A 57,671-nucleotide genomic window follows, 5' to 3' on the forward strand; every position below is an offset into this window, starting at 1 on the left:
ATAGTAGATGCAAGAAATATGTTGAACTTAGAAGATGTATTAGCCGCAATATTTTTTATTGGTTTGTTCGGCTTCATTATAGATAGATTTATTAGTTATTTAGAAAAATTAATTCTAAAACGATTCGGAGAATAAAGGAGACGTTATTTTGAGTTTACAAACACTTATCGAAAATGAATTAGATCCATATTTAATTGAAATAGATGAAGGTACACACTATCCTAAACAATTTATTCAAACTTTATTTAAAGAAGGTTATTTTAAAGAAAATGATTTGAAAAATAATTTAGAAATTATTGAAGAAGTATCCAAATCTTGTCTAACTACAGGATTTTGCTTATGGTGCCAACTCGCATTCTCAACATACTTAGAAAATGCTGACCAAGCGCATTTAAATCATGATTTACAACAATCATTATTAAATGGTGATATATTAGGCGCAACTGGTTTATCAAATCCTATGAAATCATTTAATGATTTAGAGTCTTTCAATTTATCTCACCATTATCAAGAGGGAAAATTTTACGTAAACGGTAGACTTCCAGCAGTAAGCAATATCAGTTCTGATCACTACTTTGGGGCCATTTCAAAGTCTGAAACTGATGATGAATTAGTAATGTTTATTGTACATGCCAATCAAGATGGTATTACACTTGATGAGAAGTCGAATTTCTTAGGTGTCAATGGTTCAGCAACATTTGCGATAACGATGGATGATGTACTGATTCCTGACACGCAAATCATCACGCATGACGCAAAATCATTTGCCTCAGATATTCGACCAAAATTTGTAACACTACAAGTGCCTATTGCCCTAGGTTCCGTTCGTGCTTCACTTGATTTAATTCATAAATTCTCTGACGCACAAAATGGCATCAATAAATATTTAGAATACGACATTTCAGATTTTGAATCACGCTATAAACAGATCAAGCAAGACTTTTATAACCTTGTTGCAAAAAATGATTTGGATAATCAATTTGGCGAACTTATTCGACTTAAAAAAGAAGCTGGATATTTACTATTAGAAGTTAATCAGGCGTCTATGGTCAATGGTGGTTCAAGAGCATACTCTCCTAAAGCACCACAAGCACGTAAGTTGAAAGAAGGATTTTTCTTTGCAGCATTGACACCTACCTTAAGACATTTAGGTAAATTAGAAGAAGAATTTAAATCATCTAATTATACTGTAAATTAGTTTAAATTTTTCTAATATACGTAAAAAAGCATCCCTCTATGGGGATGCTTTTTTTGACTCATATCATTCCGATTTGATTTTCTATATTCCTTCTATGAACCACTTGATTGCACGTTGTATCGCTTTATCCCAATATGCGTAATCATGTTCACCAGGTCCATCTTCAAATATGTTTGGTATTTGGCGTTTATTTAAATATTGTACAAACTGCTGATTGTCTCGGTATAAATCATCTTCTGTACCACACATGATAAGCAATTCGGGAATTTCTTTTTGTTTCTTAATCGCTTCATCCACTAAATAATACGGATCTAAGTTTGTATTTGCTACTTGTGCATTTGGACCAGCAATTGCAGATCCAGAATAATCATACCAATCATAATCAATCAAACCTTGTGCGTTAAATGCAGCAGATAAAGGACAAGCTTTCGCAAAACGATGACCTTCTAACAGCGCATATTTGATTGTGCCATAGCCACCCATCGAATGTCCCGCAATAAAATTGTCCTCTTTGCTAGTCGAGAGTGGTAATATTTGATGCGCATAATCCAATACTTCAAGTATATAATCATAATATTTATGACCATACACCATATTACTATAACCACTATGATCTGCATTCGGCATGATTACTGCTAATTGATGCTCATTTGCATACCGTTCAATACTCGTATAACGCATATACGACGTTTCGTCACTTGAAAGTCCGTGTAAAAGCAATAACGTTTTCAAGGCTTTCGGTTGTGCATTTGAATCAAAATAAGTAGCGTCTTCAGGTAAAATCACTATAAAAGGATGATGCATACCAATCGTCGTCGAATTATAGTTTATTGATAATATTGCCAAAGTCAGTCACAACCTTTATTAATTAATACTTTGTGGTTCGTGTTTTTTCTTCTTATGCGTTTTATTAGATGGATCTAAACGTTTTTCCAAAAATCTTAAGAAGATATCAATTAAAATTGCAATTAAAGCAATTGGAATTGCACCAGCTAAAATAAATGTGGTTCCGTCTGTTGCATTTGTACCTCGAATAACAATGTCACCTAAAGTTGGCGCACCTATGAATGAGCCGACTGCAACAACCCCGATGGCTACAACAAGCGCAATTCTCAGTCCACCAAGAATGACTGATAAAGATAATGGTAATTCAATCATACGCAAGACTTGATTGCGCGTCATTCCCATACCTTTACCAGCATCTTTAATATTTTCATCGACACCAACAATACCAGTAAATGTATTTTTTATAATTGGTAATAGTGCGTATAAGAATACCGTTACCACTACAGTTGTAGGACCTAGTCCCATCACTAACATTAATATTGCTAACATCGCAATAACAGGTACAGTTTGAATGATGTTTGCAATGGTAATAATTGTCCAAGACAATTTTTTATATCTTGCAATGACGATACCAATAGGAATACCTACAATAGCTGCAAATAGAACACCATAAACAGACATAAGTAAATGCTTAATAAATAAATCCCATAGGTAGCCAAAGTTTACTGAATAATATTCAATTAATTGTTGAAATAAATTACCTTCCATTACTAATGACCACCTTTCTTATCATTTTCAAAATAGTTATGTGCTTTTAAGAATTTTTCAGCGACGACTGCAGGCTCTTGACCTTCACCATCAGCTTGATAATTAAGTTTCTGCATTTCACTCGTTGAAATTTTATTGTGTAATTTTTCTATTGTTGGTTTTAATTCTGGATGCTGTTTTAATAAATTATTTGTCGCCACTGAACTTGCGTCATAAGGTGGGAAGAAATGTTTGTCATCTTTCAATACTTTTAAATCATATGCGGCAATTCGACCATCCGTTGAATACCCGACTGCTACATCTAAATTATTCGAATTCAATGCATCATATACTAATCCGATTTGCATTGGTCGTACTGTATTAAAATCAAAGCCATATGCTTTCGTAAATCCTGGATAACCATCGCCTTCACGGTTTAACCATGAACTATCGACACCTAGTTTCAATTTATCGCTATGCGCTTTTAAATCAGACACAGTTTCTAAATTATATTTTTCAGCAGTTGCTTTAGTTACCATAAATGCATAAGTGTTTGCAAATCCATATGAATCAAAAAATGTTTGATCAAATTTCTTTTGGAAACCATCTTGTGTCGCTTTCATAGCTTTTTTTGGATCTTTAATAGGATTTTCATTTAATGCACCTGTTAAATCCGTACCATTATAACGGGCACCTGATAAGTTTGCATCACCATTTACGAGTGCGTTATGTTGAATGGTACTCGATCCTAAGTTGTTAATTAATGATGGTTTGATTTTTCCTTCTGTATCATGTTCTATTAATAGTCTCAACATATGAGACATAATTTGTGACTCGCTCGTTGCAAGTGCTGTGATTTTGACCTCGTTGTCTGAGCTATTTCCACCTAAACCGGGTAAACTACATCCAGATAACACCGTCAGACACAGTACAAGCGCGATACAATACTGTTTTATCTTTTTCATAATGTCCTCCTTAAATTATCTGGATACTTTTAATCCTTTGGGTACTGCCCATTTTTCTACTAATGATAATAGTACATCCACTATTAATGCTAATGCTGTAACTAATACAGCTGCACTCACAATCATTAATGGGTCATATAAGTTCAATCCATTAAATACAAAGTCACCTAAGCCACCTGCACCTACATAACTTGCAAGTGTTGCCCAACTAATGACATAAATAGATGATAATCGTATACCACCCAAGATTAATGGTAAAGCTAATGGTAATTCAACGTCTTTCATTAATTGAAAGCGTGTCATCCCCATACTGATTGCTGCTTCTTTAAGATTACTATCAATATTCTTAACACCTAATACTGTGTTATTTAATATTGGTAGTAGTACATAGATAAATAATGCGACAATGGCCGGTAATTTTCCAACACCAAAGATTGGTATCATTACAGCTAATACTGCTAATGTTGGTATCGTTTGTAATACACCAGCAATTGTGAGAACAATGTTTGAAGTTCTTTTCATTTTGGATAGTATAATACCTAATGGTACTGCGACTACGATTGCAATTAACAAAGCGATCATTGAGATATAAAAGTGTTCGACTGTTTTGGAAATCAGTTGCCCACCATATTGCTCTATGAATTGTTTCATTACTTATCAGCTCCTACATTATCGGGCTCAACAATTGCGTCTTGTGTAGCATCATCGTCTTCATCTGTTTCTCCCCAGATACTGTCATACACGATATCTACTAAGTTTGCTCTCGTAACCAATCCAATTAACGTTTCTTCATCACTATCCACTACAGGTACGTTTCTTACATTTCTTTTCAATATTGTACGAACTGAATCTTGTAATTTACTATCTATTCTTACGCGATAGATATCGCGTTGCATTGTATCAATCAGTTCTTTATTTCCACGTAAACCTTGATTGATATCTTCAATATCTAAATATCCAAGTAATCTACGATTGTTACCCACAACAAAGATGGTATCAACACGACGATCTCTCATAATCTTAACTGCTTCATTTAATGAGCTATCCGCATGAACTGTTACAGGTTTAATCATCGCATCTTTAACTGTACGCATGTTAGGTCTATCTTGAATCAATCTATTTTGACCAATAAAGTCTCGTACGAAATCGTTTTCAGGATGTCTTAAAATATTGTCTGGCGTATCAAATTGTATGACACGTCCCTCAGACATAATGCAAATTTTATCTGCCAGTTTAATAGCTTCATCCATATCATGTGTAACGAAAATGAAGGTCTTACCTAACTTTTGTTGTAGTTCTTTAACCAAGTCTTGCAACGTATCTCTCGTAATTGGATCTAACGCGCCAAATGGTTCATCCATTAAAATGATATCTTGTTCTGCTGCTAACGCACGCACAACACCGATACGTTGCTGTTGTCCTCCTGAGAGCTGCGATGGATATCTATCTAAAAATTCTTCTGGTAAATCCACTAATTTTATCAGTTCTTTAGCTTTTTTCTCTTTCTTTTCTTGAGACCATTTTAAAAGTTTAGGTACTAATACGATATTTTCTCTAATCGTCATATGTGGCATCAATCCAATTTGTTGTATCACATACCCAATTTTTCTACGTAGCTCAACTGGGTTCATTTTGCGAACATCTTTGCCATTTATAGCTATTTGCCCTTCAGTTGCTTCAATCATTCTATTGATCATTCTTAATGCAGTTGTTTTACCACTACCACTTGTCCCTATAAATGCAATAAATTCACCGGCTTCAATCTCAAGTGAAATATTATCTACAGCTTTCTTTCCTCCACCATAGACTTTAGATAAGTTTTTAATACTTAACATGAGTCAATTCCTTTCTATGTACATATTCAATTTCAAATATTTCATAATAAATATAGGACTATCTGTGGATGTTATACAAATACTAAAAAATAAGTAAAAACATGAGCACACATAGCCCTACTTTATTCGTGTGTAAACAATCAAAACAGAATAATCAATTTAGCTTTGATTTTATCATCCTATATATAACAAGATACATTAATAAATAACATTAAACAATTTATAACCAAATATTTGGTTATATAAAATATTTTTAACACCTTTTTATTCAATCGTTTCAAACTCATTCAAAAATTTTATTTACGTTTTATACCAATAAGATGTCCAAGTTCTTTGGGTTGTTTTTTTATTGAAGCATGTTGTGCATAATCATCAATTGCTTTTTGTATATCAGTAGGAAAAGCATCAGGCTTATGCAATTTAGTATTCATTCCCATTAACATAACCTCATAAGTTGCACACTTATCATTTGCTTCATCACTTAATGTCATAAACACATGTAATCTTTTGGTGTCGTAATCAAATAACTCAACTGTAGCAGTAATCGCTTCATTTACTTTAATTTCTTTTAAATACATAACGTGGTTTTCTAAAGTAAAGACAGTGTAGTCCAACGTTTCAATTGTTTGCACATCTAACCCTAAAAATGCGAGCCATGCATCCGTTGCATCACTAAATACACGATTATATTCTGCGTCATTCATATGCCCATTATGGTCGACCCAAGCTTCATTTACATGCGTCTTGTATTCATATAATTTGTTTGTCATTTTATTTCACCGATTGTTGTGTTTTCTTTTTCATAGAGGGTGTATCTTCTGGCCAATATGACTCAGCAAGTTGTTTTACTTTTACTAAGAATTCATTACGTTTTTGGTCAAGTTCCGCCATTGTTTTTCCTTGAGAAGATGATTCACAGCCATTGACTACTTCGTCATACAGGTCCTGTGTTAATTCTGGTGCTACTAATTTAGTCCATGGTTTTTTTAAAGCTGGACCAAATTGTTTCAGCATGTGACGCATACCGCCTTCACCACCGGCCAAATGGAAAGTCATGAATGGACCATATTGTGCATAGCGCAAACCAGCAGCATGTGTAAATGCTTTATCAACTTCTTCCGTTGTCGCTATACCATCATTAACAATGTGCAATGCCTCTCTCCAAAGTGCTTCCATTAATCTATCTGCTACATGTCCTTCAATCTCATGTCTAACATGAAGTACATCCATACCAATGCTTTCGTAAATTTCTTCAGCTTTTAATGTTGTTGCTTCCGTTGTTGCTTTACCAGGAACGATTTCAACGAGCGGTAAAATATAAACTGGATGAAATGGGTGCGCTACAATCAATCTCTCAGGATGTTGTAAATTTTGTTGCAATTCTGATGGCATAATACCAGAAGTACTCGAACCAATCGTTGCATCTGTTTTCGCATAAAAATCAATTTCTGTCAGCACTTGATCTTTTAAAGATTCAATTTCTGGAACATTTTCTTGTATATGATCTGCATCTTTAACCGCTTCTTCCAAATAAGGTGTAAATGTTAAATTATCGATTGCAGCGCCTTCTGCTAAACCTAATTGTTCTGCATATGGCCAATTTTGTTTCACTTGTTTTAACATTCTTTCATATGCGCCTTCACTTGGGTCTGTAGCAATGACTTCATGCCCATGAGCTAACATTCTAGTAATCCATCCACTTCCGATAACGCCTGTACCTACAACTGCAAACTTCATTATGCTCCTCCTTGTGGATCTCTTAATTGATATTTTTTACGTGCTTCTGCCGGGGTCATTGGTTCTATATCTAATCCGTTCAATATTTCGACAGCTTTTTCAACTAATTGCTCATTTGTTGCCTTAACACCTTTGGCTAAATATAAATTGTCTTCTAATCCAACACGAACGTTGCCGCCACGCTTTGCTGCTTCTTCAACCGTTGGAAATTGCATTCTTCCAATACCAAATGCTGACCAGTGGGCATGCTCCGGTATACGCGTTTTAAAGTATTCTATCGTTTCTGGATCATTTTCAGCTCCCCAAGGTATACCTAAACAAAATTGGAACATTGGTTCACCATCAATTAATCCTTCACTGATTAATTGCTTAGCGAATGAAATATGACCACTGTCAAAGCACTCTAATTCAGGCTTAACACCAACCTCTTTTACAAGTTGAGCTTGTTTTCTTAACCAATCAGTTGGACTTAAATAAACTGTATCTCCCATGTTGACACTACCACAATCTAAAGTACACATTTCAGGTAGTAAGCTGCCTATCGGTTCATGTCTTTCTTCTGGTGTTTGTATATCAGATCCTTCTGCAGCGAGATATGGATCTTCAAGGTTTGGAATAAAATCTCCGCCACCACCTGACGTAATATTTATAATAATATCTTCATCTGCAGCTCTAATAAGTCGTACGGCTTCTTTGAAAAATTCAACATCGTGGCTAATACCACCTGTCTCTGGATCTCTCGCATGAATATGTGCAACTGTCGCGCCTGCTCTTGCACATTTTATTGCTGATTCAGCAATCTCTTGAGGTGTTACAGGAACACACTTATTCTTTGCTGTAGTATCTCCAGCACCTGTTAAAGCTGCTGTTAGCATCACTTTTTTCATTGATTATAAACCTCCACAGAGTTATTTAACACATCGATAAGTGTACCAACCAGACGGTTTAGTTTCAAGTTTTATAAATATAAAAAATAAGGATAAACAACATTCAAAAGTTGATTATCCTTATACTATCAGTGGTTTACATGAATTAAACATTTTATTATTTTTTTATTAATTTAGAACATTTAGCCATTGCTTTCTTGATTTTTATTGGGGTGCGTATATTCGGTTAATCTATTCAAAACTTGTTCTCTCATGTTTTCATCAAGTCCATCTAGTCCAAATATTTCTGAAAGCCACAAACCATCCACTGCCAGACGAATAATTGTAGCGTCTACTTTGTCTAATCCATCATTTTCAATATTAGTTTGCCACTCTTTATAAGTGTCCTGTAAAGGTAATAACAAATTGCTATTAATACCTTGTGCAGCAAGCATTCCTGAGGTAATCGATCCATTTTCTGAACGATGAGATCTCGTCGCTTCAATAAACGCCCGTGCCCATTTCCCTTGGTCTTGTTTATCTGCATGTACATGTCCATTCACATTTTCTCTATATAATTCATCGGCATGATCAACAAGACCTTGAATTAATGCAAACTTGTTTTTAAAGTGATACAATAGCCCACCTTTACTGACACCTGCCTTTTTGGCAACGGCATCTAGCGTTAAATATTCACTACCTTGCTCATCTACAATTGCTGCAGCAGCTTGTAGTAATTGTATCCTCTTGGAAACTCTCGGCATTCATACACCTTCTTTCTCAAAATACGTTTCAAAATATGACTTAACCGTAGTTTTATATTCGAGCAAACTATATACGATATATGATAAAGTTGCAACTTCATTTTTGGATGCTGAACTAAAATGTGTGCTATTTTATCATAACTCAAGCGTTAACCTTCATAAGGCAATCCGCTTTGTATTTTTGCATACGTCGTTCACATGATAACTTCTTTTACTTGTACAAATGCTTTCAAGTATTTAATCATTCATGCCTTTGCCATCCAATATATAATCAATATATTTTTCTACTCGATTTTCACGTGTTGCCGCTCTCTTTGCCTGACCAATATGATACATATATTGCCTTTGTCTACCAGGCGTTAAGTTATTGAATGCTTCTTTTAATTCTGGCATTGCATCTAATTTTGCTTGTAATTCTTCAGGCATATCATAGTCTTCAGTTTTTTTCATAGGTACTTTCTCACCTGATTTTTCTATTCTAATCGCTTCTTCAACATACCATTTAATCTCGTCTCTACGTTGATTAACTTCATCTAAACTTTCGAAACGTAATTGTCTTGCTGCTTGTACATTTTTAGTTTGTTGTATAAGTGATTGATAAGGATCTTCCATAATAGCACCTTTTTCAAAAAGTAATGCGCAATAATGCTTAAAGTCTTGTATGATAACGACATTTTTATCATCTAACGTGTAGCAAGGATGCATCCATTTATAATCTTCAGTTAATTCCGTTTCATTTATAATTTAACGTAAAATTTTAAATTCCTCTTGCCATTGTTTCAATCTATCAATAAATGCATTTACTTTAATATTTTCTTTTTCATTAGTCATAAAAATTACACCTCTTAATAATTTTTTTATTAACTTTATTCTACTATGAAAACCTTTGATTTATCTATAATTAGCTTTTTCAAAAACTTAACTCTTGTTTTCCGATAAGTTTACTATGAATTAAGGGATAATTATGTTATAATTTTTTTATTATTTTTAAAAATACATATAATTTAGAGGTGATTGAATGCAACAAGCAACAAACTTAAAAAAAGTATTAGGCTTTACGGATGTAATGGGTATTGCTATAGGTCAAATTATCGGTGCTGGCGTCATGTCGCTAACAGGCATTGGCATACAAATGACCGGAAGTGGTATCACACCCGCATTTATCTTATCCGCAATCATTACATTACTAACGATGTTCCCAATTGCCATATTAGGATCCACATTACCTACGACTGGTGGTATGTATCAGTATACAAGTCGTTTATTGTCCCCTAAAATCGGGATATTTTGGTTATTATTATTCATCTTTTTACAGGTTACATTATCTTTATATGCTTTATCATTCGCACAATACTTAGAAGGACTCTTACCAGGTATTCCTGTTAGACTTGTTGCTTTTGCCTTACTTACCATTTTATTTATTGTTAATATCATTGGTATTAAGTCAGCATCTATCATTGGTAATTTAATGGTTGTCATTCTAATTATTGCTTTGTCTTGTTTTATCATTTTCGGTCTTCCACATGTGGATTTTGGTGTTTTTAATATGCATGCCATGCTTCCGGATGGATTCACAGGATTCTTTACTGCCGTTGGGCTTGTTTCGTTTGCAACTGGTGGCGCGCAAGTTGTTGCTGAATTAGGTGGAGAAATGAAAAATCCAAAAAGAGATATTCCAATAGTCATTATCATTGCAACTATATTTGTAGGTTTGTTATACGCTTTTATCGCTTCTATTGCTGTAGGGGTACTCCCAATTCCAGAGGTTTCTGGCAGACCATTAACGAGTGTTGCGCAAGAAGTCTTGCCGACCCCAGTATTCATCTTCTTCATGGTTGGGGGCGCAATGTTCGCATTAGCGACTACACTCAATTCAACGTTTACTTGGGTAACTAAAAGTTTATTAGTTGCAATACACGATGGTTATTTACCTAAACGTTTAGGTAGTGTGAACAAACGATTTGGTACACCTCATTGGCTTTTATTACTTTTCTACATTATTGGTGCATTACCTATTATTACAGGTATGTCACTAAATGTTGTAGCACAGTTAGGTACTGGGATTTCATTAATTGTTTTTGCTTTTCCAGCTTTAGCTTCTACGCAACTACCCAAAAAATATCCAGATGCTTATAAGCAATCGCCGTTTAAAGTACCCTATCCAATACTTGTAACGATGGCAATCATTGCTATTATTGTGCTATTGTATCAATCTTATTTATTAATTTCTGATTTAAAAATAGGTTATATTATTGGTACATTAATTTATATTTTACTTTCCGCTATTATTGCGCAAGTTTCTAATAAGAAAAATAAAATTGCACTTAGCGATATTCATTTTAATACAGCCCAATCAATAGAAAAATCAACTTTATAAATTAAAAAAAGGACTTACATCCTCTCTTCTACATTGAGAATGTAAGTCCACTTTTATATACAAAGCACTGTTCATTTTATAAGTGTAATTGATTTACCTTAGGCTCTATTAAATTTAGTCATTTGCTTTAGACTAATGATTAAAATAAAAGCTACGAATGCGATGGCTGCAGTGAAGTACGTAGTTGCTAAAACATCTATTTTAGAAACAACTAGACCACCGACAATACCACCAATGCCGATACCCGCATTTAAACTAGACATATTCCAACTCATCACTTGGCTTGTATCACCTTCAACATGTTCTATAATACCACTTTGAACAGCTGGATTTGTACTCCATTGCATGATATTCCATATGAAGATAATCATTAATAATACGCCTGTCACTGATAAGAATAAATTCAACAGTAACATCATCGTGATAAATATAATAGTGGCAATCGTTAGCCAACGTTTACTCGTCAATTTATCTGAAAGGAACCCACCCATCGATGTTCCAATAACACCTGCAACACCATTGATTAATAATACAATCGATACGAAGGATAAGTCATGACCACTTGATAACATAAGTGGATTAATATAAATAAATGTCACAGAATTTGCAACTAGCAATAAGAATGTGATAGCTAAAAACTTAGCGACTTCTCCTGGTCTAAGTATTTTAGAATAATTACTTTCACGCTGCTTAGTACTAGACTCTGTATTTACCGTTTGATATTGAGGTTGTGGTACATAGAAATACATCAATATACCTACTAACACACTTACAAAGACAATAAATAAGAATGTATATCTCCATCCAACTAAGTCACCGATAATTGTCCCAATTGGTACACCAAGTACATTTGCGCCACTAAAGCCTGAATAAACAATACCTATCATTTTCCCTCGATGTTGTGGCGCAGTTAATAAAGCTGTTAGCGCTAATATTTTAACCACGATAAGTGCTGCTGCTGCAGATGATATGATGCGTCCAAATACTAAAATAGAAAAATTAGGTGCAAAAGCAATGATCATATTTCCGACAATAAAAACAAGCAATGCATATAATAATACAGGTCTTGGAGAAAACCGATTCGTTAATTTCACTAATATAGGTCCTGCAATGGCAAATGTGATGGCATAAAGCGTCACTAACTGTCCAATAATCGCTTCCGAAACATGCAAGTCAATGCTCATCAAATTCATAATCCCTGCAACCATCATTTCAACCATACCTACGATAAAGATACTCAAAATAAAGGTGGCAATTCTCATAATCGACATCTTTTCACTCCTCCCTTAAATTAAGATGTAAATTTTTACATAACTATTACATTATAAACCATACGTCAACACGTTTGAACACTTCTGAATTTGCTCTCACAGCAAATATCCAACCATACAAAAAAAGAACCTGAGACATCAATAGATATCTCAGATTCGTGTTTATATTGAAACATAACAATAAAGCTCTGCTCAATTCTTTTTAAAATTTTTATTAAAATGCTGAACAGTGCTTTATATACTCGCCGTCTATCCAATATTTATGCGTCTTCTTGGTTTAAATGTCTACTTATCAGTTGATCGCGGTGATTAAAGAATTGTTTATAACTTAAATAAGTCGCAATAAGCGCAGACATAATCGTCGCAGTTGTGTGAATAAAGACAACCATTAATTGAAATTTAACAGCTTGTAACGGCTCTACGCCTCCAATAATTAAGCCGGTCATCATACCTGGTATCGAAACAATGCCATACGTTTTAACGGAATCAATTGTTGGTACAATCGCCGTTTTCACACTATTACGTATCGTTTCTTTAGAAGATAATTTGGGATTCGCACCAAGTGCTAACTTAGATTCAATTTGGCTCATTTCTTTCACAAATTCTCTATCTAAATTTTGATAGGCTAAATTTATAGCAATTAAACCATTACTACCTAGCATACCTGCAATCGGTATCACTTCATTAGGCTTAAACTCTATCGCCCCTGTTAAAACGACACCAACTAGAGGTAACGCTACACCAACAAAAATGGAAACAAACGAAATCCAAAATACATGATGCATTACTGGAGATGCTCTACTAATTGTATTCCACGAAGCATTAATAATAATGACTAGTACAAATACGATTAATAGCCATGTTTGATTCACACCAAATATAAAATGCAATAGAAAGCCGAGAATAATTAATTGAATAATTGCTCTAACCGTCGCAATTAATAAATCTTTAATAATATGTAATTTTTCTTTGTAAGAAACAATAATCGGAAAAAGTAAGAGGAGACCCGTTAATGCTAGTGCAGTTGTACTCATGATAAACGCTCCTCCTTATCGATTTTGCCATCCACAATTCTAATTTTCTTTTTAAAATGTCTATTACTTTGATCATTACTATGTGTAATCCATAAAATAGCAACGCCTTCATCAGCCAATTTAAAGATTAAGGATTCTATTTTTTCACTATTATGCACATCCAAAGCACTTGTCGCTTCATCTAGAAGCAATACCTTTGGTGTGTACATGAGTTGTCTCGCTATCGTAATACGTTGTCTTTCACCACCGGATAAATGTTCAACACGTGTATTAAAATTATAATGACCTAAACCTACTGTTTTCAATAAACGTTTAGCTTGTTTACGATCGAATTTATCTTGTCTAACTTCTGCTGGAAAAGCTAGATTTTCTCCGATAGTTCTATCAAATAAATCACTTTCTTGTAATAGATAACTTACATTCATACGTAGTTGTTCTGGGTTTATTTGTTCGTAAGGCTTATCATTTAAATATAGTTCTCCTTTTGTTGGGCTAATCAAATTACTAATCAAACGCAACAATGTACTTTTACCACTTCCGGAAGGCCCTACAATTGCTATCGTATCGCCTGCCTCAATTTTTAAATTTATATCATTGATAATATCCCGGTTATCTATCTTATATGTTATGTTTTTTAGTTCTAACATAGAAGCCCACCTTTTTTAATTTCTCGCATTACTATTCCCTAACTTTTCAATTTTAATAGCTTGTTTCATCAATAAGCTCAAAAATCATTTATTTTAAAATAACGATAGCTATAAATGATATGAGATTATTTAATGCATGTAATGTTATTGAAACGGCCAAATTCATTCCGCTCTTCACATATACAAAGGCTAAACCAGCCCCAATGATGAGATAACTACCGATTTCAAATAGTGATGTTGCACCTAACACATGCACACTTGCAAATAATATCGTTGAGAGTATCGAGGCAACAGTATATGTTATCTTTTTGCCTAACTCATGAATAATTAAATGTCTAAATAATAGTTCTTCGATGATTGGTGTGAGTATGACAATATCTATAAATAGAAATGGTAACATCCAATTATTTTCAAACATTTTTTCTAAAAGCATTTGATTTTGAGTTTCTGTATATTGCAATCCTTTAGGTAAAAATTCCATCATCCAATCATATAAACTATTTAATCCAAGTGTGACAATATAAGTCGCCACGATGATAAACAGATATTTAGGGATTGCAAGAATGCGTTGGTTGGAAATCGGTATTAAACGATCTTTTAAATGCATTGCATAAAAACTAACTAATATAACGATTTCGGCAAGCAAGCCACCCATAATTAGTATGTTTTCATCAGTTACAAAAGTTTCATTTTTAAAATTAAATACTGAATAGACAATATATATAGCAGCAAATAACAAGAGTGGCATGATGTTATTCGCTAATAAATAAATTGGAATAAGCCAAAAATCTCTTTTTACAATTTTTTTGTTATCCCAAACACTTATATCTTGCTGATTATTATTTTTTAATTCGGTTGATTTCTCAGTCATATGACACCTTCCTAATTCGTACATATACTAAATATATCATGTCTACTTATAGTGTATATACAAATTATTAAATTTTTTATCAACTTCCTTTCTAAAATATTATAATCTCAAATAACTTACTTATTCAACTCACTATATTATTGTAATATGTTCATTTTGTTGTACTATATAATTAACATAAGGGGGGGCTGATTTTTATGACTATATTAACTACCTTGCAATTTATCGTTAATATTATAATTGTATTCTTTTTATTTAGTGTTCTGGTAATGGGGGCAGTGTTACTTTTTAAAGATAAACGACAAAAGCAACATAGTGTGCTACGCAATTATCCACTACTTGCACGCATACGTTATTTTGGAGAAAAAATTGGGCCTGAATTACGTCAGTATCTATTTTTGGCTGATACCAAAGGTAAACCATTTACAAGAAATGATTTTACAAATATTGTCGTTGCGGGTAAATATAATTCTAGAATGACAAGTTTTGGAACACAACATGATTATGAAGATGGTTTTTATATACAAAACACGATGTTTCCTTTACAAACAGCTGAGTTACATATCGACCAATCACCTATGATTTCTTCTTTTATTTATAAAATTGATAACGAACGCTTGTTTAACCGTGATGAACATAGAACAAAAGTTGAAATAGATCCTTACTATTTATCAGATGAAGACCAAATTATATTAGGTGCTCAACTTAAGCATCCATTTAAAATAAAACGTTTAGTAGGTCAATCAGGTATGAGTTATGGCGCTTTAGGTAGCCGTGCTATCACTGCCCTTTCAAAAGGGCTGGGTCAAGCTGGTACATGGATGAACACGGGCGAAGGTGGTTTATCGGAACATCATCTATCTGGAAACGTTGATATTATATTTCAAATTGGACCAGGCTTATTTGGTGTTCGTGATAAAGCAGGAAAGTTTGACCAACAAGCCTTTATCGATTTATCCCATAATCAACATATTAAAGCATTTGAAATCAAATTAGCACAAGGCGCCAAAACACGTGGTGGCCACATGCAAGGCAACAAAGTCACAGAAGAAATCGCTTCTATAAGAAAAGTAGAACCTTGGGTGACAATAAACTCACCTAACCGTTTTGAGCATATCGACAGTCCAGATGCCTTATTGAATTGGGTCCATGAATTACAACAAACCGGACAAAAACCTGTTGGCTTTAAAATGGTCATTAGCAAAGTATCTGAAGTAGAAAACCTTGTTCGTACAATGGTTGAAAATCAGCAATATCCTAATTTCATTACCATCGACGGAGGAGAAGGCGGTACTGGTGCAACATTCCAAGAATTAGAAGATGGTGTCGGCTTACCTCTATTTACAGCGCTTCCTATTTTAACAGCATTATTGGAAAAATATGGTATTAGAGATCAAATTAAAGTTTTTGCATCAGGCAAATTGATAACGCCAGATAAGATAGCTATCGCATTAGGACTTGGCGCAGACTTGGTAAACATCGCCCGTGGCATGATGATTAGTGTTGGGTGTATTATGAGCCAACAATGTCATATGAATACTTGTCCAGTAGGTGTGGCAACGACTGATCCTAAACGTGAAAAAGGATTAATCATCGATGAGAAAAAATATCGTGTCACTAATTTTATTACAAGTTTACATGAAGGCTTATTTAATATTTCTGCAGCTATAGGCGTAGATTCCCCTACAAAAATTACAAAAGAACATATTATCATTAAAAATAAAGATGGTGGTATCCAATCTATACAGGACTATAAATTAAAATTAATTGAACACGCTTAACTGATTAAGTTCGCTAAAGTTAAAGTAAATAATAAGCATTGAACTACTCAATACTTTTGCAATTCACATGATTTAATCCAAGCTAAGCCAAAAAAATCTCAAGCGTTAAAGTAATCACTTTAACGCTTGAGATTTTTTTATTTTATAGATTACTTTAATTTAGAAATAGCTTCATTTAACAATGACTCAATTTTATCTTGTTCATCTTTTAACGGGTTAAATTCAAATTTTTTGTCATTAATAAATACAGTGGGTATCCCTTTAATACCGCGTTCAAAAGTTTCTTCATTGATTGCTAAAGAGCGTTCATCTGCATCTTTTTGAGGTGTTAAATTAAATTCATTTGCCATTTTATCTTCAACAGTGGCAAAACTTGCTTTCCATTGATCTTGTGTATCGTATAATTGGCGAATAATTGCTAATGTTTCTTCAGGATTGTCATAATTTAAATGAATGTTTGCAACTGTTCCTTTTAATAATGCTTGTTTTGTTTTATCAAAATGTTTAACGACATGTTGCACTTCACCTGACTCAATATAAGGTGTGAGTGCATGATCTGCTGCTTTAAAATAGTTCTTGCAGAACGGACATGCAAAATTGATAAACGACTCAATTGTTATTGGCGCATTTTTCGAACCAAATGTTAGATGTTTAACTTCTGTCATAATTAATCCCTCCACTTTATCTATAATACTATTGAAACATGACACATTACATATTGCACTCATTTAGTCTTAGTATTTTAGTAAGGATTAACAATCATTGTTGTTTCTTATGATTTGAATTTGTATTCAATCAAAAAACTATATTATTAAATTCTAAATGGTAAAATATAGATACACATTAATTTTTAAGGGGGAATTCTTATGAATGATTCAGTAAAATTACTAAAATCACTAACGGATGTCGATGGCATTGCTGGACACGAAATGGCAGTCAAAGAATTAATGAACGATTATTTAACACCCGTAAGCGATGAAATTATCGAAGACAATCTTGGTGGTATTTTTGGTAAAAAATCAGCTACTAATGGAGATAAAACATTAATGGTTGCAGGTCATCTAGACGAAGTTGGTTTTATCGTTACTAAAATTGATAACAATGGTTTCTTAAAATTCACACCCATTGGCGGTTGGTGGAACCAGGTCATGCTTTCGCAAAAGGTAACGATTACAACAGATGAAGGTAAAAAAATCAGAGGTATCATCGGTTCAAAACCCCCTCACGTATTATCACCAGAGGAACGTAAAAAAACAATTGATATGAAAGAAATGTTTATTGATATTGGTGTTAAGAGTAAAAAAGAGGCAGAACAATTTGGCATCGAAATCGGTAATATGGTGACGCCATACAGTGAATTCGAAACATTGGCTAATCAAAAATACTTAACTGCTAAAGCATTTGATAACCGCTATGGCTGTGCACTTGCCATAGATGTATTACAAAATTTAAAGAATGAAGCAATAGATATCAACTTGGTGGCTGGCGCAAATGTACAAGAAGAAGTCGGTCTGCGTGGCGCCAAAGTTGCTGCCAATAAAATCAAACCTGATTTGGCAATTGCCATTGATGTTGCCATTGCTTATGATACGCCAGGTATGTCAGGTCAAGTCAGTGATACGGCTATTGGTAATGGGCCGGTTGTGATTATTATGGACGCATCCAACATTGGTCATGTTGGTTTCACAAAACATATTAAAGACGTAGCTAAAAAACATAATATTACTGTTCAATTAGATACCACTGCTGGTGGCGGTACTGATGCCGGCAGCATTCATGTCGCTAATGAAGGCACACCAACCGTCTCTATCGGGGTTGCATTGCGTTACATGCATTCTAATGTGTCCGTTTTACACACAGATGATTATAAAAATTCGGTAGCGCTTGTAACTGAGATTGTAAAATCATTAAATAATGATGTTGTCGATCAAATTATCTGGTAATATTCGCTAACCTAATTATAAATTAAAATCCACACAGAGACTGAGTTTAATCAGTTACTGTGTGGATTTTACTACATTTCACATTCGTTCATAAAAACAGCTACCAAATTATTTCGTTGTATTTTTCCAACTATCATCACTTAACATTTCTCCTGGCCATGTATACGCCATAACACCACCATCTATTGTGATAGACTCACCCGTTATAAATGAACTGTCATCAGACGCAAGGAAGGCTACAAGTTTGCCAACTTCTTCAGGTGTTCCTAATCTACCTAATGGTGTAACCCATTTTTGATTATCTCTAAATGCTTTACCCGCTTCATCTTCAGCCGTACCTGTTAATTTATCTACAAGTGGTGTTTCAATCGTACCTGGTGAAATAGCATTTGCTCTAATATTTTCACGACCATATTCAATCGCAGTCGAACGCGTGAAATTAATGACCCCACCTTTGGCTGCATTATAACCTGAACGATTTAAATCTGCAGCTAATCCAGAAAATGATGCCGTATTGATAATCGAACCGCCCTCATCCATCATAAGCGGTAGTAAAAATTTAGTCATTAAAAATGTACCTCTTAAATCAACACCTAATATCTTATCGAATACTTCAACTGGATATTCATGAATACGCCCCGCCGCATTATCAACACCAGCGTTATTAAAGAGCACGTCTATTTTTCCATACTTTTCTTTAATTGCTTGAGCAAAGCGTTCAACTGCGTGCGCATCGGACACATCGACGATATAACCTGAAGCTGTATTGCCTGCATTATTGATTTCTTTGACAGTGTCATGCACTTTTTCTGAAATATCCACTGCCAATACATGCGCACCTTCATTCGCTAATACTTTTGCTGAGGCAGCACCAATACCTGTACTTGCACCTGTCAAAATAGCGATTTTGTTATTTAATCTTCCCATCATTCATCACTTCTCCTATCTAAAAAATGTATTTCCAGTTCTGTAAAAAACGTTTCTTTATATAATTACCTTTTCTAGAAAATTGAAACTTGATTACGCTTTTTGATACTTTTTTACATGCATATGTGTAAATTTTTTCTTAAGCACATATTTATTTTCAGAATATTTGTTCAATTAAAAAGATTATTCTGATATACTTACGCTAACTTAATTAGGAGGTAGTACATATGACTTCAAATACAAAGCATAAACCGACACTCGTAGATAGATTTTTAAATATTGTAGAAAAAGTTGGTAATAAACTACCTGATCCTAGTATTTTATTTTTCTTGATGTGCTTAGGACTTGCTATTATCACATGGATTGTTTCACTATTTCACATCACCGTAAAACACCCTGGTACAGGAGATACAATTGCTATTAAGAGTATTTTAAGTAAAGACGGTCTAATGATGATATTAAATGATGCTGTGAAGAATTTTTCTGAATTCCCAGCTCTAGGTCTCGTATTAGCTGTTATGCTTGGTGTAGGTGTGGCTGAAAAAACAGGTTATTTTGACAAATTAATGGTTCAAGTTGTACATAAAGCACCTAAAAAATTTATCGTTCCAGTCATCATACTTATTGGAATCTTAGGTAATGCAGCTGGTGATGCTGCACCTATCGTTTTACCCCCGTTAACTGCCATGGTATTTATTAAATTGGGATATCATCCTATTGCAGGATTAGCGATGGCATACGCATCAGCCATTGGTGGGTTTTCAGCAAATATCATGATCGGTATGTCAGATGCCTTATTATATGCATTTACTGAACCTGCGACTAAAATTGTTTCTGACAATGTTCATGTCAATGTGGCCATGAATTGGTATTTTATTGCTGCAAGTGTACTTGTTTTACTCCCCGCCGTTTATTGGGTAACTATGCGCTTTGTTATTCCAAGATTAGGTTCATACGACGACTCAAATTCTGATATTCAAGTTGATGATGAAAATACTGGACTGACAACAGAAGAAAATCGCGCTGTATTTTGGGCAAATATAAGTTTTTTCATCATGATTGCGTTACTTATTATTTTAGCTATACCTCAAGGCAGTTTTTTAAGAAATGCTAAAACAGGTAGCTTACTTAACGATGCCCCTATTATTAATGGCGTTGGGCTAATTATCCTTGTTTTATTCTTAGTACCTGGTTTAGTTTATGGTTTAATGATGAAGGAATTTAAAAACTCTAAAGATTTAGGTAAAATGTTAGCTGATTCTATGTCGTCGATGGGTTCATTTATCGTCATCGTATTTTTTGCAGCACAACTACTAGCATTTTTAGAATGGAGTAATTTAGGCGTTATCGTTGCTGTTAAGGGAGCCGCCTTATTACAAGGTCAAAATGGCATCATACTTATCTTAGGCATTATTTTGTTAAGCGCAATCATCAATTTATTGATTGGTAGCGCTTCTGCCAAATGGGGCATTTTAGCACCTATTTTTATACCTATGCTCATGCTTGTAGGTTTCCATCCTGCTTTCACACAAATGCTTTATCGCATCGGAGATTCAATAAGTAATCCGATTACACCGATGATGCCCTACCTACCACTGTTATTATCATATGCACAAAAATATGATAATAACATGAAGTTAGGTTCATTATTATCGAGTCTAATGCCTTATACAATTGTGTTAAGTATCGTATGGCCTTTATTTATGATTATCTGGTATTTATTAGGTTGGCCATTAGGTCCAGGCAGTCCTTTACAGGTTAAATAAACGATTATAACCAAGCATACAAGTAGCGATGTTACTGTATGCTTGGTTTTTTTCATCATTATCATTCAAACAATTGACTTATTTGTATTTACATTGGACAATATGAAAATTTTTAATCACAAATTTTATTTTTTAATGTAATATATAGGAAAGAACAGGGTAAACAAAATAGAGCATATGATAGAACCTCATTTTTTACATAGGAGGCAAACATGGAACGTATAGGATTAATTGATATCGGTTCAAATACAATCAGGTTAGTTATTTTCGAATTTGATAAAAAAACAGGTCTAAACGAATTATTGAACATTAAAACACCAGCAAGGCTAAGCCAATATTTAACAAAAGATTTGGCGATGAACAACGAAGGTATTGAAGTATTAACTAAGACATTAAGCAGTTTTAAAACTGTAGCAGATAAGTTTGAAGTAACTGAATTACATCCCATTGCTACAGCGGCAATTAGACAATCAACAAACAGAAACAAAATTATTGAAAACATCAAAAAAGAACTGAATATAAAAATCAAGTTAATACCTGAAGAAGAAGAAGCATTTTATGGTTTTTATGCCATTACTCATACCACAGACATCCAAGATGGTGTTTCTGTCGACATCGGTGGTGGTTCTACAGAAGTTACACTTTTTAAAGACAAAAAGTTAATAGAAGCACACAGTTTTCCATTTGGTGTCGTCACTTTACAGCGTAAATTCTTTGACGGTAAAGATCATAATGATAAATCTTCAATCAAAGATATGGAGAAATTTTTATCTAAACAATTTGATCAACTCGCTTGGTTAAAAGACCAAGAAGTCGCTTTAGTTGGGATAGGCGGTTCAGCTCGTAATGTTGCACGCATCCATCAATCTGAACATTCATACCCTATTGGCGGTGTCCATAATTATACAATGACGGACGATAATATCGATGAGGTATATTCTATACTTAAAAAAAGTTCTCGTGATGAATTGAAAGACATCGATGGTTTAAGTAGAGATCGTGTAGATATTATACTGCCTGCTGTCTCCGTCTTTAAAGTACTGTTTAATAAAATAGAAGCTTCGCAGTTTACATTTTCTCGTAAAGGTTTACGCGAAGGCTATGCCATGAATATTATTAGTGAGCGTTATCCAACAGAATTTAAAAAAGAAAACATTAGAAAAGATGCCCTTTTCCACTTAGCTAATGAATATGGCATAGAGGAATCGAGCGCAAATCAACGTGTTAAATTGGCACAGTCTTTATTAAAACAACTTATCAATTTAGATAAAATTGAGGTATCAGATGACGAAAAAACATTATTTGCCGAGGGTGCTTACCTGTATTACTTAGGTAGATTTATTGATTCAGATTCTAGTTCACCGCACACATATTATATTATTGCTAACTCTATGATTGATGGTTTCAAACATGAGGACCGCGTTAAATTAGCATTGCTTGCAAGTTTTAAAAATAAATCACTGTTAAAATTCTTTAGTCATGAGACGGAATGGCTACGTGGTAAAGAATTGGATAATGTTCAATCACTTGGTGGCATTATAAAATTTGTTAATGCGCTCAACATCTCTCATACAAGTGCTGTTGAGTCGATAGATTTAAAAGAAAAAGATGGCGAGTATACATTATACGTTTACTATAATGGTGCACCAATTGCTGAAGAATATCAGTCACTTCGTCAAAAAAAACATATTGAGAAAATTTTAAAAGAAAATCTTTCTATTATCTTTACAAAATCTTAAAATTCATATGATACGGTATACGTAGCAAAATATGTATTTTAGACTACAACGAGGTGTATAAAGCGTTATGCATAGAAATTTGGGAGATAAAGACTTAAATTTACCGCAATATTATAATAATAGAGAGCTTAGTTGGTTAGATTTTAACTACCGTGTATTACAAGAAGCACAAGATAAGAACAACCCACTATTAGAACAACTTAACTTTATCTCTATATTTAGTTCGAATTTAGATGAATTCTTTATGGTTCGCGTAGCGGGCTTACAAGATCAAGTCAAAATGGGATACGATAAACCTGAAAACAAAGCACAATTAACACCTAAGCAACAACTCGATCAAATTAAGCTAAAGAACAAGGAAATTGTTGATTTACAATACAAGCGTTATAACGAATTAATTGATGACTTAAAACAATATCAAGTAGAAATCATAAAACCAGAACAACTACCTGACGATTTATTGCCTCAACTTGAATCAGAATTTAAGTATGGCATCTTGCCAACACTAACGCCCTTAGGGATTGATGCTTATCATCCTTTCCCTAAATTAAATAATAAAAGCTTGAATATTTTTGTAGATATCGATACAGAAGATGATATTAATTCTGCTATCGTTCAAATACCTTCACTTATTTCTCGATTTTATTCATTTAACAAAGGTGATAAACAATATATCATTTTGATTGAAGATATTATCACCTACTTCATTAACGACTTATTTTCAGGATATACGGTCTTGAACACATTTACGTTTAGAATCACACGTAATGCTGACTTAACTATTCATGAAGATGGCGCAGAAGATTTATTAATAGAAATTGAGCGCTTCTTAAAAGAGCGTAAACGTGGTACTGCTGTACGTTTAGAAGTAGATGGCCGACAAGCGACACATGAGGATATTGTGTGGATTATCAACCAACTAGATGTGCACGATAATGAAGTCTATTTTGTAGATGGGCCTCTCGATTTAACCATGTTGACTGATTTAGTTGACCACCTATCCAATAAGCTGAAATATTTGAAATATAATAAATATGTCCCACAAATACCTCAATCTCTAGGAAATCACAATATTTTTGATTTATCTTTAAAAAGAGATATCTTCTTCCACCACCCATATGAATCATTTGAACCTATTGTTGATTTTATACGGGAAGCAGCTGAAGATCCAAATACTATTGCAATAAAACAAACACTCTATCGTGTAAGTAAGGATTCTCCTATTATTAATAGTTTGAAAAATGCAGCTGAAAATGGCAAACAAGTCACTGTGCTTGTCGAATTAAAAGCACGTTTTGATGAGGAAAACAACGTACATTGGGCAAGAATGTTGGAAGATGCAGGTTGTCATGTTATTTATGGTATGACACATTTGAAAACACATAGTAAAATTGCACTCGTTGTTAAGCGAATGAATAATAAATTAACTTCATTCATTCATTTAGGTACTGGTAACTATAATGATAAAACAGCGAATATTTATACCGATATGGGACTGATCACAACGAATGCTGAAATTGCTGAAGATGCGATTAATTTCTTCAATTATTTAAGTGGCTATTCAGTAAAACCTGAATATAACAAATTGATTGTCGCACCTTTCGATATTCGTGATGTCTTTTTAGCTAGAATAGATAACGAAATCAAATCACATCGTGAAAATGGTAACGGTAAGATTATCATGAAAATGAACTCATTAACGGATAAAGATATCATTCTTAAATTGTTTGAAGCATCCTGTGCAGGAGTAAAAGTTCAATTGATCATTCGTGGTATTTGTTGTCTCAAGCCAGGTGTTCCAGGAATCAGTGAAAACATTGAAGTCGTAAGTATCGTTGGTAGATTCCTAGAACATTCACGCATCTATCATTTCCATAATAATGGCGACGACATCATATATCTTTCTTCCGCCGATGCAATGACTAGAAATATGATTAAACGTGTAGAAATTTTATTCCCAGTTGAAGATAAAGATATTGCGAAACGTTTATTAGATTATATGAACTTACAACTCTCAGATAACCAAAAAGGACGTTACCAAGATGAATTAGGTCAATATCATTATATTGAAAATAATTTATCACCTTTAAATTCTCAAGCATTTCTAATGAAAGAAGCTATGGATTATGGCCAACAATTAAAAGAGGATAATACACGCCCACAAGTTATGTCTGTTAACGAGCGTAAAGGCTGGTTTACTAAAATACGTAAGCAATTCAGAAAGTAATTTGTTAGTAAGATAGCTTAGACAAAGCAGTCATTTTAACTAGTCCACAAAGAGTCAGGAACATTCAAAGTTGTTCCTGACTCTTTTTTGTTTATATTTCATCAATCATTTTTCTAACTTACAATTAAAATAAGCAATCACGCTAATTTGTAAAAATATTATCGTTCACTCTGTGTAAACCCATTTTTAAATCGAGTCAATGGTTCTAACTACAATAACCAATATCATCATATTATATCGGCGAATCAGGCGATTTCATCTATTTCTTGTTATAATTAATGTAGCGTGAAATTTATATTTCGTACTGTTATTAAAATGATACGGAGGTATTAATATGAACGATTTAGCAACACTTAAAAAAGATTTCCCTCTCATAGATAGTATGCAAAATTATAAGCCTATTTTTTGGGAAAACACAAATTTTCGTAAACCAGCGTCATTAGCGTTTACTTTAAAAGATATGGAAGACGCTGCGCAACGACTTGAACGATTTAGTAGTTACATAAGCACTGTATTCCCAGAAACGGAAAATAATCATGGCCTTATTGAATCACCTTTAAAACACATACCTTTTATGCAAAATACTTTGACAAACTTAGAGTCCTTACCCACTGAAGGTAAGCTATGGCTAAAATGTGATAGTCACCTCGCTATATCTGGATCAATTAAGGCGCGCGGTGGTATCTATGAAGTACTTAAATTAGCTGAAACGATAGGGATGCAAGATGGCGATTTAAAAGAGACAGATGATTATCGTGTACTGGCTGAGCAAAAATATCAAGGTCTGTTTAGTAAATATAATGTTGCCGTTGGTTCAACCGGTAATTTAGGATTAAGTATCGGTATTATGAGTGCAAAACTGGGCTTTAAAGTGACGGTTCATATGTCTACAGATGCACGTCAGTGGAAGAAAGATCTTTTGAGGTCACGTGGTGTGGAAGTCATAGAACATCAGTCAGATTATCAGTACGCTGTAGCAGAAGGAAGAAAACATGCTGAAAACGATCCTACCTGTCATTTTGTGGATGACGAAGGTTCATCTGACTTGTTTTTAGGATATACAGTCGCTGCATTAAGATTAAAAGCACAATTAGCTGCTGAAAATATACAAATAGATGCTGAACACCCTCTATTTGTCTACATACCTTGTGGTGTCGGTGGTGGCCCAGGAGGAGTGACGTTCGGTCTAAAACAAGTCTTTGGAGAACATGTTTATTGTATTTTTACTGAACCAACACATGCCCCTTGTATGTTATTAGGTATGATGACGCAATTACACGATAAAATTTCAGTTAAGGATATTGGCATTGATGGAAGCACAGATGCGGATGGTTTAGCAGTTGCACGTCCATCTCGCTTAGTCGGGCAAATTATGAATACGTTACTCTATGGTATACAGACTGTATCTGATAGCGAAATGTATCGTTATCTATATCTTTTAAGTGAAAAAGAAGATATCTTTATTGAGCCCTCTGCCGCGTCAGGGTTTGCTGGCATTAAATCAGCAATAACATTAGCCAAACAACAGGGCGTCCAAATGAATCAAGCAAATCATATTGTATGGGCAACTGGTGGTAATATGGTGCCTAAAGAAGAAATGCTAAAATATGTTAATCATGGTAAATCTTGCTTATAAGTATTAATCCCTTGCACTTTTTTAAATGCAAGGGCATTTTTATACCGCTTAACCAAAAACATTTTCAGAATATTTATTGAATTCTAAAAATAAATGTGTTAAAGTATTCTTTATTAATTTACTTTAGTTCGGTAGAGAAACAAAGTATATGCAAAGGATGGTTTTAATATGGATGCAGCAACAATCATTAATAACAAAGAAAAAGAACTTAACTTTTTAAAGCATTTTCAACAAGCTGACTTTAACTTAGTAGATTTTAGCTTTATTGAATCTCTAGCTTGGCAAACATTGAATAAAGATGATTTACAGCAAATGACTGAAAGAAGTTTCTGGCAACATGACCATCATATCTTTGCATTACGTAATGATTTCACCGACCAATTATTGCGTTATTACAGTAATTATCCTCCGCGTCATCAAAAAGTAGTTTATGCGGGACCGATTGTTCGTGATAACCATGTCTATACGCAATTGGGTATCGAACATTACAACCCTACCATAACGGATATGCAGGAAGATTTTATGACGTTTTATAAATATATACAACAATATCTTAATGACGATATCGATTTTGTCATTTTAGGACATTATCAACTTATCGATTTACTGTTAACTACTAAAGAACAAACAATAACGATTTTAAAATTAGTACAAGAGCGTAATATTTCAGAACTTTCATCCGAACTTGGCACTTCTCATGCGCTTGTTCAATTATTGACAACAAAAACAACGGATCAATTAGATTTACTAAGTCAACTCTTTCCTTACGATCATCGTACAATACAAGCTTTGCGTCGTTGGGAACAGTGGTTTAAGTCATTAAATGTAAAAGATATACATTTAGATATCACACCACAACCGCCTCGTTCATATTACAAAGGTGCATTTTTAAAATGTTATCTAAAAAATGATAAAAACCACCAACTTACGGGAGGTTTCTACAAAGGTGAATTAGATGGTTTTGGATTAGGTTTTATATTATAAATAAAAGGAGTTCTTATTATGCTTACAGTAGCTATAGCCAAAGGTCGATTATTAAAAAGCTTTATTACTTATTTAAAACAAGCTAATGAACAAGAACTAGTAGATGCATTAGAAAAACGAGAACGTCAATTATTAATTTCTGTAGGATCTATTCAAATCGTATTAGTTAAAGGTAGCGATGTCCCTATTTATGTAGAACAAGGTGTAGCTGATGTCGGGATTGTTGGCAGTGATATTTTAGAAGAAGGAAATTATACAATTAATAATTTGGTGGATTTACCATTTGGAGATTGTCATTTTGCTTTAGCTGCTAAACCAGAAACTTCTTCTTTCAATAAAATTGCTACGTCGTATGTAAAAACTGCACGTGCCTACTTCGAAGCACAAGGTATAGATGTAGAATTGGTAAAACTATCAGGTTCTATTGAATTAGCTTGTCTCGTAGAAATGGTGGATGGAATAGTAGATATTGTACAGACTGGTACAACACTAAAATCAAATGGCTTAGTTGAAAAAGATACGATTAAACCCATTAACGCGAAACTTATCACAAATAAGCAATCCTATTTTAAAAAATCATCTGAAATTGATGCTTTTTTATCAACACTGGAGGTGTCACTCATTGATCATAGATAAAACGCTATTTTTGAAAAAGTATTTAAACCAATCTTCCTTAAATGAAGACCTATACCCCATCGTAAAGGATATTTGCGAAAACGTCAGACTTCACGGAGATGATGCCCTCAGAAATTATAATCAACAGTTTGATCAGGTAGAGACTTGCAATTTAGAAGTCGCTTATCAAACTTTAGAAAATGCCTATAATCGCCTAGACAGTGATTTACGTGAGGCCTTACAACAAAGTCACGCGCGTATTCAATCTTACCAAGAATCCATTAAATGGACTAAGCAACAAGGCACATCAGATTGTTATGAATTGTATCATCCTTTAGAACGCGTTGGCGTATATGTACCAGGTGGTAAAGCCAGTTACCCATCAACCGTCTTAATGACAGTAACACTGGCAAAGGTAGCTGGTGTAAAAAATATATCTGTAGTCACGCCCCCACAACTAAATGGTATACCAGATATCGTATTAGCCGCCTGTTATATCTCAGGTGTCGATAACGTTTATCAAGTTGGAGGTGCTCAAAGTATTGCTGCCCTAGCTTACGGTACAGAAACATTGCCAAAAGTTGATAAAATTGTAGGACCTGGTAACCAATTTGTTGCCTATGCTAAGAAATACCTCTTTGGTCAAGTAGGAATTGATCAAATCGCGGGCCCTAGTGAAATTGCATTAATTATTGATGACTCTGCTGATTTAGACGCCATCGCATATGATGTATTTGCACAAGCAGAGCACGATGAACTTGCAAGAACTTTTGTCATTAGTGAAGATGAAGCATTATTAAAACAACTTGAACAAAAAATACAGCACATACTTCCTCAAATTGAACGTCAATCAATCGTTCAAGCAAGTTTAAATGATAACCATTTTTTGATACATGTGAATAACTTTAGCGAAGCGTGTGATTTAATGAATCTCATTGCACCAGAACATGCTTCAATACAAACAGTTTCACCACATGATTATCTAAATCATGTCCGTTACGTGGGCGCACTATTCTTAGGTTATTATTCACCTGAAGTTATTGGTGACTATGTCGCTGGCCCAAGTCACGTACTGCCAACCAATCAAACAGCTCGATTTACCAATGGTCTATCTGTTAATGATTTTTTAACACGTCATTCAGTGATAGATTTATCAAAAGATACATTCGATACCGTAGAACTGACTGCGCGTAAATTAGCCCATGTTGAACAATTATATAATCACGAACAATCCATAGAAATTAGAACATCAAAGGAGTTTAACGATGATAAGAATTAACAAAAATGAAAGCCCACTTCGCCCTTTAACAGAAGCACAACTCACATCGATTATACATCATGCTTCATTTAACTTTTATCCAGATGAAGAATATGAACGATTTAAGGCAGGTTATGCGCGTTATTATAATCTATCACCAGACCAAATTATTGCAGGTAATGGTTCTGATGAATTAATTCAAAAATTAATGCTTATCATGCCAGAAGGTCCAGCATTAGCACTTAATCCAGATTTCTTTATGTACCAAGCCTATGCCGACCAAGTTCATCGACCAATAGCGTTTGTAAATGCAGATAACGACTTAACATTTAATCTAGAAAATATATTAAGTCGCATTGAAACAGTGCAACCCGCATTCTTTATTATGAGTAATCCACACAATCCATCTGGCAAGCAGTATAATCTAACATTTTTAACTGCAATTGCAGATAAAATGAAAAATATTGGTGGTTATTTTGTTATTGATGAAGCTTATTTAGATTTTGGGGATGCCTACACGCTTGAATTGCAACCACATGTTCTTCAAATGCGTACCCTTTCAAAGGCATTTGGTATTGCCGGTTTACGTTTAGGCGTGTTAATTGGAACACCTGAGACGATTCAACTTATACAAAGTATTGAACATCCTTATCCATTAAACACACTCACTTTACACATTGCACTTTTCATGTTTGAACATATTGATAAGACACGCACATTCATTGAACATCAGCGTGCATTAGCTGTTAGATTAAGACAAATGTTCCAAGATAATGTTAGCGATATAATGAAAGTCTTCCCTTCATCAACTAACTTTGTCTTAACAAAAGGATCCGCAGCGCAAAGTCTTGGCCTTTATATTGAAGATCATGGCTTCTTACCTAGACGTTATGACGAACCAAACATGAACGATTATGTAAGATATTCCATCGCCACAGACGACCAGTTAGACCAATTAGAACAGCTCATTAAATCATGGAGGTCACAATATGATATTTCAAAAGAAACGTAAGACTGCAGAAACAGAGTTATCAATCATTTTAGCCGATGACAAACGAACAAGTGAAATTAACACAGGGGTTGGTTTCCTAAATCATATGCTCACACTCTTTACGTTTCATAGTGGGCTGTCAATTATAATTGAAGCAAATGGAGATACCGATGTAGATGATCATCACGTAACAGAAGATATTGGCATCGTACTAGGTCAGCTATTATTAGACATGATTCGAGAACGCAAATCTTTCCAAAGATATGGTGTGAGTTACATCCCTATGGATGAAACTTTATCTCGTGCTGTAGTTGATATTAGTGGACGCCCTTATTTATCGTTTAATGCCACTTTGAGTAAAGAAAAAGTAGGCACATTTGATAGCGAATTGGTTGAAGAGTTCTTCCGTGCTTTGATCATCAATGCACGTTTAACTACGCATATTGATCTACTTAGAGGCGGCAATACGCATCATGAAATTGAAGCCATATTTAAATCATTTGCCCGTGCATTAAAAATGGCACTTTCAGAAAATGATAATGATAACATCCCTTCATCTAAGGGTGTGATTGAGTGATTGCGATCATTGACTACGGATTAGGTAATGTAAAAAATGTTCAACGCGCAGTTCAGTATTTAGGATACGATGCGATATTGACCGATAAGTATAACGAAATTGCAAATGCTGATGTCGTCATCTTACCCGGTGTAGGTCACTTTAAAGATGCCATGCAAGCAATTAACGAGCGCGGTTTAGCAAATATAATCACATCCATTACGGATAAACCAGTGATTGGTATCTGTCTCGGTATGCAACTATTTTATCATTGGAGTGCAGAGGGTGATGTCAAAGGGTTAAATATTTTCCCGGGAAATATAATTCCAATACAGTCCCCTTATCCTGTACCGCATTTAGGATGGAATAATCTAATAAGTAAACACCCTTTATTATTACATGATGTTTACTTTGTCCATGCGTATCAAGCTGAAATGTCACAACATGTGGTTGCTTACACAGAATACGGCACAAAAATCCCAGCAATTGTGCAATATCAAAATTATATCGGCATTCAATTCCATCCAGAAAAAAGTGGTGATGATGGATTAGCAATACTTAATCAAGCACTGAAAGGCGGATTTCAAGATGATCAAACTATGGCCGGCAATTGATTTAATCAATGCTACTAGCGTGCGACTTACTGAAGGTAAATACGATTCAGAAGTTAAAATGGCGCGTAGCGCAGAAGAAAGTGTACTTTTCTACAATCAGTATCAGTGTGTAGACCGAATTCATATCGTCGATTTAATTGGTGCAAAAAATCAAGTATCCATCGAGAGTGACTATATCAATCAATTACGCTCACTGACTGATAAACCTATGGAAGTTGGCGGTGGTATTAGAGATAGAAATACCATTGACACTTACTTTAATAATGGTATTGATTATTGTATCATCGGCACCAAAGGTATAGAAGATTTAGCGTGGTTATCGCACATGACACAAGCATTTCCAAATCGTTTATATCTATCCATTGACGCTTACCGTCGACAAGTCAAAATTAATGGCTGGGAAGAAGATGCTGGCCTCGATATCTTTGATTTATTACAACAAGTAGAAGCTCTCCCACTCGGTGGTATCATTTACACAGATATTTCTAAAGATGGCAAACTCGAGGGCCCTAATTTCGAAATCACACAACAATTAGTCCAAGCAACTCAAAAACCAATTATTGCTTCTGGTGGTATTCGTCATCAACAAGATTTAGCCCAATTAGAATCCATTGGCGTTCATGCAGCCATTGTTGGCAAAGCTGCACACAACGCTACCTTCTGGGAGGGATTGTCATGATTAAAAAACGCATTATTCCATGCTTAGATGTCAAAGATGGTCGCGTCGTCAAAGGCATTCAATTTAAAGGCTTGCGTGATATTGGCAACCCTGTAGATTTTGCACTTTATTATAATGAACAAGGTGCTGATGAACTTGTTTTCTTAGACATTTCACGTACAGAAGCTGGACATGATCTTGTACTTGATGTTATTTCGGAAACAGCAGAAAAACTTTTCATTCCATTGACAGTTGGCGGTGGTATTTCAACCATTGACGATATCTCTCAATTATTAAACCACGGTGCAGATAAAGTATCCTTAAATTCAAGTGCACTTAAAAATCCAAGTTTTATAAAGGAAGCCAGCGAAAAATTTGGACGACAATGTATATGTATCGCCATAGATAGCAATTACGATAGCGAACTAAATGATTATTTTTGTTACACACACGGTGGTAAACAGCGAACGGATAAACGCGTTTATGATTGGGTTCAAGAAGTTGAAGCCCTAGGCGCAGGTGAACTTCTCATTACAAGTATGACGCACGATGGTATGAAACAAGGTTTTGATGTCTCACACTTACATGAAATTGAAAAACTTGTGAATATTCCCGTTATCGCTTCTGGTGGTGGCGGAAATCCTGAACATTTCGTTGACTTGTTTAAAGAAACAAACGTTTCAGCGGGACTTGCGGCAAGCATATTACACGATAAAGAAACAACTGTGAATCAAATTAAATCATCAATGAAACGAGGAGGTATTCCAGTAAGATGACTACTCAAGAGCCTGATTTTGACAAAGGACTTATCCCTGTTGTATTACAAGATGTACGTAACAAGCAAGTGCTCATGCTAGGATATATGAATGAAACTGCCTATCAAAAAACACTCACTGAGGGAATTGTTACATTTTACTCTCGCTCAAAAGAACGTTTATGGACTAAAGGTGAAACTTCAGGTCACACTCAAATAGTGAAACATATCCATCTGGATTGTGATCAAGATACATTGCTTATTGAAGTACTTCCAAACGGACCAACCTGTCATACAGGTAATCAAAGTTGTTTTAATACGTCCGTACCTTTTAATGTGCAACAACTTGAACAAACAGTTGCAGCAAGTGCGCAGGCAGATAAAAGTAATTCGTATACTCAATATTTATTAAAAGAAGGACTTGAAAAAATAACTAAAAAATTTGGTGAGGAAGCATTTGAAGTGGTGATTGGTGCAATGAAAGGCGACGTTGAAGAAGTGACGAATGAAACCGCCGATGTTATGTATCACCTTTTTGTATTATTACATGCTTTAAATATTAAATTTGAAGAAGTTGAAAAAGTACTAGCAAAACGTCATCAAACAGCTAATAATTTTAAAGGCGAACGAAGTGATATTGATCACTGGTAAGCGTCAAAATAAAATAAGCACATCATAGATATCAAATTATATAAATTCGATGACTATGACGTGCTTAGTTTTTACTTATGCTTTAAAAGTTCTTTTTTAAATAGTTCAGCTTGTTTCTCTACTGAAATTAAATCTGCATAAATTGCTTCATCCATAGAATAATAAATAACATTACCGTTTTGAACAGCTTTATTATTTTTCCAAGTATTTGATTTCACAAAATCATTATTCGGTTTCTTACCATCTTTAGTAGGAAGGAGTAAATAATCTCCCGAATACGTATTGAATTTCTCTTTTGAAACTTTCATAAACTTCTCTTTTGGCATTGCTTGCTTAGCTTCTGGGTCCTCTTTCAACTTAAACCCTTCATATATAGCTTTACTTCCGCGGCCGAATCTAGGGCCAAATTGATCTAGGGCCAAATTGATAAATATCTTTTGCTTGAATATCCATAATTGAAAAAGTATTATCTTTACCAATTGCTTTCTTAATTTCTTTACCATCTTTAGCTAGTTTTTCTCATAGTTTATCAGCTTGTTTTTTAGCTTTAGCTTCTTTGTTTACTAATTTCCCAATTTCAATATGTGTATCTTTATAGTCCATATCCTGTACTTTAATAGGTACTGTCGGTGCAATTTTAGCTAATTTTTTATTATTCTTGTTCTCTTTATATGTAATAATTAAATCTGTTTTTAATTTTGCCGCCGCTTCAACATTTTCAGGATTAATTTTTTAACCTTACTCATATCTATATATTTAGAATCTGGAAATACATTTGTGATAGCGACAGGTTTAACACCTAATTTTTAAAGTTTCCATAATTAGCGGTTAACACAAGTACCCTTTTTGGATTTTTAGGTATTTTTACTTTACTACCATCATCTGTAGTATAAGTCTTTGTATCTTTGTCATCTTTTGACTCTGAATTTTTCGAACCATTACCGCAAGCTGCTAAAAATAATAACAAACATAACATCAAGCATAAAAATTTGTTCAAAACGATAACCTCTTCTCTTGTTTATTACTACTATTTTAATCGAAAACGATTATCAATTGCAATAGAATAAAATGAACTTTTAAAATAATTAGTTGCTTCTAATTTATAAAAAATAATTTACCAAATACTTTTATAGTTATATTTTTGCTATTATATATTAAAGGAGTTGTTATTTATGTTCAATCAATTTTTAGGTATTGATCATGTTCAGTTAGCTGCACCACCTCACAATGAATCGTTAGCAAAGGCTTTTTATTCTGATAAATTAGGTTTTAAAGAAATAGCAAAACCCTCCAATCTCGCGAAAAATGGTGGCGTTTGGTTTCAAGTTGGTGACCAACAACTACATATTGGTGTTCAAGATGACTTTAAACCAGCAACAAAAGCCCACCCAGCGTTTTTAGTACAGAACGCTTCAGATATACGGAAAGAACTTGAAGCTAAAGAAATTGAAATCATCTATAGTGATGAACTTGAAGGCGCCAATCGTTTTTATATCTATGACCCATTTGGTAACAGAATTGAAATTATAGAATGGTTATGATATTTCAAACTAAAAAACCAGAACGAGACATAATGGTGACTCGCCCTGGTTTTTTTATGTGCACCCATAAGTTGAATACGTGTTATTTATAACAACTACACTTCAAGATACATTAAGTCTTCATCATAATACCTATGACCATCAAAGATTGATTTAGGTTCCCTACCATAACGCTGAAACCCTAATTTTTCATACAAACGAATGGCTTGTGTATTCTCAGATAATACACATAAGCCAATGATTTTCACAACACCAACCACACTAACATCGTTAATGATATGTTGTATCATTTGAGCTGTAATACCTTGACCTCTATATCGGGGATCACAATAGACAGTCACTAAGTTACCTTTATGTTTTACCTTTTCCATTCTCTCACTATAAAATGTAGCGATACAAATAAGCTCCCCACTATCAAACGTGCCTATCGTAAAATGCGTATCATTTAATTTAAGCCGTGCTTTAAATTCATCTTCCGGCAATGATTTTTCACGTTCATATGTTGATACAAATCCCTTTGGATCCGTCTGTAACGATTTTAATCGAATGGCTCGGTACTGTTTTACATCTCTTTCGGTAAGGTATCGCATTTCCATTTTTCTCACTTCTTTCACGAATACATTCAAGCTAAACTATTAGAAAAATGAACAAAATCAAAAAGTCCTGATAAAAATTTCATAGTCTTCGCTCTTATTAAATAACGCGTTAAATGAATCTCATTTGCGTAATACATGAGCTAGCGTTTTTATATTTGTAACTTAGCATGTAGATTACAGTCCATATAAATTAATTTGGCCGAGACACTTCTTATTAATGTCCCAGCCTTCTAATATTTCATTTATGTTTAAACAGGTCTCACTGTCACTTCATTCACATTGACATGGCTTGGTTGCTGTAATGCATAAATTGCTGCTTCTGCAATATCTTTAGGATCTAATTTTTTGCGTGCTCCCCAATCTGTATCTCCACTTAATGGTGTATCAACCATCCCAGGAGAGATACTTGTCACACGTACGCCTGTTTTCGCTAATTCTTTTTCTAGACCTTGTGTAATACTGTGTACAGCTGCTTTGGATGCACTATAGAGCGTGCTTTTTTTAGTAACTTCAAATCCAGAAATTGAGGCAATATTGATAATGTGACCACTAGACTGATTTAGCATAGATGGTAGCACAGCATTAATTGTATATAAGGTACCTTTGATATTCACATCAATCATTGCTTCCCATGCTTCAACGTCACCCTCAGTTATTGCTGATGATAACATTAAGCCAGCACTATTCACTAAAATATCAATCTGACCAAATTTTTCTTTTGTTTTTTCAACTAATTCTGTTACTTCTTCTTTGTGTGTAACATCCACAATACTTGTCTCAACTACTGCTTGTTTATTATCTTGTATACGTTTAGCCACTTCTGCTAAGCGCGACTCATCTCGTCCTGTTAAGACAACTTTGACTCCTTGATTAGCTAATGTTTCGGCTATACTTGCACCGATACCACTACTCGCTCCTGTTACGACTGCCACTTTATCTTGTAATTCAACCATGTATATCTTCCTTTCTATTTATACTTCTCTATATTTATTTAAATATTTCCCTAATTACGATTATTGTATCATGGCGTTTTCATTTTCTTGAAAGTTTTGCTTTTGATCAGCTTGTCAATATCCATATTTCAATATAAAGTGGGTATATAATAAAGTATATATTAATAATGTTTATTGTAGCGTTAAGGGAGGGGCATATATATTATGAATCTTGATGAAAAATTAGAAGCATTAAGAAAATCAATAGATCGAACAAGTTTCCAATTTCATTTTGAAGATTTATTCGACAAAGATGAATGGATTCAAATGCCTATATTAGAACGACAACAATTAGAAAAAACTTTCCGTAAATATGTAGCACAACATAATCACTTACGCATTCCTTATGCATCTGAAGAACATATTCGTATGCGTATGTACAACTCTTTATATGATTTTAATGAAATCAAGCATAATTTTAAAGATTATGTTTAATTGTCATCATTAAATACTATAACTAAAAGTCTATGTTACTGGATGGACAGTAAACATAGGCTTTTTAAAATACTTTAGGGCGTTTCAAATAAATCATGAAAGTTAATACGAGGGAGAAAAACTTTAAAAATAATACCCGTTTGCTATATTAATAGATTGTGAATACAACAAAACTTTTTAATTACTTGATGCATACAGTGTATTAATGATTAACTAATAGCGTCTTTTTCAATCCATAGTTGTATAACTTTTCTGCATCAATATAAGCTATATAGTCAATACTTCTGTATCCATCTTTAATATCATTAATAATACCTTGATTTACACCTGTATGAGTGTAAATTTCATAGCTGCTTTCATTTGAAAAAATAACCTTTTCAATTACTTCTCTCATATGAATCACTCCGTATTTTTTCTTTCGCAAAGCTTGCGTCATTTATTACATCTTTATCTTAATTCATAAGGATACAAATTGGAAGTTTTTTGTGATTAATTTCACAAATTTATCACTTTTGCCTTTCTCCGGTTAATTTCCTTAGTTTTAAAATTGACAATATAATCAATACAGCAATTTTAACTTCTGTTAAGATACACGAAGTTTTTAATTTCAATCTGTACAATCGAAACCAATGAGATCTTATTGCTTACTGAAAAGTGCATTAATACAACCTTTTTATATAAATAGATGACTGTTAATTTATTTTGTTATTTACTTAACCTTTTTATAATAAATTCAACCTAAAGTGATTATATTGTGAGTTATATCACATAATATGATTGAATCCTATAGTTTTTTTGAACTTGAAATGCTAACTTTAATAGTATAAAGAAAGCGCTTTATTTTACACTCTGCTTTTCTTTTATCTATTTTCATTTCAACACTCAAGCTCTATAAACGATACATATCGATTGTTTAATCAATCAATTTATTTCGAGAGGAATTTTTAACATGATCGAATCATTAACACAATACAAACCACATTATAAAAAATTAATATGTGTTGATTCTGATGGCTGTGCTATCGATTCAATGACTATTAAACATGAACGTGCATTCGGCCCTGCGCTTGTTAATGAATGGCAACTTGATACCTATTCCGAAAAGATATTAAACCATTGGAATGCATTTAACCTCTATGAAATCACAAGAGGTATCAATAGGTTCAAAGGTTTAGAAAAAATGTTAGGCGAATTGGTCTCTGAGGGGATTGAAATTGAAGGTTATAAATACATTAAACATTGGGTTACAACAACCGATTCATTTTCTAATCCAAGCTTAGAACAAGCTATTACTGCCTCTCCAAATCAAATAGGCTTACGCAAAGCACTCTCTTGGTCTCACATGGTAAATAGTCGAATTAAGTCATTACCTAGTACCGGGCCATTTAATTATGTGCTTGATACATTAAAACATGCTGCAACATTCGCCGATATCGCCATCGTATCTTCGGCCAATCTATCTGCAGTACAACACGAGTGGGAAACCTATCATCTAACACCTTATTTAAATGGTATGTTCGCACAAGAAGCAGTTACGAAAGAACATTGCTTAGATATTTTAATATTCGCTTGTTGTAGCAGTTCATTACAACGTTGTTCATTGGATCGCTGTTCCATATATGGGCCTATAATGTAAATCTGTTTATATTTTTTAAATTTAAATATTAAGAAGTTCACATCGAAAACATTGGTATAATGGTATATTTTATTACTGCCCATATTGATGATAAAATGTTTCAACTCATTTTTGAATTGTTTACGTGACGTATTTGTAAATGGTGACTTAATATGATTGCTGATCCCTTTTAAGTCATCCATATCATAGCCTTCTAGTTGAATCCCCAATAATTGCAACGCATTCGTCTGTAAAATTTCTAATGTTTCCTCGTTCATAAAAAAACACCCCCTATTCCTTTATTTTATTATAACTAAAAATAAGGATAAGGTGTGTTTCGAAATTAATTTTATATACATAAATGTCAACAAGCATAAACAAAGTTATAGATTATAATAAAACTTTTATATATCTTTCTTGCCAAACTTCAATTTAAAAGGTGCATACAACAATACAAAAATTAATACAAGGCCTAGGTAGCCGATTAATGGGTAGAAGATTGCTACTAAATCTGTAAAACCAACAAAACTCAGACATAGACCTACAATAACGGTAACAGCATAGAACAGTTTGAAACGTTTCGTATCTACAACTGTAAACCTTGTAGCAAACGCATAAAACATACCTAAACCCGTATTAAAGATCATTCCAAAAATAACAATAGCCATAATGACTCCAAGTATAGGTGAAATATGATTCACAATACCTAACATTGGCATTTCCATATTTCCAACGATATCTATTTGTGTGAATATAGCCAAATGACTCAATACAATCATGACGCCTAACGCGAGTCCACCAACTAGTCCGCCAATAGCTGCTACTTTCGTATTCTTCTCTGAACCTCCCATAACAATGGCCATTGATGCACCTACAGCTGTATTAAATGATGCGTAGTTCACACCTGCTACAAACCAATTCGGTAATGTTGAAGGTTTCGCATCAGACAAAGTATTTAACTGTGAAAATGAACTATCCGTTGTCATAAAACTATAAACTGAAATAATAATTATAAAAATGATTAAAAACGGCGTAATATTTCCAATTACTTTTACAACACCTTCAACTTTCAGCATACCCGCGAGAATGATAAGTACAGTCATCAATAGTGTGCCAACGATAGATGGTAAGCCAAACTGCTGATTAAGATTTGAACCTGCACCTGCAATCATGACAACCCCTACACCAAATAATGTGAATATGATGACTAAATCAATCACCCATCCCAATAATTTTCCAAACATTGACTTACCCGTGATACGATAAATGACTTCTTTATGAGAATCAGTTTCAGACTTACTTCCCAGCCAAACTAACATCATTCCAACATATGTAAATAATGCGGTCGTTATCATTGCGCCGAATGTTCCCATCATGCCAAAACTTGTGAAGTATTGGAGCACTTCTTGTCCAGAAGCGAATCCTGCACCAACAATGACGCCAATAAAAGCACTCGCAATCAATAATATCCTTTTCATTTTCCAACCCCCTATAGCGATATAACTACTTCCTTTACAACATACTTCCGTTTATCTCAATACTTTAATCTAGCATCTAAATTATACATTCCAATGCATTTTCAGTAAGTTCAGACAATAGTAACTTCTCTATTTTATCATTTTAAAATTAATTCATGTTGTAATTCAATGGTCTCACATTCAAACAAACGGCATTGATATCAACATTATTAAATTTGTTTCATTAAAAAATCGGACAAAAATGATTTTGTCCGAAGCATCTGTTTATCTATTATCTTAGTAAATAACCACCATCTACTGGTAATGATATACCTGTTACATAATCTGAGGCTTCACTAGCTAGAAATATAAGTGGACCCATTAAATTTTCCGGAACACCCCATTGTCCCGATGGTATATGTCCTTTAATTTCTGGCCCTCGAATTGGATCTTCTTCTAGCACTTTCGTCATATCAGTACGGATATAACCAGGAGATAATGCATTTACTTGTATATTGTATGGTGCCAAAGCATCTGCATAGGCGCGCGTAATGCCAACTACACCATGCTTACTCGCTGCGTAAGGAAAGATATTTTTTCCAGCGCGGTATGACTGCATAGAACCTATATTAATGATTTTACCTGAGCCTTGTTCTGTCATCACTTTAGCCGCTTCATGAGCCATATAATACGTTGCATTTAAATTAATATCTATGACATTTTGCCAATCTTCATCTTTATAATCTAAAATATTATTTCTAATTTGAACACCTGCATTATTAACTAATATATCAAGTGATCCCCACGTTCCAACTGCATTTGTGATAACCTTTGCTGCAGAACCCGATTCGGTTAAATCTTGCTGAAGGAAGGATACATTACCCTCATGCTGTTTCACATATGCTTTCATTTCATCCCAGGCATTGGTTGAAGAACTAACTACAGTTACATTTGCCCCATACATTGTTAAAGCAATGGTATAATATTTGCCTAATCCGCGTGCACCGCCTGTTACTATCGCATTTTTACCTTTTAAAGAAAAACTTTCTAAACTAAATTTTGTTATTTTCAAACTCCTTCACTGACCCTTTTACGTTAAAACATTGTCCAAGTATTCATTCAGTAAGCATTTGTACCATGCTATAAAATAAACCAAACTCAATAATTAACTTAATTTAAAATAAGCTTAATCTAAGCCTTTAAAAATTGAAGTTATGTTAGTGAGTCTGGTCAAAAAACATCTACAATGTAAACCGTGATCCCATTCAATCTTCTATCGTTTTCACTGCTATGATTTCGTTTTATACAAATATACTTAAAATCAAGATAAAGACAAGACCTGAAACTGAGATAACTGTTTCTAGTAATGACCATGTTAGGAAGGTTTCTTTAACTGTTAAACCGAAATATTCTTTGAACATCCAGAACCCAGCATCATTAACATGAGATAAAATAACACTCCCTGCACCAATTGCTAATACCACTAATGCAACGTTAACGTCTGATGCTTGTAATAACGGTAAAACGATACCTGTGGATGAAATAGCAGCTACGGTTGATGACCCAAGTGCAATACGAAGCACTGCAGCTACAATCCACGCAAGTAATATCGGAGACATTTCTGTACCTTCAAATAATTTAGCGATTGTATCACCGACACCGCCATCAATTAATACTTGTTTGAAAGTACCGCCACCACCAATAATTAAAATCATCATTCCGATTGGATAAATCGCATTTGAAACTGAATCCATAATATCGGCATTTTTACGTCCTTGTTTGATACCCATTGTAAAAATCGCAAATAAGACAGCGATCAACATTGCAGTTGCTGCAGTACCAATAAAGTAAATAAATGATTCAAAACCATTCGTCGCTGATTCATGTCCTGTTACTAACTGTACAATTGTTGATAATAACATTAAGATAACTGGAGACACAGCTGTCAAAAAGCTGATGCCAAATCCTGGCATTTCTTCTTCAGTAAATTCTTTTTGTGCACCTAAAGCTGATATGTCGCCTTCACGACGATAAGCTGATGGTGTGATTTTTTGTGCAATTTTATTGAATAATGGTCCAGCAATTAATGTCACTGGTATTGCAATAATAATACCGTATAGTAATACATGTCCTAAGTTTGCTTGTAATTCTTTTGCAATTACAACTGGGCCAGGGTGTGGTGGTAAAAATCCGTGTGTTACAGATAGCGCCACTACCATTGGTAAGCCTAATTTTAATTGTGAAACATTAGCTCGTTTGGCAATCGTAAATACCAATGGAATTAATAAGACAAGACCTACTTCAAAGAATAACGCAATACCTACAATAAATGCGGCAACTAACATTGCCCATTGTACGTGCTTATGACCGAATTTCTTTATAAGCGTATCAGCTATTCGTGTAGCACCGCCACCGTCCGCAAGTAATTTACCGAGAATGGCACCTAGACCAAATATTAAAGCAATGTGACCTAGTGTACTGCCCATGCCATTTTCGATTGTTTCTATGATTTTATCTAAAGGCATTCCTAGTAATATAGCAGTTACAACTGATGTAATAATAAGTGAAATAAACGTGTTTAATTTCAAGAATATGATGAGCGACAATAATACAATGATACCGATTACCACAGTGATCAGTGGCCAAATTGTTTCAAACATTTCCGTTCTCCCCTTTCAATATCAAGATTGAATTTCAGCTAATTGAAATCGCCATTCAATCTTGGTAACGCTTTCTTAATTACGTAAAATTTTTATTCCTAATAATATGACACAGGTAAGGTAACGTCATGATTAAAAATACATTGTTTGTTTAATCATGACATCCGTTATACCTGCTCTAATATTTCATCATTCGTCTCCTGTCATATGTTCGCGTTGGAATGCTGCTATTTCTGTATAACGTGCTTCCAATGAACGACTTAAATTAATAAATATAGATACTAACTGTTGATACGTTCTTACATTATCCTCATTAGGATGATGTTTGTTTGTTGTTCCAACCATATCTTCTATAATTGAAAAATCATCAATTTCACCTAATGCCTTCATACCTAATACGCAAGCGCCTAAACAAGAACTTTCGTAACTTTCTGGCACAATTAAATCTGTATCAAATATATCTGCCATCATTTGACGCCAGACTTCACTTTTAGCAAAACCACCAGTCGCCTTGATTGTTTTAGGCGTTTCATTCATCACTTCAATAAGCGCAAGATACACAGTGTATAGATTATAAAGTACACCTTCTAAAGCGGCTCTTATCATATGTTCTTTCTTATGTGATAGTGTTAAACCAAAGAATGAACCTCTTGCATCAGCATTCCATAAAGGCGCACGCTCTCCCGCTAAATAAGGGTGGAAGATTAGTCCATCTGCACCGGGTTTGACATTATTAGCAATCTTGGTTAAGACATCATAAGGATCAACGCCTAAACGTTTAGCTGTCTCTACTTCACTAGCTAGTAATTCATCGCGTAACCATCTCAGTACAACACCACCATTATTAACTGGACCACCAATAACATAATGGTCTTCTGTCAGAACATAGCAAAATATTCTACCTTTATAGTCTGTACGTGGTTTGTCAATCACGGTTCTAATGGCACCAGAAGTTCCAATGGTCACTGCAACTTCACCTTTTTTAAATGCGTTCACACCTAAATTTGAAAGTACGCCATCGCTTGCACCCACTACAACTGGCGTATTTTCATCGATACCCATTAATGCTGCATATCTACGTTTCATACCTTTTAAGATGTGTGTCGTTGGTACAATTTCAGGCAATTGAGCTTCAGTTATACCTAAAAGCGACAAGGCTTCTTTATCCCATTCCAACGATTCCAAATTAAGCATCCCTGTCGAAGAAGCCATTGATTGATCAATCACAAACGTTTCAAAAAGTTGATAAAAGATATAGGTCTTAATATCCGCAAACGTTGCAGTTTGATTGAATATTTCTTGTTGTTCATGTTTCATCCAGAATATCTTAGACAATGGCGACATTGGATGGATAGGTGTCCCTGTTCTTTGATAAATCGCATCGCCATTATGCTTGGTTTTAATTGATTCTGCATATCGACTCGCACGATTATCAGCCCAAGTTAAATTCTCTGTTAAACGTTGATGACTTGCGTCCATTGCAATTAAACTGTGCATTTGTGCACTAAATGAAATTAATTTGAGGTCTTCTTTAGCTATGTCTGCTTCTCTCATAACATATTTTATGGTCATTAACACGGCATCAAATAATTCATCTGGATTCTCTTCTGAAACTTCAACATTTGGTGTGTGCAATGGATAACCAATATTATGTTTCATTATAAACTGACCTTTTTCGTCATAAAGTACTGACTTTGTACTTGTTGTACCAATATCAACACCAATCATGTATTTCATGATTTCGCCTCCTACAATCTTTACTGCATTAAATTGCTAAGTTAACCAAAAACTATCGATGTCTTCACCAACATCATCAAAGTTTAAATGGAATGCTTTATTTAATTTCTTAGCATCTTGTTGTTCTATCGCTTCTATAAATATCTCATGGTTATGATGAATACGTTCAAAATCTTCCGGATTCTCATTCATTCTTTTACGCATAGATAATAATATGAGTGATTCCATCACTGGTCTCAAATTATTCCAGAATGTTTTTAAATATTGGTGCTTTGAAGCCATAATCGTTAATTCATGAAATTTCATATCATGTTCAGTGAAGGCTTCTGCATCTTCAAATTGCACTGCAACTTTCATCATTTCAAGCTGCTTTCTCATTTCTTTTACAATTTGCTCATGATTTAAGTTTTTAATTCTACTAAAAGCAAAGGACTCTAGCATAATTCTCAAATCATAGAGTTCCTTTTTCTCTTTATCTTCAAACGGTAAAACTTCTGCTCCCATTCGTTCAAGATGAATGAGTTGGTCTTGCTTTAATAATTTAAATGCATCTCTCACTGGTGATCGACTTACATTATATTCTTTAGCAATTTGGTTCTCCGTTAATAATGTATCTGGTGCTATTTTTCCATCTACAATTCTCAGTCGAATTTCTGCCGCAATCATTTCGCCCTTTGAAACACCTTCTAACCATTGTTCTGGGTAATCGTATTTCACTAAAACATCACCTCGATAACTTTACGATATACTTGTATACAAGTATATTAAAACACAAGTACCCAATTTGCAAGCGCTTGCAATTATAAATATCGTTTTTCTTAAAGTAAAAAAACCGATATGTCAGGTTTCATCCCTCACACATCGGTTTCAAAAATTTTTTTATTCATATGAAATTTGATTAAGATTGGACAATTGCTACACAGTGATGATCTTGGTCACAATGTGGACATTGTAATTTTCTCGTTTTAGGCGTATGTGCCGAAAACATCCATTGCTTTAAATTGGGTTTAAATGTTGCTTGGCAATTTGGACAAACATAGCTTAGTGTCGTATAAGTAAATATTGTAAAATTTACAGCATAGGTAAACAATATAGGTAAGGTAGATAACAATGGCCACCATTTTTTAGTGACCATACTTACTATTAAAGCAGTATATTGAAATATACCTATAGGTATGATGCGATACAATACAGATTGTTTAAATTGTTTCATTTTTGGTTTTTGATTTACGTATGTTTTTGTTTCTAATAGTTTTTCTAAAGGCGCTTCAGAACGTCGACCAATATATTGTTTAAATTGTCGTATCTCTGCAAGCAAAGTCTTATGGCTCTGCATTTCCTTTTCTATATCTAATTCTTTTTGTGCTAACATAACACGAACCGTTTTCAACTTATTTTTTTCATTCAAGATTGTTTTAATATCTTTCAAGGAGAAATTAAAAGCTTTTAAAATTAGAATGATTTCTAAATCTTGTTTGCTTTGTTCATCAAATATACGCCGCCCATTTTTTGCTGTTTGTACCGTTTTTAATAAACCTTTTCTATCATAATATTGAATGGTCCGAACAGAAACATTTTTTAGTTTCGCTAATTCACCTGTTTGATATTGGCTCATGTAATCACCTCCTGAGTCTAATCATAGTTGATGACGCGACGTCATGAGCAAGCAAATTGTTATATTGCATTGTTATTATTTAATTATCAAATACTTCAGAATGTATTTCCTGCATTTTACTTTCTACTGATGTAATGTCTGTTGCATATTGTTTCAATATCGCTTTATATTTTTCCGTATTTTCTGTGTTTTTATAACGTATTTTATGCTCTAAGCTCGCCCACATATCCATTCCAATCGTTCTTATTTGTATTTCTACGGGGACTATTTCAACAGAATGCGCTAAATAAACTGGGATGGTTACAACAATATGTAAACTTCTATAACCATTTTCTTTCGGATGTTCGATATAATCTTTACGTTTAATCAATTTCACGTCTTCTTGTTTTAATAATAATTTTTCAATAACATATATATCATCAAAGTAATTACAAACTACTCTAATACCCGCAATATCTAATATGTTTTCTTTGGCTGACTCAGTGCTAATAGGGTAACGCTTTCTGTCTAATTTTTTAATTAAGCTTCTCATCTCTTTCACACGACGTTCCATGTGATGAATGGGATTATGTTTATACATCTGTTGAAATTGATCATCTAAAATATCTAACTTTGTACTAATTTCTTTAAGAGCCGACGTATAAAGTTGCTCTAAAGCAACAAAGCCTACAACCATATCTAATGCTTCTTCTGACGCGTTTATATGATCAATACTTTCCTTAAATTCAGCTTTCAAATCGTCAATGTTTACCGAGGGTTTACGTTCTATATACATTTTGTCTTACCTCCAATAAAAAACTTCTTTAAAATTCATTATAGCTTATTATAATTGACTTATTAAATTTAAAAGCTATTCAAATTTTACGCTTCTAAAAGATTCAATTTGTGTTTTAAGTGGTTATTTTCAATACAGAAAAGCAACCCAATGCCTTCAATTTATGCATTGGATTGCCCTTTTAATTATTTTTAATTGTTCTAGCATGCTTAATTTTATTCATCTTTTTTATGTTCGATAATTTCAGTTCTACGGTTATCAGCGATATTACGTGCACGTTTCATGGCATCTTCTTTTTTATCGAAACTATCAGATGCCTGTTTCGCACCATCTGATTTAATCTTCCATTCATCATCTTCATAATAAACATGTACATCTTTCTTGTTTAATGCAGGATCTGCTGAATCATCTTTTTCATGTTTAGTAATTTTTTTGTTTTTTAAGGATTCCAATTCTTTTTCGGATGCATCTTTATACCAAGATTCTGCTTGCTTTGTAGCAATAGGTATCACGTTACTCTCCTCATAACCATCTTTTAACATGGCATTGCCAATATCAATGGCTTTTTTTCGTTCAAGTTTATCCATATTTTTCCAACTTTGAGGGTAATCTTCCATTGTCCAAGGCATTATGAGCACTTCCAATCTGTTTTGTTCTTGTTATCTATTTACCACCAACATTGAATAATAAACGCGCGCTAGCGCTTGATATTTTGTACTCTTATAAAATGGTGCATGATTAATACTGGTCATAAAGGGAATTATAAAACAGTGGAAATTTAATCACATACATAGATTGGTGGTGTTGTTTATGGCTAATATCACCGTTGGTTTAATCCCTTCACCCGATATGCCACATAAAATTATAAATAAAATATATACTGATTTACCGAATGAAATCCGTCATCATACAGGGGGAAATGATGAATGGCACATTGAAAAACACATTGCTTCAATTGTAGGCACTGCTGAGCACATGGATAAAGCAATGGATATCACGACGAATATGAAAAAACAAAAAGCATGGGACTATGCTATTTGTATTACAGATTTACCTACTCTTTCTAACAATAAAACCGTCGTATGTGACATAGACTTAACAAATAATATTGCCTTGATTTCATTACCAGCATTAGGTGCAATAAATTTAAAACAAAAATTACGCCATTTTATTTCATTTGTCATTCAATATATGCATAGTAATGGTTCAGATAATAATCTCTTGAATAGTCAACATTTTAAATTAACGAAATTTACCACAGTTACTCCAAATGAAGAAGATAAAAATAAAAATCATTTACGTATTATTTCAACATCTACCTTCATAGGTTGGTTACACCTCATATCTGGCATGACTTTTGCTAATGAGCCATGGTCAACAATTTTTGATTTCAAAAAAATCATTTCTGTCTCCTTTGCGACAGGTACTTATATTTCAATTTTCTCTACTCCTTGGGATATAAGCTTAGATTATGATTATTGGCGCTTCATTTTACTTATGTTTATGTCCATTTTCGGCATGGTTGGTTGGCTTATTTATTCTTATAATTTATGGGAACGTAAAAACCCAAAAACACAAAAGTTATATAGATATATCTATAATTTTACAACGTTGACCACATTAACTGTAATTACGCTTTTTAATTTTATAACCCTATTTCTATTACTAACCATTAGCACATTATTATTTGTACCTCCGGAATTGTTTTCCAACTGGACTTCGCTTGGTAGTAAACAACCCACTTTAATCAATTATATTAATTTGATATGGTTTATCACTTCTTTAGGAATCTTAGCAGGTGCAATGGGATCAACCGTAGAAAATGCTGACAAGATTAAACGTGCTACTTATTCATTCAGACAATATTATAGAAACAAGCAATTAGAACAAGAAAATGATGCGGATTATAATAACGATGAAGAATCAAATGATTATGCAGGTCGAAAACAAACGCACAGAGAGGAGGAAGAATAATGTGCAATCACATTATCAAGATAGGTTTAGTAGCTGCACCTGGTGTGACTGAAACAATAGCCAACCATTTGCAACAAGAGCTACCTTCATTGTTATCATCTACTATAAATTCAGAAGTTGAATGGCAAATTGATACAATGATTGACCCACTTACTGGTTCTGCTGAAACGGTGCAAAAGATATACACTAAAATTTCTGATAATCAAAATGATAATGAATGGCAATATACGATTGGTTTAACTGATTTACCAATTATTAAGAACAAGCATGTTGTCGCATTTGATATCAATAGTAAAAATGGCGCAAGCTTAATTTCATTACCTGCATATGGTTGGCGCCCCATAAAAAAAAGAATTAAGCATTCCATATCGGGCATTATTAAAGCAATTGACGAAAATATGAATCCAAACCAATCGTCTACTCAACATCATAGTGAAGAACAATTAAATTCACAGTTCCCCTTTTCAACTTTAGAAACACATACTGAGTACTTTGAAGATACAGACTCTCAACATACTTTATATTATGTATCTTCGAATACGAGAGGCATGATACGTTTAATTAGTGGGATGACTTTTGCTAACAATCCTTTTAATATGCTCAAAAGCCTCAGTAATGTAGTTACTATTGCCTTTACAACTGGTGCCTTTGGCATTGTCTTTACAACAATGTGGAATTTAAGTTTTGTTTATTCTGGATGGCGCATGTTATTAATTATGCTGGTCGCTATTTTAGGCATGATGTTATGGATTATTGTTGCACATGGTTTATGGGAATCTACTTCTGAAAGTAATGATAGACAAATAACAATATTATACAATTTAACTACAACTTTAACGTTAACTGTATCCATTGCTTTTTATTATGTCATATTGTTTTGTCTTTTCTTGTTAGCCACACTCGTTGTATTGCCACCAGGATATTTAGGGCAAGCACTACAGTTACAGGGCTCGGCTAACTTTATGACTTATATTAATCTCGCTTGGTTTGCAACATCCATTTCTACTGTTGCAGGTGCAATTGGTGCTGGATTAAATAATGAATCACAAATACTAGAAAGTACATACGGTTATCGCCAAAAACAACGTTATCAAAAAATGAATGAAGATAAACAAAATGAAGCAGAAAAAGAACAATATGCGCAAGCTGCCATTGAAAAGAAAAAACAAGAAAGTGAAGCAAAGGCTAGACAAGAACGCAGCGATGATTGACACTTTCAAGTGGCGGCAGTCTGCCCTAAGACAACCCGCACACTACCTATCTCAATATACTCAAATATTTTTAATAAAAAGGCCAAGACATTAATAAATGTCTTGGCCTTTTTTCAAATCACCATATTTAATTAAGAGATAATTTAACTTCTTTTCGAGCATTGACACAGTTGTTTTGTATACTCATTAAAGCTGTTTTTATATGTGTATATTGCGGTAATGCAGCCATTTCTTGAACTTGAATATTCGTGCCTCTTTCAAAATGTTTGGCTATATTTTCAAAGACGACTAAATACTGTCCCATCGTTTCATCGTCAATATGATATCGTTTTTCATTACTTAGTGCTCTTGTTAACATAAAGCTGATTTCTTCTAATGCGTAAATGCTTGGATAATAATACTGTATAACCATTTTATTACTGAATAGTTCACCGTTTGCACTGTTATACACTTGGGTCATATTATTCAATTTCACACTTAGTTTTAACATTTCTTTTTTATCTTGTTCTCTAGATGCATATTTGTTACTTGAGAATAAGTAATGAAATAATATGGATTCGTCTCTCGCTACGGCTGCTAATGTACCTGGCAACATAGAAGATGCTGTTTTTCTACCGATCACTAGCAAGCAAATCACTGCGATGATAATTCCTACAATTACATCAATAATTCTTGGTAATGCAATGAGTATGGTTAGATGATTTGACGCTAATCCATTTAACAAGATAACTTGTATCGTGATAAATATAACTGCAAATGAGTAATTTGCACCTACAAACATTTCTGTCACACCGGCAGCTAAAGCCAATAAAACAATGGCTACTGGTACAGGCGGTGTTGTTAATAAGATGAGTGATAACACCAACACCCCGAAGATCGTGCCAACGCCCCTTGCCCCAGCTCTTTCAAAGCTATGCAGTGTTGTAGAGCCTAGTAAGACTGTATGTGTACTCAAAGGTATCCAGTAGGCTTTTTCAAAATCAAACATTAAAGCAATAAAAATAGAAATTGCCATAATGACTGTGTAGCGTATTGTATTTCTAAATATAAAAGAATCTAACGTCAAGTTTTTCAACATGCGATGTCCATAGATTGGTACACGAATATCTATTTCATGTTCGACTCTATCATTATTTGCATTCATAATTGCGTCAACTTTAATGATACTATCTACTAAACTTTGATACTCTTTATCGAAATCTACTTTTTTAGTCCACTGTTGGGTTGACTTACCGAGTGAATAAACACGTTTAATGACAAAATCCGTCATTTCTTTTATTTCCGTTGGTAACGGACGTGCATTACATTCATTTAGTTCCAATAGTTCGGAATGAATACCTTGCGCTGTATTATGCAATAATAATAAGCGTTGAAATTCAGGTGAGGTTTTCGATTTTGGTGTACTTGACGTAATCAATTGATTATCCGAATTTCTGAAAGCTGTTACTGCAAATTGTGATGCTTTCGCAAACGCTTTGGGATCATCAAAGTTATAGACCAATTGTTTAATAATATTATAATCATTTTTAATGGCTTTGATTTCTGTAGATTCTTTAGATAGTAGGATTACAGCGATTACAATCAGTGTTGCTAATAATCCACCTACAAACATTGCTAGACCTCTAGTTAATGCTTCTTCTGGCGCTACTGGTAAATTAATTGGCAAACTGAAGGCAACGATAAAGAAGGTTGAAGATGGCCCTGGGATATTTAATGAACTAAAGATGTAATATGGAATAACAGTTACTAATAGTAGTAACACACCAAATATAAGTGGTTGATTAACTGTGAGTGTCCCTAAAATCATCGCAATGGATAAACCTAGCGATGAAAATAAGACAATGCGTAACTTAGATCTCTTAGGACCACCAAATACATAAATATGCGCTAGCGTCCCTGTTGAAATGAGTAATCCCTTAGAAAAGTGACCTGTCAAATAGCCAACAAGTAACGGAATGAGCATGAGAATACATTGTCTTATACCTTTAGCAACATCGATTTTCATCGAATTGAAACGTATTAATGACTTTAAATATTTAATCAATGTTGTCATGCATCTCCTTTAATTTTTAATATTTCGTATTTTATTTCATTTATTGTCACCATATCAAATGACATTTAAAAATACGTTACTCATAAATAACGTATTTTTCAGAAAAACATATAGGTAAAGTAAACATCAATTTACTTTTCATTTTATAAAATCTATATCTTCATTCTAAAATATCCGCGCATAAATTCGTAACAATACCTTACTATTTTAACACTTTTTTTAAATTCTTCTAGTGGCGATGTCTTTAAAATAAATTTACCTCCATATCATTGTCTTTATATTCACATACATACGTGCTCATTTAATTCTTCTCAAATCGCTGTGTAAATCATGGCAAGTGCTATATAGACAGAGTTCATGACTAAATATTCAAATTTAGCTATTTATCCATCTAATACGTTATGTAATGACATTATATTTACACAATAACAAGCCCATTTTTTTCTCTCTTATCACACTATTCAAAAAAACCCTGAACTCACAGTTATTTGTAAGATCAGGGTTTAATATATTAATTTGAACTTAGCACTTTAATTTCAGGTTCTTCAACTAAGTATTGTTTAACTTCGCTAAAGAATTGTTGAAAGTGTTCTGACTGATTATGCGCTTCCAAAGCTTGTTCATCTTTATATCGTTCAATAAAAGCAAACGTATTCGGTTCATCTGTATTTTCAAAATGTTCATAGTATAATGCACCTGCTTCTTGATTTGAAGCGCGCTTTAATGGGTCTATTAAAGCTAAGTAATTATCACGTTGTGCAGCATCCACTTTCATAATCGCATTAATAGTAATCATATCATTTCCTCCTTTATAAGCATGATGTTTAATAATTACCTAAAAGTTAATAAATTAAACATTACAAGTCTTCTTTTTCTACGATAAGTGGTTGGTCTGGTTTTACAAAGAACCACATAATAATTGCGAAAACAACTGGGATAATCACAAGTTCTAACGTTACTGTCCAACCTACAATATCAACCATCATACCAGCTAATAGTGGACTTAATAACGCACCAATGTTCCCCCATAAATTCATCCAACCTGATACAGAACCTGAGAAGTTACGTCCTAAATCTGTTGCTGCTGCCCAGCTCATTCCAGTCGCAATACCAATACCACCTAAACAAAGCGATAACCAAATAACATTTGTTACTAAATTATCCGTTTGTATAGACATGAAGAGTGAAATACAGAATACAACAAATCCTGTGATAGCGATAGAAGCACGTGCTATGAAACGTGACATACCACTTTGTAATAATTTATCTGAAATAGCACCACCACATAAAATCAATAAGAACATTGCAATCCATGGTGCACCGGCTGCCCAAGCCATGTCTGGATCTGTTAATTTAACGTTATACTGTTCCGTTAGATAGGTTGGTAACCAAATCAAAAATAATGAGACGACGAATTGTACTACAAAATATTGAGCTGCTAATGCATAGAAACTAAAGCGTTTTAAAAATATATTCCATGGCGCATTAGATTTCTCAGTTTTAATAATGTCTCGATTTTCCATAATATAGCTTTTTTCTGCTTCATTAACCATTTTATGTTGTTCTGGCAAGTCTTTGGCAATAACCATCCATAATATAGCAATAATAAAACCAATAGCACCAAAAATATAGAAAACGGCTTGCCAACCAAACATATTTACGATTGCAATGGTTACTACTGGGGCGATGACTGGGCCAAAATAGGACCCAGCTAATAACGCACTAGATGCGCGTCCTTTCTCACCTTTCGCAAACCAGTTCGTATTAAAAACTGCGTTAGAAGGATACATTGGCGCTTCACCAATACCAAATAAGAAACGCACCGCATATAACATCCCGTGATTCTTCACAACACCTGTCAATATTGTAAAGGCACTCCACCATACAAGTGCAATGGTTAACATTTTTTTAGAACCAAATTTCTCAGCTAAAAATCCAGAAGGCACTTGCATCAGTGCATACCCCAGTGAGAAGAATGACGCTAATAACCCAAATTGTGTCTTATTCAAATGTAAATCTTCCATCATCGGACCGGCTATAATCGATATGTTCGAGCGGTCCATATATGCAATAACCCCTATAATGAAAAACGCTATGGCAAAATACCATCTAATATTTGTTCTTTTTTGATCCATGTTTTCTCCAACTTTCTCCCAATCTTTTATAGTCATCATATGACCTATTGTTTATAGATAGTATCACAATATGAAACCGCTTACAACGACTTTTTTCAAAATTTACTTATTTAAAATGTAATATACTTCCTATAATTTGATTTACACAAAAATCATCCTGTAGACCTATAACATAACAATGCATATTTATTGTTTTTGGACTATAATAAAAAGACATGTTTTAATTAACTACTAAGTTACATTTTAAAAGGAGCACATTGCAGAATTATGGAACAGATACTCACTGATTTTATTAGTACATGGGGCTACGCCGCAATCACTATATTAATATTACTTGAAAATATATTACCTTTTATCCCTTCAGAAATTATATTAACCTTTGCCGGACTGATGTCCGTCAAATCTGACTTATCCATTCCCGTACTCTTTACAATTTCAACCATTGCCTCATTAATTGGTTTACTTGTGCTTTACTATATTAGTAGGCTTGTTTCTGAAGAACGTTTGTATCGTTTTGTAGATAAATATGGCAAATGGATTAAACTTAAAGGTAAAGATGTTGCACGTGCAAACGATTGGTTTAAAAAATATGGCGCAATTGCTGTTTTTATTTGTCGCTTTATACCTGTCTTACGTGTACTGATTACGATTCCAGCGGGTATTAATCGCATGAATGTGATGCTATTCGCGATCTTGTCTTTAATCGGGGCTACGATATGGAATTTTGCACTGATCTACCTGGGTAAAATGTTGAGCGGCAGTTGGGATATGCTAATGAATGGTCTCCATACATATTCATATATTATGTATGTCATCATCATTCTTGCAGTGATTTTCATCGTATATAGATTATTCAAAAAGAATCGCGCTCAATAAATAGATTCAATTCCAAACAAACAGGGTCTGACATCAATAAGTGTCAGACCCTGTTTTATAATAATATAAAAAGACTAACTCCCCCTTGAAGTTAGCCTTTTCTCTATTTAAAAATTTCTCCCTTTTGATAACAGACATAGCCAATTATCATTTTCTACATTAAATCATAATTTAAACCCCTTTTTAAATTATGATTCTTTTTGATCTTCACCAGTTTTAACCAGACGACGAACATCTGTTAAATCTGCTTTAACATCAATTTGTGGTTTCTTCGTGAATTTACTTACTACAACCGTAACGATTAAACTAGTTAAGAATCCAGGTATAATTTCATATAAATTAAAGAAATCATTCACATCGCCTAATGGCTTAACAAATGCAATCCATATTATGACTACAATGGCACCTGATAACATACCACTTACAGCACCTGTTCTACTTAACCCCTTCCAATATAAGGATAAGAGTACAAGCGGTCCGAATGCGGCACCGAAACCAGCCCATGCATTACCTACTAGACCCAAAATGGTATCGTTAGGTGACCAAGCAATCCAAATCGAAACAATCGCTACGATGATGACTGATAATCGACCTACTAAAACAAATTCTTTTTCATGTTCCTTTGCAGCTTCCTCACCACGAATTAATTTGTAAAAGTCTTCTGTTAATGAACTTGACGTTACTAACAATTGTGAAGAAATTGTACTCATAATCGCAGCTAAAATAGCAGCAAGTAAGAATCCACCAACTAACGGATGGAATAAAATTTGTCCCATTAAAATGAATAGTGTTTCAGGATTTTCTATATCTGTACCACTTTGATTAATAAACGTAATACCTGTCAATCCGACACCCACTGCGCCTAATAAGCTGATTGCCATCCAACCGATACCAAAACGTCTTGCCGTTGGTAATTGTTTGACAGATTTAATTGACATAAAACGTACAATAATATGTGGTTGACCAAAGTAACCTAATCCCCACGCAAAGAATGAAATAATACCTATAAACGTCGTTCCTTTAAACAAGTCTAAGTTTGTCGGTTTTAATTCTGCTGTTTGCGTAAAAGTATCAAGTCCGCTTAATTGCAACATAGCAACTATTGGTACCATAACCATAGCAATAATCATCACTACACCTTGGAAAAAGTCTGTTAATGATACTGCTAAATAACCTCCGAAAAATGTATAAGCAATGACAATCACAGCGACAAGTAACATACCAATGTGATAGTTAACGCCAAACGCACTTTCCAATAATACACCGCCTGATACCATTCCAGAATGCGTATAAAGTGTGAAAAATACAACGATAATGGCACCTGAAATAATTTTAATCGAATTAGATTTATCATCTAATCTATTTTTAAAGAAATCAGGTAGTGTAATTGCATCTCCGGCTTTCTCTGTATATACACGAAGTCGAGGTGCAACAACAATATAGTTTATGTATGCGCCAAGTGTTAATCCAATCGCTAACCAGGCTGCTGATAAACCGGTAGTATATACTTCACCAGGTAATCCCATAATCATCCAACCACTCATGTCAGATGCGCCTGCAGATAATGCAGTTACATATGGACCAATGTTTCTACCGCCCAGCATATATTCACTGACGTTACCGGTAGATTGTTTAAAGCCATAGTACCCAATCACTAGCAATACCACAAAATAAACGACAAGCATGATATATGTTTGCCAGTTTGGATCGACTTGACTCGATAATGATGTCCCTAATGTAAACATGAAACAAAACGCCCCCTTATAATTTTGTTACATGCATATATTATACAAAAATAAAT

The 57,671-nt window shown here is 34.0% G+C and carries 57 protein-coding genes and 1 pseudogene (1 of these 58 running past the window's edge); 24 read left to right on the forward strand and 34 right to left on the reverse strand.

What is annotated here, in order from left to right:
• A protein-coding gene (locus ACM595_RS07275) for an ABC transporter permease (RefSeq protein WP_002482415.1) crosses the window boundary here: on the forward strand, nucleotides 1-135 show its final stretch. The gene continues 627 nt to the left of window position 1, outside the view; 135 of the gene's 762 nt are visible here — the last part of the coding sequence; its start codon lies off the left edge, out of view; the stop codon is at nucleotides 133-135.
• A 10-nt stretch (nucleotides 136-145) separates the two neighbouring features.
• A complete protein-coding gene (locus tag ACM595_RS07280) occupies nucleotides 146-1,198 on the forward strand; it encodes an acyl-CoA dehydrogenase family protein (RefSeq protein WP_228160985.1) in 1,053 nt (350 codons plus the stop codon).
• Between the two features lie 81 nt (nucleotides 1,199-1,279).
• On the opposite strand, the gene ACM595_RS07285 is transcribed toward ACM595_RS07280, so the two are convergent.
• The 10 genes and pseudogenes from ACM595_RS07285 to ACM595_RS07330 all read right to left on the reverse strand — a co-directional run bounded on the left by ACM595_RS07285 (nucleotide 1,280) and on the right by ACM595_RS07330 (nucleotide 9,729).
• Nucleotides 1,280-2,044 (reverse strand): alpha/beta hydrolase, encoded by a 765-nt coding sequence (locus tag ACM595_RS07285; protein WP_037537721.1) that lies wholly within the window; start codon nucleotides 2,042-2,044, stop codon nucleotides 1,280-1,282.
• Nucleotides 2,045-2,062: 18 nt separating this feature from the next.
• Nucleotides 2,063-2,752, reverse strand: coding sequence for an ABC transporter permease (locus tag ACM595_RS07290; protein ID WP_002482412.1), 690 nt, complete (start codon nucleotides 2,750-2,752; stop codon nucleotides 2,063-2,065).
• Between the two features lie 2 nt (nucleotides 2,753-2,754).
• Nucleotides 2,755-3,696, reverse strand: coding sequence for an osmoprotectant ABC transporter substrate-binding protein (locus ACM595_RS07295; protein ID WP_041079257.1), 942 nt, complete (start codon nucleotides 3,694-3,696; stop codon nucleotides 2,755-2,757).
• A 15-nt stretch (nucleotides 3,697-3,711) separates the two neighbouring features.
• Complete coding sequence (locus ACM595_RS07300) at nucleotides 3,712-4,347, reverse strand: ABC transporter permease (protein ID WP_129334999.1); 636 nt, start codon at nucleotides 4,345-4,347, stop codon at nucleotides 3,712-3,714.
• Complete coding sequence (locus ACM595_RS07305; RefSeq protein WP_002482409.1) at nucleotides 4,347-5,531, reverse strand: betaine/proline/choline family ABC transporter ATP-binding protein; 1,185 nt, start codon at nucleotides 5,529-5,531, stop codon at nucleotides 4,347-4,349. Before ACM595_RS07305 ends, ACM595_RS07300 begins: the two co-directional genes overlap by 1 nt.
• Nucleotides 5,532-5,827: 296 nt before the next feature.
• Nucleotides 5,828-6,301 carry a thioesterase family protein gene (locus tag ACM595_RS07310; RefSeq protein WP_069821577.1) on the reverse strand — a complete coding sequence of 158 codons (474 nt, stop codon included), beginning with the start codon at nucleotides 6,299-6,301 and terminating at the stop codon, nucleotides 5,828-5,830.
• 1 nt (nucleotide 6,302) lies between these two features.
• Nucleotides 6,303-7,268, reverse strand: a complete 966-nt coding sequence (locus ACM595_RS07315) for a 3-hydroxyacyl-CoA dehydrogenase NAD-binding domain-containing protein (protein ID WP_075339871.1) — start codon at nucleotides 7,266-7,268, stop codon at nucleotides 6,303-6,305.
• Complete coding sequence (locus ACM595_RS07320) at nucleotides 7,268-8,155, reverse strand: 3-keto-5-aminohexanoate cleavage protein (protein WP_069821579.1); 888 nt, start codon at nucleotides 8,153-8,155, stop codon at nucleotides 7,268-7,270. The genes ACM595_RS07315 and ACM595_RS07320 overlap by 1 nt, the downstream gene beginning before the upstream one ends.
• Nucleotides 8,156-8,337: 182 nt before the next feature.
• Complete coding sequence (locus ACM595_RS07325) at nucleotides 8,338-8,898, reverse strand: TetR/AcrR family transcriptional regulator (RefSeq protein WP_002482405.1); 561 nt, start codon at nucleotides 8,896-8,898, stop codon at nucleotides 8,338-8,340.
• Between the two features lie 237 nt (nucleotides 8,899-9,135).
• Nucleotides 9,136-9,729 (reverse strand): annotated as a pseudogene (locus tag ACM595_RS07330) (YdeI/OmpD-associated family protein).
• 187 nt (nucleotides 9,730-9,916) lie between these two features.
• Here ACM595_RS07330 and ACM595_RS07335 point away from each other — a divergent pair.
• The gene (locus tag ACM595_RS07335) at nucleotides 9,917-11,275 is read left to right on the forward strand and encodes an APC family permease (RefSeq protein WP_069821580.1); all 1,359 of its coding nucleotides are present in this window, start codon (nucleotides 9,917-9,919) and stop codon (nucleotides 11,273-11,275) included.
• A 98-nt stretch (nucleotides 11,276-11,373) separates the two neighbouring features.
• Here the strand turns inward: ACM595_RS07335 and ACM595_RS07340 are convergent, their stop codons facing one another.
• The 4 genes from ACM595_RS07340 to ACM595_RS07355 all read right to left on the reverse strand — a co-directional run bounded on the left by ACM595_RS07340 (nucleotide 11,374) and on the right by ACM595_RS07355 (nucleotide 15,098).
• A complete protein-coding gene (locus ACM595_RS07340) occupies nucleotides 11,374-12,546 on the reverse strand; it encodes an MFS transporter (RefSeq protein ID WP_002482402.1) in 1,173 nt (390 codons plus the stop codon).
• Nucleotides 12,547-12,806: 260 nt separating this feature from the next.
• Nucleotides 12,807-13,580, reverse strand: a complete 774-nt coding sequence (locus tag ACM595_RS07345; protein WP_069821581.1) for an ABC transporter permease — start codon at nucleotides 13,578-13,580, stop codon at nucleotides 12,807-12,809.
• Complete coding sequence (locus ACM595_RS07350) at nucleotides 13,577-14,227, reverse strand: ABC transporter ATP-binding protein (protein ID WP_002482400.1); 651 nt, start codon at nucleotides 14,225-14,227, stop codon at nucleotides 13,577-13,579. The genes ACM595_RS07345 and ACM595_RS07350 overlap by 4 nt, the downstream gene beginning before the upstream one ends.
• 88 nt (nucleotides 14,228-14,315) lie before the next feature.
• Complete coding sequence (locus ACM595_RS07355) at nucleotides 14,316-15,098, reverse strand: CPBP family intramembrane glutamic endopeptidase (protein ID WP_041079269.1); 783 nt, start codon at nucleotides 15,096-15,098, stop codon at nucleotides 14,316-14,318.
• A gap of 197 nt (nucleotides 15,099-15,295) precedes the next feature.
• Here ACM595_RS07355 and ACM595_RS07360 point away from each other — a divergent pair, with 197 nt between their 5' ends.
• A complete protein-coding gene (locus ACM595_RS07360) occupies nucleotides 15,296-16,879 on the forward strand; it encodes an FMN-binding glutamate synthase family protein (RefSeq protein ID WP_041079270.1) in 1,584 nt (527 codons plus the stop codon).
• A 149-nt stretch (nucleotides 16,880-17,028) separates the two neighbouring features.
• On the opposite strand, the gene ACM595_RS07365 is transcribed toward ACM595_RS07360, so the two are convergent.
• Nucleotides 17,029-17,544 (reverse strand): thioredoxin domain-containing protein, encoded by a 516-nt coding sequence (locus ACM595_RS07365; RefSeq protein ID WP_069821582.1) that lies wholly within the window; start codon nucleotides 17,542-17,544, stop codon nucleotides 17,029-17,031.
• A gap of 201 nt (nucleotides 17,545-17,745) precedes the next feature.
• Between ACM595_RS07365 and ACM595_RS07370 the strand changes: the two genes are divergently transcribed.
• The gene (locus tag ACM595_RS07370) at nucleotides 17,746-18,822 is read left to right on the forward strand and encodes a M42 family metallopeptidase (RefSeq protein ID WP_069821583.1); all 1,077 of its coding nucleotides are present in this window, start codon (nucleotides 17,746-17,748) and stop codon (nucleotides 18,820-18,822) included.
• Between the two features lie 108 nt (nucleotides 18,823-18,930).
• Here ACM595_RS07370 and ACM595_RS07375 read toward each other — a convergent pair whose 3' ends face one another.
• Entirely contained in the window at nucleotides 18,931-19,749 is an 819-nt protein-coding gene (locus ACM595_RS07375) for an SDR family oxidoreductase (protein WP_037537770.1), read from the reverse strand.
• A gap of 227 nt (nucleotides 19,750-19,976) precedes the next feature.
• On the opposite strand from ACM595_RS07375, the gene ACM595_RS07380 reads away from it, so the two are divergent.
• From ACM595_RS07380 to hisIE, 13 genes are all read left to right on the forward strand, one after another.
• Nucleotides 19,977-21,515, forward strand: a complete 1,539-nt coding sequence (locus ACM595_RS07380; RefSeq protein ID WP_069821584.1) for an AbgT family transporter — start codon at nucleotides 19,977-19,979, stop codon at nucleotides 21,513-21,515.
• Between the two features lie 212 nt (nucleotides 21,516-21,727).
• Nucleotides 21,728-23,254 carry an exopolyphosphatase gene (gene ppx, locus ACM595_RS07385; RefSeq protein WP_069821585.1) on the forward strand — a complete coding sequence of 509 codons (1,527 nt, stop codon included), beginning with the start codon at nucleotides 21,728-21,730 and terminating at the stop codon, nucleotides 23,252-23,254.
• A gap of 67 nt (nucleotides 23,255-23,321) precedes the next feature.
• Nucleotides 23,322-25,481, forward strand: coding sequence for an RNA degradosome polyphosphate kinase (locus ACM595_RS07390; RefSeq protein ID WP_069821586.1), 2,160 nt, complete (start codon nucleotides 23,322-23,324; stop codon nucleotides 25,479-25,481).
• Nucleotides 25,482-25,815: 334 nt separating this feature from the next.
• On the forward strand, nucleotides 25,816-27,117 hold the full coding sequence (locus ACM595_RS07395; protein WP_002482391.1) for a D-serine ammonia-lyase: 1,302 nt from the start codon (nucleotides 25,816-25,818) through the stop codon (nucleotides 27,115-27,117).
• Between the two features lie 168 nt (nucleotides 27,118-27,285).
• Complete coding sequence (locus tag ACM595_RS07400) at nucleotides 27,286-28,101, forward strand: ATP phosphoribosyltransferase regulatory subunit (RefSeq protein ID WP_069826163.1); 816 nt, start codon at nucleotides 27,286-27,288, stop codon at nucleotides 28,099-28,101.
• An 18-nt stretch (nucleotides 28,102-28,119) separates the two neighbouring features.
• Entirely contained in the window at nucleotides 28,120-28,737 is a 618-nt protein-coding gene (hisG, locus tag ACM595_RS07405) for an ATP phosphoribosyltransferase (RefSeq protein WP_002482389.1), read from the forward strand.
• A complete protein-coding gene (gene hisD, locus ACM595_RS07410; protein WP_228160984.1) occupies nucleotides 28,727-29,995 on the forward strand; it encodes a histidinol dehydrogenase in 1,269 nt (422 codons plus the stop codon). The genes hisG and hisD overlap by 11 nt, the downstream gene beginning before the upstream one ends.
• The gene (locus ACM595_RS07415; protein ID WP_002482387.1) at nucleotides 29,982-30,986 is read left to right on the forward strand and encodes a pyridoxal phosphate-dependent aminotransferase; all 1,005 of its coding nucleotides are present in this window, start codon (nucleotides 29,982-29,984) and stop codon (nucleotides 30,984-30,986) included. The genes hisD and ACM595_RS07415 overlap by 14 nt, the downstream gene beginning before the upstream one ends.
• The gene (gene hisB, locus ACM595_RS07420) at nucleotides 30,964-31,542 is read left to right on the forward strand and encodes an imidazoleglycerol-phosphate dehydratase HisB (protein ID WP_002482386.1); all 579 of its coding nucleotides are present in this window, start codon (nucleotides 30,964-30,966) and stop codon (nucleotides 31,540-31,542) included. Before ACM595_RS07415 ends, hisB begins: the two co-directional genes overlap by 23 nt.
• The gene (hisH, locus tag ACM595_RS07425; protein ID WP_002482385.1) at nucleotides 31,539-32,135 is read left to right on the forward strand and encodes an imidazole glycerol phosphate synthase subunit HisH; all 597 of its coding nucleotides are present in this window, start codon (nucleotides 31,539-31,541) and stop codon (nucleotides 32,133-32,135) included. Before hisB ends, hisH begins: the two co-directional genes overlap by 4 nt.
• A complete protein-coding gene (hisA, locus tag ACM595_RS07430) occupies nucleotides 32,110-32,814 on the forward strand; it encodes a 1-(5-phosphoribosyl)-5-((5-phosphoribosylamino)methylideneamino)imidazole-4-carboxamide isomerase (RefSeq protein WP_069826162.1) in 705 nt (234 codons plus the stop codon). Before hisH ends, hisA begins: the two co-directional genes overlap by 26 nt.
• Entirely contained in the window at nucleotides 32,811-33,569 is a 759-nt protein-coding gene (gene hisF, locus ACM595_RS07435; RefSeq protein WP_002482383.1) for an imidazole glycerol phosphate synthase subunit HisF, read from the forward strand. The genes hisA and hisF overlap by 4 nt, the downstream gene beginning before the upstream one ends.
• Entirely contained in the window at nucleotides 33,566-34,198 is a 633-nt protein-coding gene (gene hisIE, locus ACM595_RS07440) for a bifunctional phosphoribosyl-AMP cyclohydrolase/phosphoribosyl-ATP diphosphatase HisIE (RefSeq protein ID WP_002482382.1), read from the forward strand. The genes hisF and hisIE overlap by 4 nt, the downstream gene beginning before the upstream one ends.
• Before the next feature lie 71 nt (nucleotides 34,199-34,269).
• On the opposite strand, the gene ACM595_RS07445 is transcribed toward hisIE, so the two are convergent.
• From ACM595_RS07445 to ACM595_RS07455, 3 genes are all read right to left on the reverse strand, one after another.
• Complete coding sequence (locus ACM595_RS07445) at nucleotides 34,270-34,620, reverse strand: ABC transporter substrate-binding protein (protein ID WP_369078967.1); 351 nt, start codon at nucleotides 34,618-34,620, stop codon at nucleotides 34,270-34,272.
• A 97-nt stretch (nucleotides 34,621-34,717) separates the two neighbouring features.
• Nucleotides 34,718-34,927, reverse strand: a complete 210-nt coding sequence (locus ACM595_RS07450; protein WP_326005745.1) for an ABC transporter substrate-binding protein — start codon at nucleotides 34,925-34,927, stop codon at nucleotides 34,718-34,720.
• Nucleotides 34,928-34,997: 70 nt separating this feature from the next.
• Entirely contained in the window at nucleotides 34,998-35,174 is a 177-nt protein-coding gene (locus tag ACM595_RS07455) for a hypothetical protein (RefSeq protein ID WP_228481084.1), read from the reverse strand.
• 196 nt (nucleotides 35,175-35,370) lie between these two features.
• Between ACM595_RS07455 and ACM595_RS07460 the strand changes: the two genes are divergently transcribed.
• Complete coding sequence (locus ACM595_RS07460; RefSeq protein WP_069826161.1) at nucleotides 35,371-35,739, forward strand: VOC family protein; 369 nt, start codon at nucleotides 35,371-35,373, stop codon at nucleotides 35,737-35,739.
• A gap of 95 nt (nucleotides 35,740-35,834) precedes the next feature.
• Here ACM595_RS07460 and ACM595_RS07465 read toward each other — a convergent pair whose 3' ends face one another.
• Both ACM595_RS07465 and ACM595_RS07470 read right to left on the reverse strand, forming a co-directional pair.
• On the reverse strand, nucleotides 35,835-36,335 hold the full coding sequence (locus ACM595_RS07465; RefSeq protein ID WP_041079284.1) for a GNAT family N-acetyltransferase: 501 nt from the start codon (nucleotides 36,333-36,335) through the stop codon (nucleotides 35,835-35,837).
• 248 nt (nucleotides 36,336-36,583) lie between these two features.
• Nucleotides 36,584-37,288, reverse strand: a complete 705-nt coding sequence (locus ACM595_RS07470; RefSeq protein WP_002482377.1) for an SDR family oxidoreductase — start codon at nucleotides 37,286-37,288, stop codon at nucleotides 36,584-36,586.
• Nucleotides 37,289-37,492: 204 nt separating this feature from the next.
• On the opposite strand from ACM595_RS07470, the gene ACM595_RS07475 reads away from it, so the two are divergent.
• Entirely contained in the window at nucleotides 37,493-37,762 is a 270-nt protein-coding gene (locus tag ACM595_RS07475; RefSeq protein WP_069826160.1) for a DUF1413 domain-containing protein, read from the forward strand.
• 202 nt (nucleotides 37,763-37,964) lie between these two features.
• Here the strand turns inward: ACM595_RS07475 and ACM595_RS07480 are convergent, their stop codons facing one another.
• Nucleotides 37,965-38,156: a hypothetical protein gene (locus ACM595_RS07480; protein WP_002482375.1), complete on the reverse strand. Its 192-nt coding sequence runs from the start codon at nucleotides 38,154-38,156 to the stop codon at nucleotides 37,965-37,967.
• Nucleotides 38,157-38,711: 555 nt separating this feature from the next.
• On the opposite strand from ACM595_RS07480, the gene ACM595_RS07485 reads away from it, so the two are divergent.
• Nucleotides 38,712-39,398: a hypothetical protein gene (locus ACM595_RS07485; RefSeq protein WP_002482374.1), complete on the forward strand. Its 687-nt coding sequence runs from the start codon at nucleotides 38,712-38,714 to the stop codon at nucleotides 39,396-39,398.
• 383 nt (nucleotides 39,399-39,781) lie between these two features.
• Here the strand turns inward: ACM595_RS07485 and ACM595_RS07490 are convergent, their stop codons facing one another.
• The 8 genes from ACM595_RS07490 to ACM595_RS07525 form a co-directional block, all read right to left on the reverse strand.
• The gene (locus ACM595_RS07490) at nucleotides 39,782-40,855 is read right to left on the reverse strand and encodes a membrane protein (protein ID WP_002482373.1); all 1,074 of its coding nucleotides are present in this window, start codon (nucleotides 40,853-40,855) and stop codon (nucleotides 39,782-39,784) included.
• A gap of 271 nt (nucleotides 40,856-41,126) precedes the next feature.
• Nucleotides 41,127-41,906 carry an SDR family oxidoreductase gene (locus ACM595_RS07495; protein ID WP_218086509.1) on the reverse strand — a complete coding sequence of 260 codons (780 nt, stop codon included), beginning with the start codon at nucleotides 41,904-41,906 and terminating at the stop codon, nucleotides 41,127-41,129.
• Between the two features lie 229 nt (nucleotides 41,907-42,135).
• The gene (locus tag ACM595_RS07500) at nucleotides 42,136-43,494 is read right to left on the reverse strand and encodes a gluconate:H+ symporter (RefSeq protein WP_037537693.1); all 1,359 of its coding nucleotides are present in this window, start codon (nucleotides 43,492-43,494) and stop codon (nucleotides 42,136-42,138) included.
• Between the two features lie 189 nt (nucleotides 43,495-43,683).
• A complete protein-coding gene (gene gntK, locus ACM595_RS07505) occupies nucleotides 43,684-45,231 on the reverse strand; it encodes a gluconokinase (protein ID WP_037537690.1) in 1,548 nt (515 codons plus the stop codon).
• A gap of 36 nt (nucleotides 45,232-45,267) precedes the next feature.
• Complete coding sequence (locus ACM595_RS07510) at nucleotides 45,268-45,948, reverse strand: GntR family transcriptional regulator (protein WP_002482369.1); 681 nt, start codon at nucleotides 45,946-45,948, stop codon at nucleotides 45,268-45,270.
• A gap of 181 nt (nucleotides 45,949-46,129) precedes the next feature.
• Complete coding sequence (locus tag ACM595_RS07515; protein WP_069826159.1) at nucleotides 46,130-46,846, reverse strand: MerR family transcriptional regulator; 717 nt, start codon at nucleotides 46,844-46,846, stop codon at nucleotides 46,130-46,132.
• Between the two features lie 79 nt (nucleotides 46,847-46,925).
• On the reverse strand, nucleotides 46,926-47,621 hold the full coding sequence (locus tag ACM595_RS07520) for a GTP pyrophosphokinase (RefSeq protein ID WP_069826158.1): 696 nt from the start codon (nucleotides 47,619-47,621) through the stop codon (nucleotides 46,926-46,928).
• A gap of 215 nt (nucleotides 47,622-47,836) precedes the next feature.
• Entirely contained in the window at nucleotides 47,837-48,250 is a 414-nt protein-coding gene (locus tag ACM595_RS07525; protein WP_037537688.1) for a DUF2188 domain-containing protein, read from the reverse strand.
• Nucleotides 48,251-48,431: 181 nt separating this feature from the next.
• Here ACM595_RS07525 and ACM595_RS07530 point away from each other — a divergent pair, with 181 nt between their 5' ends.
• Complete coding sequence (locus tag ACM595_RS07530) at nucleotides 48,432-49,595, forward strand: hypothetical protein (RefSeq protein WP_041079292.1); 1,164 nt, start codon at nucleotides 48,432-48,434, stop codon at nucleotides 49,593-49,595.
• On the forward strand, nucleotides 49,595-50,806 hold the full coding sequence (locus tag ACM595_RS07535) for a cell envelope integrity protein TolA (protein ID WP_069826157.1): 1,212 nt from the start codon (nucleotides 49,595-49,597) through the stop codon (nucleotides 50,804-50,806). The genes ACM595_RS07530 and ACM595_RS07535 overlap by 1 nt, the downstream gene beginning before the upstream one ends.
• Before the next feature lie 127 nt (nucleotides 50,807-50,933).
• Here ACM595_RS07535 and ACM595_RS07540 read toward each other — a convergent pair whose 3' ends face one another.
• The 3 genes from ACM595_RS07540 to ACM595_RS07550 all read right to left on the reverse strand — a co-directional run bounded on the left by ACM595_RS07540 (nucleotide 50,934) and on the right by ACM595_RS07550 (nucleotide 54,994).
• Nucleotides 50,934-52,859 (reverse strand): FUSC family protein, encoded by a 1,926-nt coding sequence (locus ACM595_RS07540; protein ID WP_069826156.1) that lies wholly within the window; start codon nucleotides 52,857-52,859, stop codon nucleotides 50,934-50,936.
• A gap of 511 nt (nucleotides 52,860-53,370) precedes the next feature.
• The gene (locus tag ACM595_RS07545; RefSeq protein WP_002482362.1) at nucleotides 53,371-53,655 is read right to left on the reverse strand and encodes a putative quinol monooxygenase; all 285 of its coding nucleotides are present in this window, start codon (nucleotides 53,653-53,655) and stop codon (nucleotides 53,371-53,373) included.
• Nucleotides 53,656-53,716: 61 nt separating this feature from the next.
• Nucleotides 53,717-54,994: an MFS transporter gene (locus tag ACM595_RS07550; RefSeq protein WP_011302373.1), complete on the reverse strand. Its 1,278-nt coding sequence runs from the start codon at nucleotides 54,992-54,994 to the stop codon at nucleotides 53,717-53,719.
• Between the two features lie 267 nt (nucleotides 54,995-55,261).
• On the opposite strand from ACM595_RS07550, the gene ACM595_RS07555 reads away from it, so the two are divergent.
• Entirely contained in the window at nucleotides 55,262-55,870 is a 609-nt protein-coding gene (locus ACM595_RS07555) for a DedA family protein (RefSeq protein WP_419744239.1), read from the forward strand.
• A gap of 188 nt (nucleotides 55,871-56,058) precedes the next feature.
• On the opposite strand, the gene putP is transcribed toward ACM595_RS07555, so the two are convergent.
• Entirely contained in the window at nucleotides 56,059-57,615 is a 1,557-nt protein-coding gene (gene putP / locus ACM595_RS07560; RefSeq protein ID WP_069826154.1) for a sodium/proline symporter PutP, read from the reverse strand.
• Nucleotides 57,616-57,671: the final 56 nt, after the last annotated feature.

It is taken from the genome of Staphylococcus sp. LKG3-1 (assembly GCF_048568385.1).
Lineage (GTDB): Bacteria > Bacillota > Bacilli > Staphylococcales > Staphylococcaceae > Staphylococcus > Staphylococcus saprophyticus.

Bases quoted from the DNA above. Each gene is read 5' to 3' on its own strand.
- ACM595_RS07400 (WP_069826163.1), top strand. From the start codon at position 27,286: ATGGATGCAGCAACAATCATTAATAACAAAGAAAAAGAACTTAACTTT.
- ACM595_RS07290 (WP_002482412.1), bottom strand. From the start codon at position 2,752: ATGGAAGGTAATTTATTTCAACAATTAATTGAATATTATTCAGTAAAC.
- ACM595_RS07315 (WP_075339871.1), bottom strand. From the start codon at position 7,268: ATGAAGTTTGCAGTTGTAGGTACAGGCGTTATCGGAAGTGGATGGATT.
- ACM595_RS07340 (WP_002482402.1), bottom strand. From the start codon at position 12,546: ATGTCGATTATGAGAATTGCCACCTTTATTTTGAGTATCTTTATCGTA.
- ACM595_RS07465 (WP_041079284.1), bottom strand. From the start codon at position 36,335: ATGGAAATGCGATACCTTACCGAAAGAGATGTAAAACAGTACCGAGCC.
- ACM595_RS07530 (WP_041079292.1), top strand. From the start codon at position 48,432: ATGGCTAATATCACCGTTGGTTTAATCCCTTCACCCGATATGCCACAT.
- ACM595_RS07415 (WP_002482387.1), top strand. From the start codon at position 29,982: ATGATAAGAATTAACAAAAATGAAAGCCCACTTCGCCCTTTAACAGAA.
- ACM595_RS07540 (WP_069826156.1), bottom strand. From the start codon at position 52,859: ATGACAACATTGATTAAATATTTAAAGTCATTAATACGTTTCAATTCG.
- ACM595_RS07355 (WP_041079269.1), bottom strand. From the start codon at position 15,098: ATGACTGAGAAATCAACCGAATTAAAAAATAATAATCAGCAAGATATA.
- ACM595_RS07480 (WP_002482375.1), bottom strand. From the start codon at position 38,156: ATGAGAGAAGTAATTGAAAAGGTTATTTTTTCAAATGAAAGCAGCTAT.
- ACM595_RS07335 (WP_069821580.1), top strand. From the start codon at position 9,917: ATGCAACAAGCAACAAACTTAAAAAAAGTATTAGGCTTTACGGATGTA.
- ACM595_RS07390 (WP_069821586.1), top strand. From the start codon at position 23,322: ATGCATAGAAATTTGGGAGATAAAGACTTAAATTTACCGCAATATTAT.
- ACM595_RS07365 (WP_069821582.1), bottom strand. From the start codon at position 17,544: ATGACAGAAGTTAAACATCTAACATTTGGTTCGAAAAATGCGCCAATA.
- ACM595_RS07485 (WP_002482374.1), top strand. From the start codon at position 38,712: ATGATCGAATCATTAACACAATACAAACCACATTATAAAAAATTAATA.
- ACM595_RS07535 (WP_069826157.1), top strand. From the start codon at position 49,595: ATGTGCAATCACATTATCAAGATAGGTTTAGTAGCTGCACCTGGTGTG.
- ACM595_RS07500 (WP_037537693.1), bottom strand. From the start codon at position 43,494: ATGTTTGAAACAATTTGGCCACTGATCACTGTGGTAATCGGTATCATT.
- ACM595_RS07515 (WP_069826159.1), bottom strand. From the start codon at position 46,846: ATGAGCCAATATCAAACAGGTGAATTAGCGAAACTAAAAAATGTTTCT.
- ppx (WP_069821585.1), top strand. From the start codon at position 21,728: ATGGAACGTATAGGATTAATTGATATCGGTTCAAATACAATCAGGTTA.
- ACM595_RS07305 (WP_002482409.1), bottom strand. From the start codon at position 5,531: ATGTTAAGTATTAAAAACTTATCTAAAGTCTATGGTGGAGGAAAGAAA.
- ACM595_RS07350 (WP_002482400.1), bottom strand. From the start codon at position 14,227: ATGTTAGAACTAAAAAACATAACATATAAGATAGATAACCGGGATATT.
- hisG (WP_002482389.1), top strand. From the start codon at position 28,120: ATGCTTACAGTAGCTATAGCCAAAGGTCGATTATTAAAAAGCTTTATT.
- ACM595_RS07380 (WP_069821584.1), top strand. From the start codon at position 19,977: ATGACTTCAAATACAAAGCATAAACCGACACTCGTAGATAGATTTTTA.
- hisF (WP_002482383.1), top strand. From the start codon at position 32,811: ATGATTAAAAAACGCATTATTCCATGCTTAGATGTCAAAGATGGTCGC.
- ACM595_RS07555 (WP_419744239.1), top strand. From the start codon at position 55,262: ATGGAACAGATACTCACTGATTTTATTAGTACATGGGGCTACGCCGCA.
- ACM595_RS07310 (WP_069821577.1), bottom strand. From the start codon at position 6,301: ATGACAAACAAATTATATGAATACAAGACGCATGTAAATGAAGCTTGG.
- ACM595_RS07490 (WP_002482373.1), bottom strand. From the start codon at position 40,855: ATGAAAAGGATATTATTGATTGCGAGTGCTTTTATTGGCGTCATTGTT.
- ACM595_RS07370 (WP_069821583.1), top strand. From the start codon at position 17,746: ATGAATGATTCAGTAAAATTACTAAAATCACTAACGGATGTCGATGGC.
- ACM595_RS07550 (WP_011302373.1), bottom strand. From the start codon at position 54,994: ATGGATCAAAAAAGAACAAATATTAGATGGTATTTTGCCATAGCGTTT.
- ACM595_RS07525 (WP_037537688.1), bottom strand. From the start codon at position 48,250: ATGCCTTGGACAATGGAAGATTACCCTCAAAGTTGGAAAAATATGGAT.
- hisB (WP_002482386.1), top strand. From the start codon at position 30,964: ATGATATTTCAAAAGAAACGTAAGACTGCAGAAACAGAGTTATCAATC.
- ACM595_RS07325 (WP_002482405.1), bottom strand. From the start codon at position 8,898: ATGCCGAGAGTTTCCAAGAGGATACAATTACTACAAGCTGCTGCAGCA.
- ACM595_RS07395 (WP_002482391.1), top strand. From the start codon at position 25,816: ATGAACGATTTAGCAACACTTAAAAAAGATTTCCCTCTCATAGATAGT.
- ACM595_RS07375 (WP_037537770.1), bottom strand. From the start codon at position 19,749: ATGGGAAGATTAAATAACAAAATCGCTATTTTGACAGGTGCAAGTACA.
- ACM595_RS07300 (WP_129334999.1), bottom strand. From the start codon at position 4,347: ATGAAACAATTCATAGAGCAATATGGTGGGCAACTGATTTCCAAAACA.
- ACM595_RS07345 (WP_069821581.1), bottom strand. From the start codon at position 13,580: ATGAGTACAACTGCACTAGCATTAACGGGTCTCCTCTTACTTTTTCCG.
- ACM595_RS07360 (WP_041079270.1), top strand. From the start codon at position 15,296: ATGACTATATTAACTACCTTGCAATTTATCGTTAATATTATAATTGTA.
- ACM595_RS07470 (WP_002482377.1), bottom strand. From the start codon at position 37,288: ATGGTTGAATTACAAGATAAAGTGGCAGTCGTAACAGGAGCGAGTAGT.
- ACM595_RS07455 (WP_228481084.1), bottom strand. From the start codon at position 35,174: ATGTTATGTTTGTTATTATTTTTAGCAGCTTGCGGTAATGGTTCGAAA.
- hisIE (WP_002482382.1), top strand. From the start codon at position 33,566: ATGACTACTCAAGAGCCTGATTTTGACAAAGGACTTATCCCTGTTGTA.
- hisA (WP_069826162.1), top strand. From the start codon at position 32,110: ATGATCAAACTATGGCCGGCAATTGATTTAATCAATGCTACTAGCGTG.
- gntK (WP_037537690.1), bottom strand. From the start codon at position 45,231: ATGAAATACATGATTGGTGTTGATATTGGTACAACAAGTACAAAGTCA.
- ACM595_RS07295 (WP_041079257.1), bottom strand. From the start codon at position 3,696: ATGAAAAAGATAAAACAGTATTGTATCGCGCTTGTACTGTGTCTGACG.
- putP (WP_069826154.1), bottom strand. From the start codon at position 57,615: ATGTTTACATTAGGGACATCATTATCGAGTCAAGTCGATCCAAACTGG.
- ACM595_RS07520 (WP_069826158.1), bottom strand. From the start codon at position 47,621: ATGTATATAGAACGTAAACCCTCGGTAAACATTGACGATTTGAAAGCT.
- ACM595_RS07475 (WP_069826160.1), top strand. From the start codon at position 37,493: ATGAATCTTGATGAAAAATTAGAAGCATTAAGAAAATCAATAGATCGA.
- ACM595_RS07460 (WP_069826161.1), top strand. From the start codon at position 35,371: ATGTTCAATCAATTTTTAGGTATTGATCATGTTCAGTTAGCTGCACCA.
- ACM595_RS07320 (WP_069821579.1), bottom strand. From the start codon at position 8,155: ATGAAAAAAGTGATGCTAACAGCAGCTTTAACAGGTGCTGGAGATACT.
- ACM595_RS07545 (WP_002482362.1), bottom strand. From the start codon at position 53,655: ATGATTACTATTAATGCGATTATGAAAGTGGATGCTGCACAACGTGAT.